This window comes from Pseudoclavibacter sp. VKM Ac-2888 (genome assembly GCF_015351285.1).
Taxonomy (GTDB): Bacteria; Actinomycetota; Actinomycetes; order Actinomycetales; family Microbacteriaceae; genus Pseudoclavibacter.
On sequence record NZ_JADKSM010000001.1, the window covers coordinates 2,756,257 to 2,813,927 of the forward strand.

Genomic DNA, 57,671 nt, shown 5'->3' on the forward strand with positions numbered 1-57,671 from the left:
AGCCTTCACGGGGCGGAACTGGATTCTGCAGCCCGTCGGGACCCGATGTTGAACGGATCTGCGGACCCTGCTGCTGACCAGACCTGCGGGCTTTGAAGTGGGAGGGATCGGCGAGACCAGCGCGACCGACGGCAGTCAGGAGGCCGGCGTCCTTGTTGTTGTCGTGAGCGACGGCGTGGCCTGCCCCTCCGCAGCCCAGAGATACAACCGGCGCCGCGGAAGCGGAGGCCGAAGCAGGAGCACGACCTGCTCCACCAACGGGCACACGGCTGTGTGCGCCACAGTGGACTCGAACCGCGCCCCGGCCACTGCAGTGGCGGGCAATCTGCGCGGAGGGAGAGGCGCGCCACTCAACAGACGTCCATTCACCTCGACGACTACGTTTCACGTGGAACGGCCGGAATTGCACCCAAGCTACCCTGTCCTTCAATGTTCCCGAGCGAGCCCGCACTCGACCTCAGAACCAACCGTCGACTGAAGACCGATGATCATGGTGCGCAAGAAGAGCTTGAGGACGGACCGAACCTCAGAGCTTTCGACAGGCCTGAATCGGGGTTGCCCAATGTCACCCTCCTGTGTGCGACGCGCAAAGTTCGTCCCAGTGGGCCTTCTCAGGGTTGTCATCGTCGCCGCCGCAGTAGTGGCGAGGAGCAACGATCTGAGGACAGGACCGATAGAGGCTGCCGAAATAGGCCCGATGGGACACTCACCTCTTCCTCAGGCCACGGAACCAATCAGCTCCGGCCGCTACAGGAGGACTCTCCGGCCGCTACAGGAGGACTGCCCTAGTCTGCTCTCTCCACGGCACCAGTCCAGTCAGTCAGAGACGCAAATCAGCGTGGACTTCGGACACAAGACACGACAGGACACTGAGGGGCCAGCAGACCAAACCGCAGGGTCCCAAAGCCCCACAGCACACAATGGGGACGCGGAACACAAAGAGACGAGGAGATGGAGAGACGGAGAGATGGAGAGATGGAGAGATGAAGAGATGGAGAGATGGAGAGTACTCGATCTCATTCGCCGCCTGCGCGCGAGATTCCCGTACTGATTGAGCGCCGGCTCTCACCGACCAGTGACCTTGACCCGCTGACCTCTTTCAATCGCTCTGAAGGAAGTCAGCGTCATCCCTGCAGTCCGTTTCACGTGGAACACACGGAGGACGTGAGCCCACCACTGTTTGGCGCCCGGCACCGTCTCTGCGGGGGCCAAGAGACTAGCAAGGGGTTTGCGACCCTCTTACGAGGCACCCACCACCCCCTCACCACTGGAACGAAACGTTGATGTTCAGCCCGCGACGGTGCCCAACGTCGACGAATACGATCGCGATGCAGCAGGCGAAGGGAAGGCACCACCTGTATGCACCCACCGGCCCGGGCACTTCGTTGGCACCTCGGCTAATCACCCGCCACCACTCAAACGCCACTACAGACCCGAAATGCGGCGGCAATCATTAGTCAAGCAACTGCGCACACGCTGTGCGGGTAGGGATATCGTGGAACGAGATCTCCACGGTACGGCACCACTCCCTACAAGCCGAGTGAGCAGCCACGCCTCTTCGCCTAATGCCAGCCGCGACGCAGCATGGGCTCCGTGTCGCGCCCAGCCAACGCTTTCACGTGCACCCTGCTTTGCGTCGCTGTGATTGCCGACCGAGGCTAGTACTTCCCGTGGCTTCGGTCTCGACTAGCGGCACGCGCGACGTTCCGGCTTCGTTCCACGTGAAACACGTGAAGAGTAGCTAGTTCTCCTCTGGTCCGTTGCACGATCAGCCTGCGCCCAGACCCTAGGCGGCGGCCCTGCTGGGGCCCATCATGGGCCCGCTCACAGGGCCTGATGGGACGGACCGACGGTCGACGAGATTCGACCGCTCAGCTACACGTCCCACGGGACTGCCTTGTTTGTGACGGTGGGACTTCATGGATCGCTCCCCTTCCGCAGACCCCGAGACGAAGGTATTGGCTTCGTTTCACGTGGAACGTGAACCCGACGGCTGACAGCTCGGTTCGGGCCTCAAGCCAGGTCGGGTCTCAAGCTCCCGACAGCTACAAAGCCGCACGGCTCGACCTGGAAGACACGACAAGAGTGTGAGGACTCCAATATCCACGTCCGCGGGTTGTGCGGGCCGCAGAATGAGCACCGGACCTCGCAAGTGCGAGACCTCGAAGTTCGAAACGAAGAGTCCGGTCCGGCGCTCAGAAACAAGGCCATCGGACGCTGAGATTCAAGGGATAGCCGAGCGCACGCCGGTCATGTGATGAGAGCTCCATGATGAGCTCCGAACACCAGCGGATCGCAACTACACCTCACGGCGACGGTCACGACTGGAACCACGGGCCTAATTCAACTTAGGCTACCGACTGCTTTCGCCAACGCCTTCACTCCCTGTCTTGTGTCATGCCGATTCCACGTTGCAGCACAACCGCGGGGTACCCGTGGGTCGGTAGCGGTTGAACATGAGTACCTCACGCAACCCATATGAGAACCTAATCGAGTCCCGTCGGACCACTCCATTTGTTCCATGACTGTCCAGTACTGGGACCCAGACTCCACCACACCAGTCGACTGTCAGCACTGCGGGAGCCTCTCAGCCCCCTACGCCCACCCTTTAACCTCGCCAGCAAGCCCCTGTTCTCAACGTACTCCGATCACTCGCGGCACAGACGTGCCATGATCCAGAGGTGCTGTTACTTGTTGCCATTTGGCATTTGCTGCTGTTTGAGAGTTCAGGTGACCCAGCTAGCAGACCACGTTTCACGTGAAACGGGGCGCATTCCTAGCGCTCAATACGGTGGTCGAGCCCCAGTGCAGCAGCCGCTAACGGCGAACCGTTGACGAGGCCAGCCAGCATGACTCTGGGCGCATCTCACCAAGCTGTCGTTCCTTCTCCACTGGACGGTGCCTTCCTGAGCGTTCACGTGACGTCACGTGGAACGCAATTCACTCCCAAAACTCGGGCGGGCCCGATTGACCTGTAGGACTGTGTTGCAGTTGGCCCGAAGCGTTCATTCGCACGAGCCGCAATCCGTGACTGCCGCCCTCTCTCTCACGGATCAGAACCTCTGGCAGCCACGGGCACCGGAACTACCCTGACCTCACTGCTTGAGCACCTAGAGACGGACAGTCAACGGCGACTCATGCCGATATCGATCGAGAACTCCCGTCGGTGTCGATCGCGGAGCAGATCACTGTTGAGAGATGGACCATCGACGCTTACACAAATGCGGTCTGGCAGGGCGGCCCACTCCGTTGCATTGGTTTATGCGAAGGGCCTCTGCGCACGAGCATCATCGCCCGAGACGTGACTCGATCTGTCAGCTGTCAGTCGTCAGCCGTCACGTTCTGTTTCACGTGGAACACAGCCCTCATCTCAGGATTCGCGGCTGGGATGACACCGTTCCTCCGGCCCGCTGCCCGAAGACGCGTCCCAATAGATCTCCCACATGGTGGGTGGCTGACCTGAGGTTCTCTTTTCCTATTTCCCTACTTGGAGCTGAATCGAGTCCGGCCACGGCGTAGAGAGCACTCTCAACTCGTCGACAGACAAGAGTCTCAGATTGACAAGGCGGCACTGTTCCGAGCGCTGCGCCCTTGCCCAAGGCCGGTGAGCCCAGCCGGCGCCCTCGACGAGCTGAACTCCTTGAGCCCTGTGGAACACTCCGCTCCGCCCCACAGAGAGGACCAGATGCCGCCGCCCAACATCCAGTATCCGGCGACGGCCGGCTGCTGGAGCCCGCTAGTCGACAACGAGGCGACACCGGCTCCTCATGGTGTTCGAGTCATGGTGCTCTAGCTTCAAGCGCCGACAATCATCCGTTTCACGTGGAACACACCGCCCTAGAGACTCTCACTACCAACAGCCGGAGCAGGACCGCTACCCACTTCGCGCCGCGGTTACGATCCACAGTTCAGTCGTTGCACCTGTCTGGGACTCTGCTGCCGCGCCTGATTCGATGACAAACGCATTCTCGCGAACCCTCTCAGTCACACGATCCGTATCCTTCCGAACGAGGCGAAGTGCAGCGACTCCGAACGCCCGGGCCTACGGCCCAAAGGAAAGCAGTACTACTCTCGCGCTCCACCAACCGTTAGCCGGCCCCAGCGGTCGCGAGCTTGGATCCAATTTGCCGCGACTGGGTTCCGGCGTGCGATTGAGATCGGACACATCGAACGTCAACGCTCGGAACTTCACGCAGCTGAGTCAGTGAATCACTGCATCACTAGGCAGCTAGGCCGCCGCAGAGACGCAGAGCCGCAGAGACGCCGTTCAACTTGGCACCCCTAGTGCTGTCGCTGCACTTGATTCGGACTCCAGACCGCAAACTCACACGGTCGATATGCTTCGGCTGGCCCGCTCAATCTCATCCCATCCCCTCTCCCAAGCCATGGTGAGAGTGGTCCCCAGGACTTCGGGGCCACTGGGGGCAGAGGGAATCCGATCGGCAGTGCCTTGGGAGATCCATGGGTGTACGCGCTTGCTCAGCCCAATGGTCATTCCAACAGGCTGCGTACGAGGGATTGCACGCACCCTATTTGCCTAGTACTTCCTCCTCGCTTCAACGAGCGAGTACCCGGGTGCGGGAGTACGCGGGTGCGCGAGCTCGATGTCCCGATCGGGTGACCACGAGCTTGCAAGCCTTGGCCTGAGCGTTGGTGATGGTCCGACCACCGTCGTTTCACGTGAAACAAACACAAGCCGTTCCTGAAATGAACAGTAGTGAGATCGACAACGGGACGACCGGCCCGTCTTGATCAAGGAAGTTCTGAAACTGCGCGAGGAGCTCAACTGGCGGCCATCGCGGAATTCTCGATCTTGGATCTTGAATTGCACGATGTTTCACGTGGAACGATTTGAAGACAAGACATCGAGACTGGTTGAAGTCACGAGTTCGATCACGTGAACATAGTCATGTGCAGGCACTGCCCGCGACGGGACCGAACATCGAGCGGCTCACGTGAGCTCATCATCGACGCAATCGCACTTGGTAGTCCCGAGCGGGTACGGTCCCACAGCCAGGTCTGTGCCCCCACACGGGTAACCAGACGATTGGGAGCAGCACCGCACCCCACGAGACAGCCAACGCCGATCCGGGCACGGACAGGGGCAACGAGAGCGGCAGGGTCACGGTCACGGTCACGGTCACGGTCACAGTCACAGTCACAGTCACAGTCACAGTCACAGTCACAGTCACAGTCACAGTCACAGTCACAGTCACAGTCACAGTGAAGCTATCTCCACACCAGACCAGCTTCCAGCGCCCAACGCGCGCTCCGACAAGCTTGTGGACGGACAGTGACAGTGCCGGCTTTCACGCGCCGCGCCTCGATTTGCAGACGCTACCGACTCGGACGCTCTCCTCCCTCCTCTGCCCCTACCCCGTGCCCATACCTGTATCGCCCCAACTGAACCGGAACCGCACCCCCACCGCCATTCGTCTGTCGCCCGCAGCCCGCAGCCCGCCGTGACTACCCAGTCGCCAGTAGCCGGCCGCAAGCTCGTCACGTAGCCTTCCTCGCGCCAGCACGGCGATGGCACGCGAGACTTCAGAGATCAGTGAACCGCGTCGGGGCGGTCGGGGGCGGTTCAGGGCGGTCACAGCGGCCTCAGACTTCCTGCACTGGCTCGGGACTGTCTCGGCGTGCGCCATGAAGGCTCGAGCCTTCATGTGCCCTTCCACACCTATCCAAAGAGCAACGGGCGGAGTGCGATAGCAGAGAGCGACAGGGCTAAGGGCGACAGGCAAAAGAATTTGCCGCCCACCACCACACCACGATCGGCACTGCCGCCGGTCAGCTCTCCGAGTCCGTCAATGTCCCGGGGCACGCTTCCAAGGCATCTGAAGCCCCCACACCCCCGTGGCGCCGCCATGAGCCACGTCGGTCAGACGGTGGTCAGGCCCGACTCATGGCTGCGCAGCGAGCGACGGTTTCGCGGCGCATAGGCCTTCTGGATAACAACGCGCCACGAAAATCCACAGTTTCACGTGAAACAGCCGCCGTTGACGAAGAGCTTCATACGAATGTGTCGGGAGCACACAGTTCGGGAGTCGGGAGCTCGTAGGGCTCGATGGCCCGAGTTCGAGTGCCTCTGCGAGGGGCTCTTGCAACTGATCGAGGTTGGCGTCATGTGACGTGGGGACGGCGCCTGGGGCATCCATGAGCGAGAACGGTTCGCGTCTGACCGACTGACTCCGATTCCAGAGCTACGGCACGCTATTCCGTGCGGATTCAACACCGACAGACCAAGAATCCGACTTCGGGACACCTGATCGACAATGACCGGCAGATTCACGTGAGATAAATACCGCGCCCGTGTTGTTCACGAAGAACACCAAGCTGCATCGAACTCCACCGATACAAAGAGTCAGCGTTTAACTGTGACTCTGAGGACGACCGAAAGAGAGCAGTCAGTCGACCGTCGCGCGAATAACTCGCGTCGTCTCGGTGTCCAGCTCTTCCCCGAGTTCTTCGACGCGAACATCGATGAGTCCGAACTTGCGAATCACCTTGCTGGCCTTCTCGATCTCCGCTTCTGCGGAGCGTCCCTTGAGGAAGACCAATTCGCCGCCTGAGCGGACGAGCGGAACCGTGATCGGGATCAGCTTGCTCAGAGCTGAAACTGCTCGGGCTGTCAGCTGGTCGAACGTGAACTCATCGTGGACCTCTTCGGCACGAGCACGACGCACCTGCACGTTCTCGAGGGCAAGCGCATCCACCTCACGCTGCAGCCAGTCGGTACGACGCTCCATCGGCTCGATCAGCACGAAGTTGACATCAGGGCGTGCGATAGCGAGCACGATACCCGGCAAGCCAGCACCAGAGCCGATGTCTCCAACGAGGCCCGGACGGAGCAGCGGCGCCATGAGCACCGAGTTCACGATATGGCGCGTCCACAACCGCGGGTACTCGAGGGGTCCAACCAGACCGAGCTGCTCCCCGTACTGGGCGAGGTCGGACGTGAACGCCCGCGCAAGGTCGATACGGTCAGCGAAGAGCTCGGCGGCGATCGCCGGCTCGACCTCGACCTCGGTCGGCTGCTCAGTCATACGGGAGATCCCTCTCGAACGTGAATGTTGACGCCAGACTGCAGTGCCTCCCGCAATCAGCTCGAACCAGTCTGACACGTGCGGCGGCGACCGCACCCGCCTGACAGTCGTCCACGGACAACAAAGCTGTGGATAACTTTGTGGAGAACGCGGGATCGAGGCGGGTCAAGAGTCAAATCGCCTGGAATAAGCCCCTGAACAGGCTTTTAACGAGGGAAGGTGCAGAACTCGCCGAGGAGCGCACTCTCGCCTGTGGAAACTCCTGTGGATAAGTCCTAGATCAGGCAGACGCGACTGGGCGGATGACGGTGTGACGCTCACGCGCCTCGCCCTCCGACTCGGACACGTAGCCACGCTCCGAGACGATGTCGTGCACGATCTTGCGCTCATAGGACGACATCGGGGGAAGCGCAGCCGATGAGGCGCCTTCTTCGATGCGAGTCACGGCCCGGTCGACGAGACCGACGAGCTCGGCGCGGCGCGCGTCGCGCGAGCCGCCGATGTCCAGAATGAGTCTCGAGAACTCTCCGGTCTCGGCTTGGACGGCCAGACGAGTCAAGTGCTGGAGAGCATCAACCGTCTCACCATCCGCGAGCTTCGAGAGGTTCGACTCACCGTCTGAGTTCACGGAAATGTACGTGCGAGACTCGCGAACCTCGATGTCGAGGTCACCGTCGACGTCGCTGATGTCCAGCAGCTCCTCGAGGTAATCCGCCGCGATGTCACCGTCGTCACGGGGGTCCGGTGTGCTGACATCTGCGGGGATGGTCTCAGGAGTTGCTTCAGTCATGCGGGTTCCTTAAACAGTGTGGCAGCGAGAGTTGGGGAGCTACTTCTTGGCAGGTGGGCTGCTCTTGCCCGACGAGGTGCCACCGCTCGGCTTGCCGCCGGAGGCCTTCTTCTTGGCCCTGTTCTTCGACACGGGCTGCGTTCGCTGCACCGGCTGCTGGACGGGTGCCTCGATGATGACGTTGCCCTTGGCGTCCTTGCGCTCAGGCTCGACCCACTTGCCCCGAGCCTTGAGCCGGTCCTCGCGAGCCTTCGCGGCTTCAGAGCCGGGCGTCGGCATGTTGCGGATGATGATGTACTGCTGCCCCATCGTCCAGAAGTTCGAGATGAGCCAGTACGTCATGACACCGAGCGGGAACATGACACCGGATACCAGGAACGTGAGCGGCAGGATGTACAGCAGCATCTGCTGCTGGCGGTACATCGGCGACTCCTTGGTCGCCTGCGACACGTTCTTCGAGGTGATCTGCTTCTGGGTGATGAACTGGGAGACCGTCATCACGACGACCATGACGCCGGCGAGGATCTGCACTCCGACGTTGCCGTCGTTGTTGAGGAACGTCGCACTCAGCGGTGCGCCCCAGATGTCTGCCTGCGAGAAGGATGTGGCGAGCTCCTGGTTGAGGAGGCCGACACCCACCGTGTTGTGCTGCGCGCCGTTGAGCACAGAGAACAGGCCGAAGAAGATCGGCATCTGCACGAGGAGCGGCCAGCAGCCAGCCATGGGGTTCGAGCCGGTGCGCTGGTAGACCGCCATGGTCTCGCGGCGCATCGCCTCCATGGAGAACTGGTCGCGCTTGCCCTTGTACTTGTCCTGGATCTTCTTGATCTCAGGAGCGACATCCATCATGGCTCGCTGGGACTTCACCTGCTTCACCATGAGGGGAATCATGGCGGAGCGGACGACGAGCACGAGGCCGAGGATCGCCAGGATCCAGGTCCAGCCGTCTGTGCCATCGAGACCGAGCGTCGTCCACAGCGAGTGGAATCCGACCAAGATGAGCTCGATGACCCATTTGATCGGCCACAGGATGGTTCCGAGGATATCCATGAGTGTGGTGACGTCTTTCTCTTAGATGCCGCTAGCTGCCCTGGACTACGAATCCGTGGGCAGTAGTGGTGGTGGTTCTGTGTTCAGGCTCTGGCACGTCGTCAATGCCTCCGGCAGCCCAGGGGTGGCAACGAACGAGTCGTCGCCCGGTGAGGAAGCCGCCCCGGAGGACGCCATGAACCTGCACGGCTCTTAAAGAGTACGCGGAGCAGCTGGGGTGATACCGGCAGACATCTCCGTAGAGCGGAGAGATCAACAGCCGGTAGCCGTTGAGCACAGCGATGACGACGTTGCGGGGAAACAGCGCGACCGCGCGGAGTGAGCCGCCCATCAGGTGCTCGAGCTCACGGTTCTCGGTGCACTCTCGTCGCCGCTGGCGGCGATACGACGCACTCCTCGTAAGGATCCGAACCGTGCACGCTCCCGCAGCTCCTCGAAGCCGAGCGCAGCTGCTTCGGGGTGCACGCGGTAGACGATGTCGAAGCCCGACCCCACTTCAGGGAGAAGCTCCCTGGAGACGGCTTTGAGTCGACGACGGATGCGATTGCGCACAACGGCCACACCTACCCGCTTCGAGACAATGAAGCCGAAGCGAGTAGGTGTGTCGTTGGTGTCGCGCTCGCGCACGCTGACCGTGATTCCCCGAGCACCCACGCGAACGCCGCGTCGAACGATGGCTTGGTAGTCATCGCCCTTCGTGACGCGGTTCGCGTAGGGAAGCAAGAAGCTACGCGGAAAGCTCGGTGCGTCCCTTGCGGCGACGAGCCGAGAGGATGGCGCGACCCGCACGGGTGCGCATACGCAGGCGGAAGCCGTGGGTCTTCGCGCGACGGCGGTTGTTTGGCTGGAAAGTACGCTTCGACATGAGAACTCCGGAAGATACGACCCGATCGGCGGACGCCGTACGGATTTTCACAAGTGCCCTACCGAAGGGCACAACTGCCTTAACCTACGTGACCTGCGCCTGGCAGTCAACTGCCGCCAGAAGCCCCGCATTATGCTCACGAGCTCGTGCCGAGGAGCGGCGACATGCCGGATCCAGCGAAAGCGATTGGCGCACGCCCTGATCCGGCGTAGGCTGGACCCCTACCTCTGCAAGTTATGCACAGGCAGACGCCCGTTTGTCCACAGAAGTTGTGGATATCTCACCGGGTAGATCACAATGACTTGCGCACCAGTGCCACACGGCCGGTGCGTTGACCATGCTGCGAGTGCGCAGCCAAGAAGAAACGCCGGCCCACAGAGATGCGGAGCTGGGAAGTACAGAGGGACGGGGGGAGTGCTTCGGTGACCGACCCCGTTTCGGAGACGTGGCAGACGCTGCTCTCCACACTGCGTGAAGACGACCGCGTCCCCGCTTCCCTTCTGGGGTTCCTCGGCCTCGTCGAGGCGAAGGGCGTCATGAGCGGCGCCCTGCTCCTCGAAGTCCCGAACGACATGACTCGCACGATGATCGAGACGCGCGCGCGGGTGCCGATGCTCGCCGCGATCGCTGAGCTCGACGAGTCCGAGATCAAGACCTTCGCGGTGCTCGTCAACCCGGATGCTGCGCCGCGAGCATCGGCGAGCGAGCCCCTGGACTCGCACGACTACATCGAGGTGGCACCACCACGCTCCGCTCCCGCGCCGACGAGCTCCGTCACCGTGGTCGAGTCGGAGGCGGTCGGCCTCCATTCCTCGTCGGATCAGGGAGCGCGCACACAGCCAGACCCGGAGTCGCGCCTCAACCCTCGCTACACCTTCGACAACTACATCATCGGAGGGTCGAACCGATTCGCGCATGCTGCCGCGGTCGCAGTAGCGGAAGCACCGGCTCGCTCGTACAACCCCCTCTTTGTCTACGGCGGCTCCGGGCTGGGCAAGACCCACATGCTCCACGCCATCGGCAACTACGCCGAGTCGATCTATCCGGGCATCCAGGTCAGGTACGTCTCGAGCGAAGAGTTCACGAACGACTTCATCAACTCGATCGCCAACAACAGGACGCAGTCGTTCCAGGCGCGCTACCGCGACAACGACATCCTCCTCATCGACGACATCCAGTTCCTCCAAGGCAAGGACTCGACGCAGGAGGCCTTCTTCCACACGTTCAACACCCTGCACGAGCACAACAAGCAGGTCGTGATAACGAGTGACCTACCACCGAAGCAGCTGACGGGCTTCGAGGACCGGATGCGGTCGCGCTTCGAGTGGGGCCTCATCACCGACGTGCAGTCGCCTGACCTCGAGACGCGAATCGCCATCCTGAGGAAGAAGTCGCAGGTCGACAACCTCCTGATTCCCGACGATGCGCTCGAGTTCATCGCTGCACGGGTGTCCTCCAGCATCCGTGAGCTCGAGGGCACGCTCATCAGAGTCACCGCGTATGCGAACCTCAACGGTGAGAAGGTCGATCTTGCGCTCGTCTCGACCGTCCTGAAGGATCTGGTCTCCGACCAGGACACGGGCATCGTGTCTCCGGTCGACATCATCAACCGCACTGCCGCGTACTTCCAGCTGACCGTCGATGACCTCTACGGCTCGTCCCGCTCTCAGGCGATCGCAACGAGCAGGCAGATCGCCATGTACATCTGCAGGGAGATGACGAACCTCTCGCTCCCGAAGATCGGGCAGCTGTTCGGCGGACGGGACCACACCACGGTCATGTACGCCCACCGCAAGATCACGAAGCTCATGACCGAGCGGCGAGACGTCTACAACCAGGTCACCGAGCTCACCGCGCGCATCCGCCAGAACGGCAACGGCCGCTCCTGAGCGACCCATCTGCTCCACATCACGACGCCACGTGCTCGGATGTGGAGTTTTTCTTGCCGTTTTCGCCTGTGGATAACTTGTGGACTGTGGAATCGACACGCGAGCACGGACTGTGGAAAACGCCCTCGACGCTGTGGAGTCCACGAAGTTGTGCACCCCAGTGCTCGTCAGCGTGCACAGGGCGTCCACCGCTCGACCACAACTTACATTCTTGTAGTTCCCGTGGGGCTGCTGGTGAGTTCGGAGTTATCCACAGTGTGCACAGCTGTTAATACGATGATGACAAGAAATCTATAGATATTGGGAGAGTCGATGACATCGATGGACGGTGGTCGGCTGGACGTCGGCGGGCTGGTATTTTCGCGTGCGCGACACCTCGGGCATGCTGCTGCGTGCATCACAGGATGCACGGGCGATCGGTCACAACACACCGAATCGAGGCGGCTACCATTGGGGCATTCCAACGAGAGGAACGCCTAGTGAAGTTTGTTGTCAACCGTGACGTCTTCAGCGATGCGGTGTCGTTTGTCGTCAAGCTTCTGCCTCAGCGCCCGACCCTCCCCATCCTCAGCGGTGTCGTCGTCGAGGTCGGCGAGGCAGGCGTCACGCTCTCGTCGTTCGACTACGAAGTCTCAAGCCGCACCAGCATCGACGCTGATGTGCAGGAACCCGGTGCGGTCCTCGTACAGGGTCGTCTTCTCGCAGACATCGCGAACCGCCTCCCGCAGGCCCCCGTCGAGCTGAGCCGTGACGACTCCGGCGTTGTCATTCGCTGTGGAAGCGCTTCGTTCCACCTCCCGACGATGCCGATCGAGGAGTTCCCGAGCCTTCCCGTCGTCGAGGGTGCCAGCGGCTCCATCGCCGGCGACGTCTTCTCGGAAGCCATCTCCCAGGTCGCCGTCGCCGCTTCCCGTGAAGATGTCGCCCCCGTCATCACGGGCGTCAACCTCTCCCTGCAGGCAGACTCCATGAGCCTCGTCGCAACCGACCGCTACCGCGTCGCTGTTCGCACGATCGAATGGCAGAGCTCGCTCACGGAGACCGAGACGGCGCTCGTGCCGGCGAAGACGCTCGCCGAGGTCGGCAAGTCGCTCGGCAGCTCAGGTGAGATCACCATCACCCTCGTCAAGGACGACATCCGCGAGCTGATCGCCTTCTCTGCCGGCAACAAGACCGTCACCTCGCTGCTCATCAAGGGCAACTTCCCGGCCGTCGAGCGTCTGTTCCCTGCTGAGACGCCGCACTACGCGGTGCTCACGGTGAGCGACATCGTCGACGCGGTTCGTCGCGTGCAGCTCGTCCTCGAGCGCGAGGCGGCCTTGCGCTTCACGTTCACGACCGAGGGACTCCACCTGGAAGCGCTCGGCAGCGAGCAGGCGCAGGCGAGCGAGAACCTCGACGCGGTGCTCCAGGGGAACGACATGGTCGTCTCGCTCAAGCCGCAGTTCCTGCTCGACGGCGTCGGGGCCATCCACTCGCCGTTCGTTCGCATCGCGTTCACGAACTCCGAGAACCCCAACAAGCCCGGACCAGTGCTGCTCACGAGCCAGACCTCGCGCGATGAAGGCGAGTCGACGAACTACCGCTACCTGCTGCAGCCGAATCTGCTCATGCGGTAACCGGTGCACGTCACCCGTCTGCAGCTGCACGACTTCAGGAACTACGAGTCGGCCGACCTCTCGCTTGGACCCGGCGCTCACCTGTTCGTCGGCTCCAACGGCCAGGGAAAGACCAACCTCGTCGAGGCGATCGGATACCTGGCCACGCTCGGTTCGCACCGAGTCTCGAGCGACCAGGCGCTGGTGCGCTTCGGCCAGGAGTTCGCCGTCGTCAAGATGGAGCTGGCCCACGAGACGCGCTCGCTGCACCTCGACGTGCAGATCGCGAGCTCGGGTGCGAACAAGGCGCGGGTCGGCGGACAGAACGTCCGGTCTCGGGACCTGGCCAGGTACTTTGCCAGTGTGCTGTTCGCACCGGAGGATCTGACGCTCGTTCGCGGCGAGCCCGGGGCGCGGCGTCGGTTCCTGGACTCCCTGCTCGTGACCCACTCGCCCAGACTTGGCGGTGTCATCGCCGACTACGAGCGTGTGCTTCGGCAGCGGAACTCCCTGCTCCGCTCCATGCGCGGGCCGCGATCGTCCGACGCGATGATCGCGACGCTCGACGTGTGGGATGAGCGAATGCTCGAGCTCGGCTCGCAGATCATCGCGGAGCGACTGCTGCTCTGCGACCGGCTCCTGCCTCACCTCGCCGGTTCGTATCAGCGTCTTGTCGGCGCCGACCACCGTCCGACGCTCTCCATGCGGGTGTCGGCATTCGGGCACGCAGCCTCCGTGATGGGCGACGCGGATGGCGAGGGGGCCGAGGTCGAGGGTGGCGAGGTCACGACGTCTGAGATCCGCGAGCGGTTCACAGCACAGCTCGCTGCCATGCGTCCGCGGGAGCTCGAGCGCGGAGTGAGCCTCGTGGGCCCGCACCGCGACGACGCCGTCTTCTGGTTGAACGGCCTGCCGGCCCGCGTCACGGCGAGCCACGGGGAGTCCTGGTCGTTCGCCCTCGCGCTCAAGCTCGCCGCTGCCGAGCTGGTGCGGAGCGAGTCGCGGGCTGGGGATCCCGTCCTGATCCTCGACGACGTCTTCGCCGAGCTCGATGCTTCGCGCCGATCGCGCCTTGCAGAGGCGATCGGCGACTTCGAGCAGGTCCTGATCACCGCGGCGGTCCTCGAAGATGTGCCAGCGGGGCTGCGGTCGCAGGTCATCCGCATCAGCGCTGGAACGATACAGACGGGCCAAGCCGATGAGTGAGGGCGCGGAAGTCTACGCGCGCTTCAAGGAGGTCTTCGGCGGGAAGACGACCTCCTTGCGCAGGCGACTGGCCGCCAAGGCGAAGGACGAGCAGGGCACCGACCTGTCCGAGCCTTTCGGCTTCGGCCGGGACCCCGTCGCTGCTGGTTCCGCTCTCGCGGCGCTCACCAGGCAGTTCGGCTGGAACGGCCCCATCAAGCAGGCGGAGCTGATGGATGCGTGGCCCGAGATCGTCGGCAAGGAGACGGCCGCGCATTCGACGCCCCTGCACATCGAGGACGGCGTGCTGCTCGTCCAGTGCGACTCGACAGCCTGGGCGACGCAGCTCCGCGGCATGCAGACGCTGCTGCTCACGAACCTCATCGAGAGGTACGCCGAGGCGAAGGTCGAGCGCATCCGCTTTCTGAACCCGGGTGCCCCCTCGTGGAAACGCGGTCCCAGATCGGTTCCAGGGCGTGGCCCACGCGATACCTACGGTTGACGAGGCATTTACGGTCCTGGCCATTGTTTTCGTCGCTTGACGCGCCTTCTTCGGGCTTCGGGCCGGGTTCCTTGGTAGACTGAACAGTCGCTGGATCCGCGTCGTGCGAGTTTGCTCGCAACGCGGATCTTGCATGTCGCCACACAGCAAGGAGACGCCCGAGTTATGGCATCAGAAACTTCCGACCCCGAGAACACGACTGAGACGCCAGAAGATGCGGGGAAGTCGGCCGGTCCAGGAACGTCGGAAGGCCAGACTGCGGCGGAAGGGCTGAGCGAGGCGCCCGCTGAAGTGGCTGAGACCCGCTCGCAGAACGATCGCGTCGAGAACGACTACGGCGCCGGGCAGATCCAGGTGCTCGAGGGGCTCGAGGCCGTGCGCAAGCGCCCGGGCATGTACATCGGGTCGACAGGCCCCGAGGGCCTGCACCACCTGGTGTACGAAATTGTGGATAACTCTGTGGATGAATCGCTCGCGGGGTACTGCGACGACATCCAGGTCGCGCTCCAGGAAGACGGCGCCGTGCGCGTGAGCGACAACGGACGAGGCATCCCCGTCGAGCTGCACCCGATCGAGGGAATCTCCACACTCGAGGTGGTCCTCACCAAGCTCCACGCCGGCGGCAAGTTCGGTGGCGGTGGCTACGCCGTCTCCGGTGGTCTCCACGGTGTCGGCTCTTCGGTGGTCAACGCGCTCTCCTACCGTCTCATCGCTCAGGTCAAGCGCGACGGCTTCGAATGGGAGATGGACTTCGAGAACGGCGTCCCGACGGGCGACATCCGCAAGGGTGAGCCGACGGAAGACACCGGGACCACCATCACGTTCTACGCGAACTCCGAGATCTTCGAGACCGTCGAGTACGACTTCGAAGTGCTGCGCGCCCGCTTCCAGCAGATGGCGTTCCTGAACAAGGGCCTCCGCATCTCGCTGGCCGACGACCGTGACCAGTCCACCCTCCAGGGTGATGGGCTCGCCGCTCAGATCACGGAGCTGCAGGACGAGTCCGCCGCCGATATCGACGAGGCGGAGCGCACCGAGACGGGTGAGCCGAAGGGCGTCACCGAGTCGATCGAGATCCCACAGAAGCGCTCGCAGACGTACCTGTTCGAGCGCGGTCTCGTCGACTACGTGCAGCACCTCGTCAGCCGCCGGAAGAAGCAGCCGGTCCACGAGGAGATCATCGAGGTCAACGCCGAGGACACCGAGCGCAAGATCTCGCTCGAGCTCGCCATGCAGTGGATCGACTCCTACTCGGAATCCATCCACTCGTTCGCGAACACGATCAACACCAAGGAGGGCGGCACGCACCTCGAGGGGTTCCGTGCAGCGCTGACCACGGTCGTGAACCGCTACGCGAGGGAGAAGAACCTCGTCAAGGAGAAGGACGAGAACTTCTCAGGCGAAGACGTCCGCGAGGGCCTCGCGGCAGTCATCTCCATCAAGCTCGGCGAGCCCCAGTTCGAGGGCCAGACGAAGACGAAGCTCGGCAACACCGAGGCCAAGTCCTACGTGCAGCGCATCGTCGGACAGGCCCTCCAGGACTGGTTCGACCGCAACCCCTCACAGGCGAGGGACATCATCCGCAAGGCCGGTCAGGCATCCGCCGCCCGCCTCGCCGCCCGCCGCGCGCGCGAGCAGACCAGGCGCAAGGGGCTCCTCGAGACCGGCGGCATGCCTGGCAAGCTCAAGGACTGCCAGTCGAAGGACCCGACTCGCTCTGAGGTCTTCATCGTCGAGGGTGACTCGGCAGGCGGCTCCGCCGTCCAGGGCCGTGATCCCGAGACGCAGGCGATCCTCCCGCTCCGTGGAAAGATCCTGAACGTCGAGAAGGCCCGCCTCGACCGTGCGCTGCAGAACAACGAAGTGCAGTCCATGATCACGGCCTTCGGAGCCGGCCTCGGCGACGACTTCGACCCTGACAAGGTCAGGTACCACAAGATCATCCTCATGGCAGACGCCGACGTCGACGGTCAGCACATCACGACCCTGCTGCTCACCCTGCTGTTCCGCTACATGCGTCCGCTCGTCGAGCTCGGGTACGTCTTCCTCGCCCAGCCGCCGCTGTACCGCATCAAGTGGTCGAATGCCGCGCACGACTTCGCGTACTCCGACCGTGAGCGCGACGCGATGCTCGCAGACGGCAAGGCAGCTGGCCGACGCATCCCCAAGGACAACGCCATCCAGCGCTACAAGGGGCTCGGCGAGATGAGCTACCAGGAACTCTGGGAGACGACCATGGACCCCGCGGTGCGCACGCTCCTGCAGGTCAAGGTGACCGACGCTGAGGCGGCTGACGCCGTGTTCAGCACGCTCATGGGCGAGGACGTCGAATCTCGCCGGACCTTCATTCAGCAGAACGCGCACGACGTGCGCTTCCTCGATATCTAAGGCACACAGGCACCTCTATGGCTGAAGAACGCGTCACAACCACCAACGCCGACGGCGGCGACCGCATCGGACAGGTCGACCTGCAGCTCGAGATGCAGCGCTCGTACCTCGACTACGCGATGAGCGTCATCGTCGGACGAGCACTGCCCGAGGTCCGGGATGGGCTCAAGCCCGTGCACCGTCGCGTCATCTACGCGATGTACGACGGCGGGTACCGCCCGGACAAGGCGTTCTCGAAGTGCGCCCGCGTCGTCGGCGACGTCATGGGGCAGTTCCACCCGCACGGTGACTCGGCGATCTACGACGCGCTGGTCCGCCTCGTGCAGCCGTGGTCCCTTCGCTACCCGCTTGCGCTCGGCCAGGGGAACTTCGGCTCCGCCGGCAACGACGGCGCCGCCGCCCCCCGCTACACCGAGACGAAGATGGCGCCGCTTGCGCTCGAGATGGTCAGGGACATCGACGAGGACACCGTCGACTTCCAGGACAACTACGACGGCCGCACGCGTGAGCCTGCCGTGCTGCCCGCTCGCTTCCCGAACCTCCTTGTCAACGGCTCCGTCGGCATCGCCGTCGGAATGGCCACGAACATCCCGCCGCACAACCTCCGTGAGGTCGCAGCAGGCGCGCTCTGGCACCTCGAACACCCGGACGCCTCTCGTGAGGAGCTCATGGATGCGCTCATGGAGCGCGTTCACGGTCCAGACTTCCCGACCGGTGCGCAGATCCTCGGCACCAAGGGCATCCAGGAGGCGTACCGCACCGGTCGCGGCTCCATCACGATGCGCGCGGTCGTCGCGATCGAGGAGATCCACGGACGCACGTGCCTGGTCATCACCGAGCTGCCGTACCAGGTCAACCCGGACAACCTCGCGCTCAAGGTCGCCGAGCTGGTCAAGGATCAGCGACTCTCCGGCATCGCCGACATCCGCGACGAGTCCTCCGGCCGCACGGGACAGCGCCTCGTCATCGTGCTCAAGCGCGACGCCGTCGCCAAGGTCGTGCTGAACAACCTCTACAAGCACACGCAGCTGCAGGAGAACTTCGGCGCGAACATGCTCGCGATCGTCGATGGGGTTCCGCGCACGCTCGCCATCGACGGCTTCATCACCGCCTGGGTGCAGCACCAGGTGGAAGTCATCGTGCGTCGCACGAAGTTCCGCCTCAAGAAGGCCGAGGACGAGGTTCACATCCTCCGCGGCTACCTCAAGGCCCTCGACATGCTCGACGAGGTCATCGCGCTCATCCGCCGGTCGCCGACCGTCGAAGAGGCGCGTACCGGCCTCATGGAGCTGCTCGACGTGGACGAGCTGCAGGCAAGCGCCATCCTGAACCTCCAGCTCCGCCGCCTCGCGGCGCTCGAGCGCCAGAAGATCATGGAAGACGCGGCCCGCCTCGAGGCCATGATCGCCGAGTACAAGGCGATCCTCGCCGACCCAGTGCGCCAGCGCACCATCATCGGCGAAGAGCTGCAGGAGGTCGTCGACAAGTTCGGCGACGATCGTCGCACCGAGATCCTCCGTGGCTCTGGCGGCGACATGACCGACGAGGACCTGATCCCCGAGGAGGAGATGGTCGTCACCGTGACCCGCGGCGGCTACATCAAGCGCACGCGCAGCGACAACTACCGCTCGCAGCACCGCGGCGGCAAGGGCATCAAGGGCGCGCAGCTCCGAGCGGATGACGTCGTCGAGCAGTTCTTCGTGACGACGACACACCACTGGCTGCTCTTCTTCACCAACCTGGGCCGCGTGTACCGGGCGAAGGCGTACGAGCTCATGGAGGCGGGACGGGACGCGAAGGGGCAGCACATCGCGAACCTCCTGCCGCTCCAGCCTGATGAGAAGGTCGCGCAGATCCTCGACATCAGCGACTACCGCCAGGCGCAGTATCTCGTCCTCGCGACGCGTGAGGGGCTCGTCAAGAAGACGGCCCTCACGGAGTACGACACGAACCGTCAGGCTGGCATCATCGCGGTCAACCTTCGCGAAGGGGACGAGCTGGTCTCCGCCATGCTCGCCGACGAGTCGGACCACGTGTTCTGCGTCTCGCACCTCGGAATGTCGCTTCGCTTCGAGGCGAACGACGAGGCGCTTCGGCCCATGGGCCGGTCGACCTCCGGCGTCAAGGGAATGTCGTTCCGCGACGGCGACTACCTGCTGACGGCCGCGGTCACCTCGAGCGACGATGCCTACGTGTTCATCGTCACGGAGGGCGGCTACGCGAAGCGAACCTCGGTGTCGCAGTACCGCATCCAGAAGCGCGGCGGACTCGGCATCAAGGTCGCGAAGCTGAACGAGGAGCGCGGCGGCCTCGCCGGCGCGCTGCTCGTCCACGACAACGAAGAGGTCCTGGTCATCCTCGGCTCCGGCAAGGTCGTTCGCTCCAACGTCGCCGAGGTCTCGGTGACGGGACGCGACTCCATGGGCGTGACGTTCGCGAGGCTCGACAGCAGCGACTACGTGATCGCGATCGCGCAGAACGCCGACCGCGAACTCGAGAAGGAAGACGAGGAAGGTGAGGACGGTGAGACGGACGTCACCGCCGCCGACTCCGCCCTCGAGGAAGCGTCTGCAGGATCAGCTGACGGCGAGACTGCCCCAGCCGAGAGTGCCCAGAGTGAGACTGTGGCAGACTCTGTCACGTCGTTCGAGCAGGACGAGACCGAAGACTGAGGTACTGATCTATGACGAGCGTTGCTGACAAGCTGGCCCAGAAGTCCAGCAAGAAGACTGCGAGCAAGCAGGTGCGCCTCCGTTTGGTGCACATCGACTTCTGGTCTGTCGTGAAGTTCTCCTTCCTCCTGTCGATCTGCTTCGGCATCATCACGATCGTCGCGACGTTCCTGATGTGGACCGTCATCGAGAACACGGGTGTGCTCGGAAGCGTCAACGACCTGCTCAATGACGTCTCCGGCTCGGCCGGCGTGGGAGTCGACGACTTCGTCACCCTGCCTCAGCTGATGCTGTTCTCCCTTGTGGTCGCACTCCTCAACCTCGTCGCGGGCACGGCCCTCGGCGCAGTTGCGGCGTTCCTCTACAACCTCGCTGTGAAGGTCACGGGGGGCCTCGTGTTCGGTTTCACGAACAGCTAGCGGCTCGATTTCCCTTGACGTGCACTTTTCGTGTATGTTGGGGCAGTCGCTTCGGGGGCTATAGCTCAGGCGGTTAGAGCGCTTCGCTGATAACGAAGAGGTCCCAGGTTCAAGTCCTGGTAGCCCCACGGTTCGATACTGAAGGTTGGTATCGTTTCCACCCGAACGGGGCCTTAACTCAGTTGGTAGAGTGCCTGCTTTGCAAGCAGGATGTCAGGAGTTCGAATCTCCTAGGCTCCACGGTGACAAAGAACCCCGGTCAGAGAAATCTGGCCGGGGTTCTTTCTTGTCTGCCTAGTCGACGAAGGCGTCGGGGTGGAGCTCGGAGGCGTCGACTCCCGGCGAGTGCACGCTGAGGTCGCTCACGCCGGCGTCTGCGAGCACGTCCTCGCAGAGCAGCGTCTCGTCTCGTGACGCGGTGACAGGTTCCGCATCCGAACGAGTCGCTGGCCACGGTGGTTCAGGATTCGATCTGCCGTTCGATGAACGACGCCATACCGGGAACAGTGAAGGCCACGACCCCGTGGTCCGGCGCGTAGATCAGGCCCTTGTGGATGAGTTGAGCTCTGGCGGGGCCGAGACTGCTGATGGACTTCTTCAGTCGTGCGGCCACTTCGCCGGATCCAACACCAGCATCGCCTTCCGGGCACATTGCCCGGAGGTATCGCTTCTCCGACGCCGTTGTCCGGTCCCACCGCGCTCGGAAGAACCCGTTGTCGAGGAGGTTCTGTCCGGTCGCTACCCCAAGACGAGAGTCTGCGAGGGTGATCTGGCTTCCGGTGGCGACATTCCAAGCTTCACGGCCGAATTGCTGAATGAAGTAGGGGTACTGTCCGGACTCCGTGATGAGGTGCTGGACGGCATCCTCTGCCCAGGTGACGAGTTCCGCGGCCGAAGGTTGAGCGATCGCGAGGTGGGCGTCAGCGCGCGAGAGTCGCTCGATCTGGTTGAACTGGAACCGTTCCGTATACGACTTCGCCTCGGCGAGGATCTGGGGGAGGTTGGGCAGCCCAGCGAGAGCAAACAATACTGGCCAGTTGTCCTGGGCAGCCGACTGTGTGACTGCGGCGAGCGTCGTGAGTTCTTCCGCTGAAAGGTCCTGCGCCTCATCGATGAGGATTGCGAGCCCGACTCCCTCTTCCCTCGCGGCGAGACCCACATCCTTGATGATCTTGCGGAGATCTGTATGCAGGACGCCACTGTCGGCACCGCCACCTGGCGTGTCAGACAGATCCACGCCGAATGTCCAGGATCCGTTCGCATCGTAGGACGCCTTGAACGACAGAGCCGTCCGGAGGGCCTTGAGAACTTTGCGGCCCGCCGATGGTCGGCTGATGTCAGACAGCGGTTCGTAGAGGCCCTCACCGATCAGCTCTCTGAGCTCACGATCGGAACCGGCCTCGATTTGCACGACCCACCAGTCGCGGTCTTCGGCGTCATGTCGGAACTGAGTCAAGAGCACGGTCTTCCCGACCCCGCGGAGGCCGTAGAGGACGAACGGTTGATCAGTGATCCCGTTTTCGGCTCGCTGGAGTGCGATCCGCCACCCGGTCATCGATGAGTCGCGACCTACGAGAGCGGCCGGTTTGCGACCAGCACCTGGCACGTAGGGGTTCTTGACCGGATCCATGTGACTCCAAGCACTTGCTAGCGAACTGTAGCCATGTATAGCAAATAACTATACTTACCTACAGTTGCCTACAATTGTTCCGCACTCGATCAGTCAACGAAGGCGTCGGGGTAGAGCTCGGAGGCGTCGACTCCCGGCGAGTACACGCTGAGGTCGCTCACGCCGGCGTCTGCGAGCACGTCCTCGCAGAGCAGCGTCTGTCCTCGATACCGGCCCCGCGGGGCTGTGAGCACCGCGTGGGCGGCGTCGGCGTACAGCTCAGGGGTGCGGCTGCGGCGCATGAGCTCCTCGCCGCCGATGATGTTGGCTACCGCTGCTGTCTGGATGGTGGTGCGGGGCCACAGGGTGTTCGCATCCACACCCCGTTCAGCGAACTCGGCCGCGATACCGAGCGTGGCGAGCGTCATGCCGTATTTCGCGGTCATGTACGCCGGGTAGGCGCCGAGCCACTGGGGGGCGAGGTTGAGGGGCGGCGAGAGCGACAGGATGCGCGCATCCTGTGACTCGAGGAGGTGCTGCAGGGCTGCCCGCGAGAGCATGAATGTGCCGCGCTGGTTGATCTGGTGCATGAGGTCGTAGCGCTTCTCGTCGATGTCGAGCGTCGAGCGCAGGTCGATGGCGCTCGCATTGTTGACGACGATGTCGATGCCGCCGAACTCGGCGACGGCGCTGTCGACCGCCCGCTGCAGGTCGGAGTCGTCGCGCACGTCGCCAACGACCGGCAGCGCGCGTCCGCCGGCCTCGCGTATCTCCTCAGCGGCCGTGTACACCGTCCCTGGCAGCTTCGGATGCGGATCCCCGGTCTTGGCGAGGAGCACGACGTTCGCACCGTCACGCGCGGCGCGCTTCGCGATTGCGAGTCCGATGCCGCGGCTCCCGCCCGACATGATGATGGTCTTCCCCGCGAGGGAACCTGTCTCCGCTGACTGCGTCAAATCCGCACCTCCATGTGCATCGTGGACAGGCCCACGCTACCCACGCGCCTGCGGAACCTCATGTGCGTTGTGGCACCGAGACAACGCGGACGCGCAAATGGCCGCCCTGAGCGAGTCAGAGCGACCATTCGCGAACGCGAACGCGACGTGTCGACGAACGCGGTGCAGCGAGCTTTCTAGTGCTCGACGGCCTCCTCCGCGCCGTAGCCCGTGAGCGAGCGCACATCCATCTCCGCGGCGACCCGAGGGTCTTCCTTCTTCTGCGGCAGCACTGAGCCGAGCCAGCCGAGGAAGAACCCGACCGGGATCGAGACGATGCCGGGGTTGTTGAGTGGGAACCAGGCGAAGTCGATTCCCTCGCCGAGCATCGCCGTCTCGGCGCCGGAGACGACCTTCGAGAAGACGATCAGGATGATGGCCGTCGCGAGTCCGCCGTACATGCTCCACAGCGCCCCACGGGTCGTGAACTTGCGCCAGTAGAGCGAATACAGGATCGTCGGCAGGTTCGCGCTGGCCGCGACAGCGAAGGCGAGCGCCACGAGGAACGCGATGTCCTGCCCCTGCACGCCGATGCCACCGACGATGGCGACGACACCGAGGACGACCACCGTGTACTTGCCGACCTTCACCTCCTGCTCTGGGGTCGCCGTTCCACGCTTCACGACGCTGTTGTAGATGTCGTGGGCGAAGGATGCGGCAGCCGTGATCGCGAGGCCCGCGACGACCGCGAGGATCGTGGCGAATGCGACCGCCGAGATGAAGCCCATGAGGATCGGCCCGCCCAGCTCGAGGGCGAGCAGCGGGGCCGCAGAGTTGACGCCTCCTGGCGCATCCTTGATGGCCGGGGCCCCCACGAGTGCCGCTGCGCCGTAGCCGAGGATGAGTGTGAAGACGTAGAAGCCGCCGATGAGCCAGATGGCCCAGACCACCGACTTCCTGGCCTCCTTGGCGGTGGGCACCGTGTAGAAGCGCATGAGCACGTGCGGGAGTCCAGCTGTGCCGAGCACCAGCGCGAGTCCGAGCGAGACGAAGTCGATCGGGTTCTTGCCGTACTGCAGGCCAGGCGCGAGGATCGCGGCCGGATCCTCCGCACCGTCGAGGGCCGCCTTGTCGACCGCCGCCTGGAGGAGCGCGGAGAGATCGAAGCCGTTGATGACGAGCACCCAGATGGTCATCGCACCCGCGCCGCCGATGAGCAGGAAGGCCTTGATGATCTGCACCCAGGTGGTGCCCTTCATCCCGCCGATGAGCACGTAGATGATCATGAGCACGCCGACGACGGCGACGACGATCGCGACCCCGATGTCGTCGGTGATGCCGAGGAGGAGGGCGACGAGGCCGCCGGCTCCCGCCATCTGCGCGAGCAGGTAGAAGAAGCACACCGCGAGGGTCGTGAGGGCTGCGGCGACGCGCACCGGACGCTGCTTGAGGCGGAACGAGAGTACGTCCGCCATCGTGAACTTGCCGGTGTTGCGCATGAGCTCGGCGACGAGCAGCAGAGCGACGAGCCAGGCGACGAGGAAGCCGATCGAATAGAGGAATCCGTCGTAGCCGTTGATGGCAATAGCGCCGACAATACCGAGGAACGACGCTGCTGACAGGTAATCACCCGAGATCGCGAACCCATTCTGGGTCCCGGAGAAGGATCGCCCGCCGGCGTAGTAGTCGGCTGCGGTCTTGCTGTTGCGGCTTGCGCGAATGACGATGAAGAGAGTGACCGCGACGAATGCCGCGAAGATCGCGATATTCAGGACGGGGTCATTGTTCGCGACAGCGCTGGCCTGGGGTGCCAGCAGCTGCCCGCTCATGCCTGGTCCGCCTTGGTGAGCTCAACGCGAAGGTCGTTCGCGAGCGGATCGAGCCGCCGGTTGGCGTAGGAGACGTACCACATGGTGATCGCGAAGGTCGTCACGAACTGGCCCATGCCGAGCAGCAGACCTACGTTGATGTTGCCGAAGACCGGGGTGGCCATGAAGTCATGCGCGTAGGCGGCCACGATGATGTACGCGCCGTACCAGACCAGGAAGAAGATCGAGAGTGGGAAGACGAAGGAGCGCTGGCGCTTCTTCAGCTCCTTGAATTCAGCCGCTTCCTCGAATGCGACGTAGTCGATTCCGCCTGGGGGTTGAGATGACGTTTCGTGTCGCATGGGGCCTCCTTGCCTCAGTGCATTGCTGCGTTCGTCAGATATGTGCGTGCAGTTCTCGACGGCAAAAGGCGGGGCTTCTTCGCATCGTTGCGAACACGAAAGCCTCATTGCCTGCGTGATAGCATCCACGCTACGCATACGACGAAGTATCGAACTACCCCCGGAAGTTGGTAGTGACCACATGATGTTCCCAGAGGCAGCCACTGAGGCGGACGTCTTCGCCGAGGCCGTCGCCCGCCTGCGCGAGACCACGGGGTGTTCACTCTCGTTCGGCGGACCCACCCATCGCGACACGACGAACGTGCACACGATCTGTGGGAATCAGGGTCGTGGATTGGTCGGGTTGCGAGTGCAGCTCGGTCGAGGACTCGGCGGCCGCGCGATGCTGGAGCGTCGCGCGAAGGTCACGACGAACTACCGCGGCAGCAGCCGCATCACGCACGACTACGACGTGCAGGTCCTGTCTGAGGACGTCCAGAGCCTCATGGCGGTTCCGGTCATCGTCGACAAGCATGTTCGGGGCGTGCTCTACGGCGGGTTCCGCGCGGCTCCGGACTCCCAATCGATGTCGCTCGGTCAGGCCGTCGCACTCGGCAAGAAGGTCGAGGATGAGCTGCGTCTCCGAGACGAGCTGAGGCGCCGAATGCGGGTGGGGTCCGCGAGCATCTCCGAACTCGGATCCGGCGGACTCACTGCAGCCCAGCTGGAGGAGCTGCGGGGCACCTTCTCCGATCTGCGCGAGGTCTCGTCGATGCTCGGCGACGCGCGCGTCCGTGCGCGCCTTCGAGGCGTCGAGGAGCGGCTTGTCAGATTCGCCGGAGATCACGGCGACCCCCGCGATCGAGAGCACTCGAGAGCTGTCGATTCGGCCGAGGCACCAGTCAGGCTCTCGCCGCGGGAGCTCGACGTGCTCGGGCAGATCGCCCTCGGACTCTCCAATCGGGACATCGCCGGAAAGCTGATCCTGACCGAAAGCACCGTCAAGAGCTACCTCGGTACGGCAATGACGAAGCTGGATGCGAGCTCTCGCTACCAAGCTCTTGCCAAGGCGAGGCAGCTGGGGCTCCTCCCCTGAGCTAAATGCGGGTCTGACCGCAACATTCTTGCGTTCATGACCCCGTCAGTGGACTGTTACGCAACGTGTCAGGATGTATCGGCGCGGAGACCCTCTGTTCTCTTATTCTTGCGACGCCTCGTGGCTCTTCTTGCGAGGCCCTCTAGACCCTTAGAGGATGGCCGGCGCTTGCGCGCCGCATTGAAAGGACCCTCCTCCATGTCACGTCTCACCAAGATCGCCGCAGCAATCGGCGCGATCGCCCTCGTTGGAGGCCTCTCCGCGTGCTCCACCGGCGCATCCGATGAGAACACCATCAAGCTCGGCGTCGTCGGCGCATCCGACCCGTACTGGGAGGTGCTCGTCGAGGAGGCCGCAGCCCAGGACCTCACGGTCGAGCTCGTCGACTTCTCGGACTACAACCAGCCGAACCCGGCGACGACCGAGGGTGAGCTCGACGTCAACGCGTTCCAGCACATCATCTACCTCGCGCAGCACAACGCCGCCAGCGGCGACGACCTCGTGCCGATCGGCTCGACGGCGATCTACCCCCTCGGCTTCTACTCCTCGCAGTACGACTCCGTCGAGGCGATCCCGGATGGCGCCGAGGTTGCGGTGCCGAACGACGCGTCGAACCGCGCACGTGGCCTCCTCGTGCTCCAGGAAGCCGGTCTCATCTCGCTCAAGGACGGCGGCTCGCCGTTCTCGACCCTCGACGACGTGCTCCCCGAGTCGCGCGTCACGGTGACCGAGCTCGAGGCCTCCGTCACGGCGACCTCGCTGCCGGACCTCGCCGGGGCGATCATCAACAACGACTTCGTCGAGAACGCAGGCCTCACGACGGACGACGCGCTCACTCGCGATGACCCCCAGAACGCCTCCGCGTTCCCGTACATCAACATCTTCGTCACGTCGGCCGAGAACGCCGACAACGCGAACTACCTGAAGCTGGTCGAGATCTACCAGAACTCCGAGGCAGTCGCGGCTTCGGTCAAGGAGACGTTCGGCGACACCGCCGTGCTCACCAAGACCCCCGTCGACGAGCTGAAGTCGACACTCGACGAGCTCGTCACCGAGATCGAAGCGCAGGGCTAGAACCCACCGCTCGCGTGATCGCCGCCCGGGACCCGATGATGATCATCAGGCCTCGGGCGGCGAACTCGCTTGCACCGACGGATGGCGTCCCGACGTCGTCCACCAGCACCACCCACACGGTTCGACCGTGAAGAAGGCGAGAGCGAACACATGGCCCTCATCACACTCACCGACGTCGTCAAGGAGTATCCGTCGCCGAAGCGCGGAGCCCCGGCGACCAGAGCCGTCGACGGCATCTCGCTCAACGTCGATGCCGGTGACATCTACGGCGTCATCGGCTACTCGGGAGCTGGCAAGTCGACCATGGTGCGCCTCATCAATGCCCTGGAGCCGACCACGTCCGGCAGCATCCACGTCGACGGCGTCGACATCACGACGCTCAGCGAGACGAAGCTGCGCTCGGTGCGCGCGGGCATCGGCATGATCTTCCAGCAGTTCAACCTCTTCAACTCCCGCAACGTCGCGGGCAACGTAGCGTATCCGCTGCGCGTCGCGAAGACGCCAAAGGCGCAGCGTGAGAAGCGCATCGCCGAGCTCCTGGAGTTCGTGGGGCTCTCCGAGAAGGCTCGGGCCTTCCCCGACCAGCTCTCCGGCGGCCAGAAGCAGCGTGTCGGCATCGCCCGTGCGCTCGCAACGAACCCCAGCATCCTGCTCGCCGACGAGTCCACGAGCGCCCTCGACCCGCAGACCACGGCCGATGTGCTGCAGCTGCTCAAGAAGGCGAACCAGGAGCTCGGGGTCACGATCATCGTCATCACCCACGAGATGGACGTCGTGAAGGAGATCGCGAGTCACGTCGCCGTCATGGAGCACGGCAAGATCGTCGAGCAGGGCGAGGTCTTCGATATCTTCGCGAACCCGCAGGCACCCGCCACGCAGCGCTTCGTCTCGACGGTTGTGCAGGGCATCCCGGATGCCGGTCTCCGGGCCGACCTCAGTGCGCGCCACCCCGGCACGCTCGTGACGCTGAGCTTCCGCGACGGTCGAACGAACCAGGCCCAGGCACTGCGCATCCTGCACGAGGCAGGCATCACCGTGGAGCTCGTCTACGGCGGCATGAACGAGATCCGCGGCAAGTCCTTCGGCGACCTGACGTTCGCCCTCCAAGGTGATGCTGGCGCGCGACGTCGAGCTCTCGACGAGATCGGCGGCCTCGCGGTTGTCACCGAATTCGACGACATCACCGCAGGAGGTGCGGCATGAACGAGGTCATCGAACTCCTGCCCAAGCTGTTCGAGGCGACCGGTGAGACCCTTTTCCTCGTCTCCCTGAGCCTGCTGTTCGGTGGCATCGGCGGACTCCTGGTCGGGCTCGTGCTCTACCTGACGCGCAGGGGCAACCTCTACGAGCAGCGCTTCGCGAACGCGGTCATGAATGTGATCGTGAATTTCTTCCGACCCATCCCCTTCATCATCTTCATCGCGGCCGTTCAGCCTCTCTCACGACTCATCGTGGGCTCCGGCATCGGCACCAACGCGGCGATCGTCGCCCTGTCCCTCGCGGCGACCTTCGGGATCTCGCGCCTCGTCGAGCAGAACCTGCTGACGGTGTCCCCTGGCGTCATCGAGGCGGCGCGTGCGTCCGGCGCGGGACGCTTCCAGATCGTGTGGAGCGTCATCGTGCCTGAGGCGCTCGGGCCGCTCATCCTGGGCTACACCTTCGCCGTCGTCTCGCTTGTCGATATGTCGGCGGTCGCCGGATTCATCGGTGGTGGAGGACTCGGTGACTTCGCGATCCAGTACGGCTACCGGCAGTTCCAGCCCGAAGTCACGTGGGCCGCGGTCATCGTCATCGTCATCCTCGTCCAGGGCCTCCAGTTCCTCGGCAACTTCCTGGCTCGCAAGACGCTGCGTCGCTGATCCGGGCAGACGACAGTGCCCGGCGACCGCGCGTCGGCGCCTCCCTGTGCGGAGGCCCGGCGCGCGGCGGCGTACGATAGCGATCGCCCGTGGTTCGGGTCGGCCCAGGCATCAGGCCGCTGACCTCGAGACCTCGGCAGAGATCTTTGGGGGTTCCGTGCATCGACGACTCGCTTCCTACGGTGTCATCGTGCGCGACGGGCAGATCCTCCTCGCGCACTGGCGGGACCGCGGTCGTTCCGGCTGGACCCTGCCCGGCGGTGGGACCGACCCCGGTGAGGATCCGATCGACGGCGTCGTCCGCGAGATCTGGGAGGAGACCGGCTACCACGCGTCCATCGACCGGCTCCTCGGCATCGACTCGCACATCATCGCGGGCCGCGACCGGCTCGAGCCAGGCAAGACGCCCATGCAGTCGGTTCGGGTCGTCTACGAGGCCAGCATCGTGAGCGGCGAGCTCCGCAACGAGCGGGGCGGCTCGACGGACGAGGCTCGCTGGTTCGACCTCGACGAGATAGCTGCGCTCCGCACGGTGTCGCTCGTGGACGTGGGGCTCAGGCTCCACGAGGAGCGTCCGGCCAATGGCCACCTGCGTTCGACTCGGGCCCCCCGCTAGGCGCTTGAGGGCGCGACCCCGTCACGGGGCTCGTGGGCGACACGAGACCCCCGAAGGCTGCGAGACACCGCGACGGCGTTGACGGCCACGATCATCGCCATCCCGACCCACTCATGGGTGGCGGGCACCTGACCGAGCACCACGACGCCGGCGATGGCGGCGAACATCGGGTTGATGCTCATGAACACCCCGAAGAACCTCGTCGTCACCCAGCGAAGCGCGATGACGTCGATCGAGTACGGGATGACGGAGCACAGTACGCCGGAGAGCGCGGCCAGCAGCAGCGGCCAGCCGAGCATCCGGCCCTCCGCGATCAGCTGCACCGTGATCGGGAGCGTCAGGAGGCTCGACACGAGCGTTGCCGTAGCGGGCGCCTGGAGGCCGCTCAGGCGACCGCCGAGCATCCGATTGAGCAGGATGTAGCTCGCCCAGCAGCACGCCGCGAGCAGCCCGAGGGCGTAGCCGAGGATGTCGCTCGACGCGTCTGGGAGCAGCAGCACGTAGACGCCGACGGCGGCGCCGGCCGCGAGCAGGAGATCGGCCTTCGTGCGGGATGCGCACAGCGCCACGGCGAGGGGTCCGAGGAACTCGAGGGTCACGGCAAGGCCGAGCCCGATGCGGTCGACGGCTCCGTACAAGGACAGGTTCATGGTCGCCAAGACGACGCCGAGCAGGAGCGCGGGCCACCATTGCGCCCACGTGAAGCTCCGCAGGCGAGGGCGCGCGACAGGCAGCAAGATGGCTGCGGACACGAGCTGGCGGATGGCCACGACGCCCGACGTGCCGAGGGGGCCGAAGGCCAGTGCGCCGAGTGCCGCGCCGAGCTGGTTGGAGAGTCCGCTTCCGGTCAGCATCGCTGCACCCGTCACCACGCTGCGTGGTGCGGCAGCGGCGGCCGTTCTCCCGGTTCCTGTCATGCGCCCATGGTGAACCCGCCTGCGCAGGCCCAGAAATGCGCGACACGCGTGAGTTATACGCTGGACGCATGAGTTTGGAGATTCGCCACCTACGCGCCCTCGCTGCGGTCGTCGACACGGGAACCTTCACCGATGCGGCGATCGAGCTCCACTGCTCGCAGGCGGCCGTCTCCCGGGCGATCCTCTCCCTCGAGACGCAGCTCGGAGCCCAGCTGCTCTCCAGGTCGACTCGGCACGTCGCGCTCACCCCACTCGGCGAGCGTGTCCTGACCCGCGCCCGCCGGGTGCTGCTCGAGGTGCGTCTCATCAGCGACGAGGTCGCCGAGACGACCCGGGAGTTGCGCGTCGGCTATGCCTGGTCGACTCTCGGCGCGCACACCGGTGCCGTGCAGCGCACCTGGCGAGCACAGCATCCTGAGTCGCACCTCGTCTTCCGGCAGAGCAACACGGCGACGGCTGGGCTCCTCGACGGCGAGGTCGAGCTCGCCGTGTTCCGCACGGTTCCCCGTGATCCCCGAATCGAGACGGTCCGCCTCGGCGAGGAACGACGCGTCGCCGTCCTCGCGAACGACGATCCGCTCGCCAGACGCAGGGCGCTGCTCCTCGACGACTTCGCCGGCCGGACCATGGCGGTGGATGCACGCACCGGCACGACGGTCGGCTCACTCTGGCCGGCGGAACGCGCCCCGATCTTCATCCCCACGAGCTCACTCGACGAGTGGCTCACCCTCATCGCGGACGGCGGCGTCTACGGGGTGACAAGCGAGGCCACGGCGGCGCAGCATCCGCGGCCCGGTATCGCCTACCGGCCGCTGCGGGACGCCCCCACGATCGAGGTCAGACTCGCGTGGTGGCGAGGCGCCAAGCCAGCGATGGCCGACGCGCTCGCGCAGGTCATCATCGCCGCCTACGACGAAGCCCCGCAGCTCACCAGGTGAGTGCGGGGCCAGTCGTGCGCGTGTGCGGCGAGAACTACTTCGCTGCCGAAGCGGGCGAGACCGTCGTGACGGGAGCGTCGAGCTCCTCGTCGGCGATCCACAGGTCGTCGTCTGCACGGAAGGTCTGCCAGAGGGCATAGCCGACAGCGGCGACGGCGGCGACGCCTGCGCCGATGAGCAGCCAGCCACCGACACCGACGCCGGAGCTGTTGTACTTCTTGTCGTACGCCTTCGAAGCCTTTTTGGCGCGCGAGTTGAGCTCCTTCGAGACCTTCTTCGCGGTGCCAGCGGCGTCCTTGAAGTCGTTGTTCTTCGAAGCGAGGTTGCTGACCGTGCCGGCAAGCGAGCCGGAGAGGCCGGCCACGACAGGAAGGACCTTGCCGTTGAAGCGGACGCTCGCGTCTTCGTACTTGTCGCGCGCGGCGTTGTAGCTGCGGTCGAAGCTGGGGCGGACGTTGTTGTCGTAGCTCTTCTGCAGCGCTGGCACGAGCTCGGACTCAGCCAAGCCCTTCGCGCTCACGCCTGCTGACTGCAGGATGCCTCGAGCGTGCTCGATGACAGACTGCTGCTCGCTCCACAAGTTTGTTGCGTCCTTGCGGAGACGCTTGAGTTCACGCGACTGCTTCCGTGAAAGGGCCATTGGTACCTCCGGACGTTGACAAGTAGGTACTGCATATCTTGGCACGCTTCTGCCACACGGAACCTGAATCACCGCACGCTGTCGGCGGACAGGGGGGAGAGAAGTCGGGGGGCTATGGAAAGATGACCAGCATGTCAATCGCCACTGCACTCGCAACGATCAACACGAACCACGGCCCCATCAAGGTGGAGCTCTTCGGCAACCACGCGCCGAACACGGTCAAGACCATCGTGGGCCTCGCCACGGGTGAGCTCGAATGGACCGACCCTCGTGACGGCCAGACGAAGAGCACGCCCCTGTACGACGGCGTGATCTTCCACCGCATCATCCCCAACTTCATGATCCAGGGCGGTGACCCCACGGGCACCGGCACCGGCGGTCCCGGATTCGCGTTCGACGACGAGATCCACCCCGAGCTCAACTTCAACGAGCCCTACATCTTCGCCATGGCGAACGCCGGCAAGCAGATGGGGCGCGGCACGAACGGCTCGCAGTTCTTCATCACGACGGACCCAACTCCCTGGCTCCAGGGGAAGCACACGATCTTCGGCCGCGTCGCGGACGATGAGTCGCGCACCGTCGTCGACGCGATCGCGAAGGTCCCCACCGACGGCCGTGACAAGCCGCTCAAGGACGTCGTCATCGAGAGCGTCACCGTCGAGCAGCTCTAACCTCCAGGAGCCACTCCCCGCATGACATCACCCGAGCTGTCGCAGCAGCGTGAGAACTTCTGCTACCGGCACCCAGACCGACAGAGCTTCGTGCTCTGTCAGCGATGCGGGCGCACCGTGTGCCCCGAATGCCAGACACTCGCGCCGGTCGGCGTGATCTGTCCAGAGTGCATCCGGGAGGCGAACGCGAAAGCCAAGGCCGCCCAGCGGCCCTCGGCTCGAACGCGGTTGCGACGGCTCGGGCAGGATCAGCGTCCGCTCGTCACCTACGCCATCATCGGCATCTCGGCGGTCCTCTGGCTGCTGCAGCAGGTGACGGGGGACTGGCTCACGGGCATCCTCGTCTACCACGGCATCTACTCTCACGCGGGTAGCGGGGCATTCGAGCCCTGGCGCATGCTGACCTCGGCGTTCGCACACTCGACCGTCTTCCACCTGGCGTTCAACATGCTGACGCTGTGGATCTTCGGTCGGGTGCTCGAGCAGGTCTACGGGCACCTGAGGTTCGCAGCGCTCTATGTCGTCAGCGCGCTCGGCGGTTCGCTCGCGATCGCCCTGGTTGCCCCGAACACCACGGTGCTCGGCGCCTCCGGTGCCGTCTTCGGACTCTTCGGCGCGTACTTCGTCGTCATGCGTCAGGCGCGGATGAACACCATGTCACTCATCGTGCTGGTCGGCATCAACGTCGTCATGGGGTTCGTGATCCCAGGTATCGCCTGGCAGGCGCACCTCGGCGGGCTGGTCACGGGAGCACTGTGCTCCTGGCTGTTCCTGTGGGAGTCGAAGTCGGCGAAGCCCTCGCAGAAGGGGCTCTGGATAGTGGCGGCACTCGGCGTCCTCATCGTCGTGGGTGCCACCGTCAGCGTCTCCCAACTGCCGCTGGCGGTAGCTGGCTAGCTCCCCGTCTCCGTCGCAGAACGAGAGAAGCCGCGCATCCGGTCGGATGCGCGGCTTCTCTGTGTTGTGTGAAAGTTATCCACAGGGTTATGCACACCTGGGGATGAATTACACAGCTGTCATTCGAGGCCCTGTGGATAACTCGTGGAGTCTGCTATCGCCAGTTCGTCGTCATGATGAAGCCGATGAACGCGATGCCGAAGCCCACGAGGATGTTCCACGAGCCGAGCTCGGCAATCGGGAGAGCGCCGCTCGTCAGGTAGAAAACGATGATCCAGAGGAAGCCGAGCAGCAGGAAGCCGAACATGAGCGGCTTGAACCAGACCGGGTTCGGGTTGCGCTCGTCGCTGTCGCTCACCCCGGAGCTGCGCTTCTGCCGACGCTGCTTCTCCGTCGCCGCGAGAGCGGCCGCAGCTGCGGACGCTTCCGAGGAACGGTGCTTCTTCGTACCGGCCGGAGTCTTCTTCTCCGGCTCGTCGGACTTGGAGTCGCTGGACTTCTCACGAGACATGCGGGCCATCCTATCTATGATTGCTCCTATGCCATCTGCTGAACGGCCCGGACGAGACGACGGGACGACTTCGATCGAGTCTCTCCTCGCGGCCGACGACGGCTACGAGACCAGGTCGGAGCGACGCCTGCGAGAGCAGCGGGCCGCATCCCAGCAGCACAAGAACCCCTCGAAGCCCACCGGCTCGAAGCCGAGGCGGCGGCTCAGCATCATCGGCGTCTCGGGTGAAGTGCTCATGACCCTCGGGGTCGTCGTCCTGCTCTTCGTCGGGTGGAAGTACTGGCTCAACGACCTCATCGTCGGCGATGAGCAGAACCAGGCCGGGCAGGAACTCAGCCAGGTGCTCGCGGATGGCGGTGAAGAAACGACGACCGTGACCACAACAGATCCGGCGATCGGCATCCCCATCTCCTCGGCGCCGACGGTCACGAACGAGCGCTTCGCGATCCTCTACGTTCCCACCTGGGGGGCCGACTACGCCCGTCCCATCGCACAGGGCATCGAACAGCACGAGGTTCTCGACAACAACATCGGCCACTACCCCGACTCGCAGATGCCCGGTGAGGTCGGCAACTTCGCCATTGCTGGCCACCGTCTTGCCTACGGGGCTTCGATGCAGAAGATCCACGAGCTGCAGCTCGGCGACGAACTCGTCGTGGAGACCGCGGACGGCTGGTACACGTACTCCTACCGTTCCGGCGAGTACGTCGCCCCCACACAGGTCGACGTCCTCGGCTCGGTGCCTCGCTACCCGGAGCAGACTGGCACCGACCGGCTCATGATGATCATGAGCTGCAACCCGTTCTGGTCGACGGCAGAGCGAATCATCGGCTACGCGGTGTTCGACAGCTTCACGCCGCGGGCCGACGGCCCGCCGGCGTCGATCGCCGCGTCCGTCGCCACGCAAGGGGGTCTCTGATGTACGGCGCGCTCTGGCGTGTGCTCCCCGGGCCCTGGCCCGTCAAGCTCCTGATCACGCTCGTCGTGATCGCAGCCGTCCTGTACGGCCTGGTCTTCTACGCGTTCCCGTGGGCGGATGCACTGCTCACGCCCCAGAACGACGTCACCGTCGGCCTCGGAGTCGGCGGCTCCGCGGCCGCACTGCGCTTCTGACGGCGACGGCTCCTCCCGGTCATCGGGAAGGAGCCGGAGCGCGTTGCGCGGGCGCCGCGACCGTGGCCGCGGGTCGTCGTGCGGCCCTAGTTCTCCGTTGAGGAGGAGGGGCCTGCGCTCGAGGTGGGTTCGGGTGCTGGCGCGGTCGTCTCCGGCGGGGCCGGCACGGACGTGCAGTAGGTGACCTCGACCTGGGAGTGCTGGGCGACTGGTCCTGGTGGAACCGACATGTTCACGATCGGGTCGCCGTCGACCGCGAGGCATCCAGGGTCCTGCTTCACGACTGCGAGGAGTCCGAGTTCTCGGAGCGTGGCGGTCGCGGACTCGAGGGGCTGACCGATGAGGTCAGGCAGCGCCACGTTGCCCGTGGAGGTCACGAGGTTGATGCTGGAGCCCGCGGCGACGCTGGAGCCACCCGCAGGGTCGCTGCGGACGATCGTGCCGGCAGTGACCGTCGGAGAGTCCTCTGACGTGATCTGGCCGACGCTCAAGCCCGCACCCTGGAGAGCGACAGTCGCCTGCTCCACGGTCATGCCGTTGATGTCGGGCATCGTGACCGCGGACGGGCCGGTGGAGACCAGGACGGTGATCTCCTGGCCGGGAGACACGCTCAGTCCTGAGCCCGGGGTGGTGCTGATGACCTGGTTCTCCGGAACCTCATCGCTCGTCTGCGCCGCACGCACGGGCGTCAAGCCCGCGTCTTCGAGCGTTGTGCGAGCCGCATCCCATTGCTCGCCCACGACGTCCGGCACATCGACGCTCGTTGCGGGCAGCTGACCGACGTCGGGGAGGGAGGAGACCCAGATGCTGACGGCCACGATGACGACCACGAGGAGCGCCGCGGCGCCCCAGATCCACATCGCGGGGGGACGCCGCTGCACCTGAGGTGCGCGGTCATCGGTCTCGGAGAGCGAGTTGAAGGCAGACTCCGTGGCGCTCACGCCAGAAGGGGCCGGCCCGAAGAGCTGGGTGCGGTCGTCGTCCTCGACCTTGGTGGCGAACGCCGGCATGATGCCCTGCGCTGCGAGGTCGAGGTCGCGACGGAACTCCGAAGCCGACTGGTAGCGGTCCTCGCGGTTCTTCGCGAGGGAGCGCTTGACGACCGCGTTCATCGCCTTCGAGACCTTCGGGTTGATCTCGTTGGCATCGATGGGGCGCTCGGTGACGTGCTGGTAGGCGACGGCAACGGCTGAATCACCCTGGAACGGGACCTTGCCGGTGAGCATCTCGTAGAGGACGATGCCCGCGGAGTAGAGGTCGCTTCGCCCGTCGACGTTCTCGCCCTTGGCCTGCTCGGGGGAGAAGTAGGAGGCGGTGCCGAGGATCGCCGTCGTCTGGGCGATCGTGCCCGCCGTGTCGGAGATGGCTCTGGCGATGCCGAAGTCCATGACCTTGACCGTGTCCTCCGGCGTGATCATGATGTTGCCCGGCTTGATGTCGCGGTGCACGACGCCGGCACGGTGCGAGTACTCGAGCGCCGTCAGGATGCCCGTCATGTACTCGTGGATCTGCGTGTCGGCGAGCGGGGCACCGGCCATGACGTCGCGGAGCTGCTGCCCCTCGATGTACTCCATGACGATGTAGGGCACGACGAGCTCATGCCCATCGGCGCGCACGAACGTGTCCTCACCCGCGTCGAAGACGCGGACGATCGTCGGGTGCGTCATCCGTGCAGCGGCCTGGGCTTCCTGTCGGAAGCGCGACCGGAAGTCGGGCTCGCCAGAGAGCTGTGTGTTGAGAAGCTTGACGGCGACACGGCGGCCAAGACGCTCGTCGGTCCCGAGGTAGACCTCAGCCATACCTCCACGACCAATACGCCGGCCGATGTCGTATCGGCCAGCGAGCGTGCGTTCGCCCTGCATCACGGAAGCAAGCTCCTCTCCCCTTGGCAGTGTTCGCCAAGCTCAAGCCTCGTTAGTCTGCCGATCTTATCTCGACGCGAATGAGTGATCGGTGCCATCGAAGCTGTGAACCGCGCATTCCATGTGGATGCATGGAGTTGAGCGAATTCGTTGCTTTCCGGAGCCGCCCGCCGGGCCTCCGAGATCAGCCTCCCGTGCCGTTCGTCGGGGGAGTGGAACTGGTCGGCGTCGGCTGGGGGACGGTCGCCGAACCGGTCGGCGAGTCGGCACTCGTGTTGCCCGAGCCGCAGGTGGCGCTGTACGAGGCCTCGACGATCGTCGAACCCTCTTCGACGTTGACGTTCACCGAGGTTCCCGTGACGCTGCCCGGTGATTCGGCGCCGGACACGTTCACGTTGTACGCGGAGAGGCTCTGTCCTGGAGGGCACTGGAACGACGGCCAGCTGATGGTGGCCTGCGTGCCGGCCGCGTTGACGGTGACGGTCGGTGCCGTCGTCGGGGTGTTCGGCGTCTCCACGTTCGCGTAGACCGTGAGCGTCACGGTGGAACCGAGGTCGACGGTCCCGGTGGGGCTCACCGCCGTGACCGTGTTGACGTCTTCCTGGTTCGTCGCGACAGGGCCCTCGGCTCGCGCCGGCGTCAGCCCGAGCTCGGAGATGCGGTTCGCTGCCGTGTCGTAGTCGAGGCCGAGGAAGTCGGCCTGCGCGATCGACACGGTGGTCGGCGTGCTCACGCTTGGGGTCGGCTCCTGCGACGGAGTCTCGGCCGGCGTGGTCTGGGTGATCGAGGGCGGCGGTGTCGTCGCCCCATCGGCGTCGGTGTTGTTGGTCACCAGCGCGAACGCGAACCAGGCCAGGGCCGCAGCGAACAGGATGATCGCCCCGATGAGCACCCACAGCCAGGCAGCCGGCTTCTTGCGCTCCTCGTCGGCTGGCGAGACGAGCGAGGTCGACTCCTCTTCCGAGCCTTCGACGGGGGGTCCGCCGATGAGCGTGTCGAAGTCGTCCTTCATGACCTCGGTCGTGCCGGCGGCCGTGCCGAGCACGGTGGTGCGCGCACCCTCGTCCATGATGGCGGTGCGATCGAGCGGAGCGGTGGCGTCACCGACCTCGTCGGCGGACGTCAGCCCCAGGACCGCGGGGACCGCCTGCGCTGCACGCGTGACGTTGCCGTCGCGGAGCGCGCGCGCAGCGCGCGCGAAGACCTCCGCCGAGACCGGCCGGTCTTCCGGCTTCTTCGCGATGGCAGCGAGCACGAGGTTGCGAACCGGCTCTGGCACCGTCACGGGAAGCGCCGGGGGTTCGTCGTTGATGTGCGCCATGGCGATCGCGACCTGCGATTCGCCGGTGAATGGTCGCCTGCCGGCGAGCGCCTCGTAGGCGACGATGCCAAGCGAGTAAATGTCGGTGGACGGGTTCGCGGCGTGGCCGGAGGCCTGCTCGGGCGAGAGGTACTGGACGGTGCCCATGACCTGGCCCGTCGCCGTGAGCGGCACCTGGTCGGCGATCCGAGCGATGCCGAAGTCGGTGATCTTCACGCGACGGTCCGGCGTGATGAGCAGGTTGCCTGGCTTGATGTCGCGGTGCACGAGACCCGCCTTGTGAGCGGCGTGCAGGGCGAGCGCCGTCTGCGACACGATGTCCATGACCTGGTCGGGCGGCAGCACCCGCTCGCGCTCGAGCACGGTCGACAGCGCCTCGCCCGGTACGAGCTCCATGACGAGGTAGGCGGAGCCGTTCTCCTCGCCGTAGTCGTACACGTTGGCGATGCCCTCGTGGTTCACGAGTGCGGCGTGCCTCGCCTCAGCGCGGAAGCGCTCGAGGAAGCCAGGGTCGCCCATGTACTCGTCTTTGAGGATCTTGATGGCAACGGTGCGCCCGATCACCTGATCGGTCGCCTCCCAGACCTCGCCCATGCCGCCGATGGCAATGCGCGAGCTCAGCTTGTATCGGTCTCCGAACGAAACACCTGCAGCTGGTCTCATCTGCTCAGCACCGCCTTCATCACTTGCTGCCCAATCGTCGCCGCCAGGCCGTTTCCGGTCCCAGACTGTCCCATTCCGCCACCGTCTTCGAGCACTACCGCGACCGCGATCTGCGTATCGCCCGATTCGGCGAATCCTGTGAACCACAGCGAGTACGGCTCACCCTGGCCGTTCTCCGCGGTCCCTGTCTTGCCAGCCACGTTGATCCCGTCAATTCTTGCATTACTGGCAACGCCCGAGTTCACGCTGCCCTCCATCATCGACTGGAGTGACGCCGCAGTCTCCTCGCTGATGGCCCTGCCGTAGCTCGAGATCTCCGGCCCCTGGATCTCCTGGAACGTCGGAGTCTGGATGCTCTCGACAAGCGACGGGTTCATGACCTCGCCGCCGTTGGCGATGGCCGCCGAGATCATCGCGAACTGGAGTGGCGTCGCCCGCACGTCGAACTGGCCGAAGCCCGTCAGGGCGAGCTGCGCGTCGTCGTCGAGCGCCGTCGGGTAGCTGCTCGCGCTCGCCGTCATCGGGATCTCGAATTCGTGGTTGAAGCCGAACGCCTCGGCCATAGCGCGTACCTTGTCGGCACCGAGGTCCATGGCGAGCTGCGCGAACGGCACATTGCACGACTGCTCGATGGCGATACGGAGGTTCGTCGTGTCGCCGCTTCCGCACTTCGCGCCGGCGGACGGGTTGTTCACCGAGACGTTGGTGCCCGGGAGCGTGAGCGTCGCCGGGTTCGGGAGCGGGGACTCGGCCGTCGCGAGCCCGTTCTCCAGTGCCGCGGCGGCGACGACCAGCTTGAACACCGAGCCGGGCGGGTTCATGTCACCGCCGATCGCGCGGTTGCTGAGCGGATCGTTCGGGTCGGCCAGGAGCGCGTTGTACGACTCGAGCACGCTCGTCTGATCGTGGCTCGCCAGCAGCGCCGGGTCGTAGGTCGGCGTCGAGTACATGGCCAGGATCGCGCCCGTCGCCGGGTTGATCGCCACAGCCGCACCCTTGTACTCGCCGAGAGCATCCGCCGCCGTCTGCTGGGCGACGGGGTCGATCGTCGTCTCGACGAATGCGCCAGCAGGATCCTGGCCCGTGAAGAGACGCTCGAGGCCCTGGAAGAACTGCGTGTCGCTGTTGCCCGAGAGCTCGGGATTCAGGGCGCCCTCGAGGCCCGTGGATGCCCCGTCGACCGAGTAGTACCCGGTCACGGCGGCGTAGAGGGGGCCGTTCTCGTACTGTCGCTCGTACTTGTAGGCAGTGTCGACGGGCGTCGAAGATGCGATCGGCGTCCCGTTGACGAGGATCGGCCCACGCTGGATCTCGAAGCTCTCCTCACGGGTCCGGCTGTTGCGCGGGTCGTCCCGGAGCGACTCGGCCTGGAAGACCTGGATGCTCGTCGACGCCACGAACAGCGACATGAACATGATCATGACGAGGACGCCAACGAGGCGGATGTTCTTGCTCATTCGTCGATCGCCTCCGTCGGCACGTTACGCACGGTGTCGCTCAGTCTGAGAAGGATCGCGACGATGATCCAGTTGGCGAGCAGGCTCGAGCCACCTGCAGCCATGAAGGGCATCGTGAGGCCCGTCAGGGGGATGACGCGCATGACGCCACCGGCCACGACGAAGACCTGCACGGCGATCGTGAACGCGAGGCCTGTCGCGAGGAGCCGCCCGAAGTCGTCGACCCCCTGCTGCCCGATGCGGAAGCCGCGCGCCACGAAGATCACGAAGAGGAGCAGCACGACGAAGATGCCGGCCATGCCGAGCTCCTCGCCGATGGCCGCGATGATGAAGTCGCTCGACGCGAGGGGGGTCGTGCCTGGGCTGCCCGAGCCGAGGCCCTTGCCGATGAGACCGCCAGCCGCGAGGCCGAAGAGTCCCGTCACGAGCTGCCCGCTGCCGCCGTCGGCGAAGTACATCTCGTCCTCGAACGGGTCGAGCCAGGCGTGGACGCGGAACTCGACGTAGCTCAGCGACGTCGCCGCGATGATTGCGCCGCCGACGAACAGGCCGAGGCCGATGAGCACCCACGAGAGGCGCCCCGTCGAGACGAAGACCATGACCAGGAACAGTCCGAAGTACAGGAGGGAGGTTCCCAGGTCGCGCTGGAAGACCAAGACCCCCATGCACACGGCCCACACGACGAGGATCGGTCCCAGGTCCCTGATGCGCGGGAAGCGCATCCACAGGAACTTCTTGCCGACGACGGAGAGCGAGTCGCGCGCGGTCACGAGGTAGCCCGCGAAGAAGATGGCGAGCGCGATCTTCGCGATCTCACCGGGCTGGAACGAGAAGCCCGCGACGCTGATCCACACGCGCGCGGCGACGTCGGTGCGCCCGAGGCCCGGGATGAGCGGCAGCAGCAGGAGGACGATGGCGATGGCCATGAACACGTACGTGTAGCGCTGCAGCACTCGGTGGTTCTTGAGCAGGATGAGCACCACGATGGCGACGCCGACGGCGAGCATCGTGAGCACGATCTGCTGCGTCGAAGCAGTCCAGAACACACCGTCGTTATCGGAATTGCCGATGTCGATGCGGTAGATCATCGCGATGCCGAGGCCGTTGAGCACCGCCGCGATGGGCAGGATGAACGGGTCGGCGCCCGGCGCGCGGAAGCGCAGCACGATGTTCACGCCGAGGGTCAGCGCGCCGATGATGGCCGACAGGGTGACGACGTTGAAGTCGAAGGTGCCGCGCACACCGAGCTGCACGAGCAGCAGCGCGGAGAAGTTGATGATGAACGCGAAGACCAGCAGGCCGAGCTCCATGTTGCGGAGCCCCTGACCGGTCTTCCTCGGGGCGCCTGGTACGACTGGCGCCTCTTCGCGTTGCTTACTCAGGAATGGCATCTCGGAGCCGTTCCACGATCTCGTCGGCGGCCTCGCGGTCGCCGGCGCTGATCGTCTTGTCGACCTGCGATTGCTGGTACTCAGGCAGGCTCGAGATCTTGATGTCGGTCGTCTCGGTGAGCTCGTGCAGGGTGATCGGTCCGATGCCCTGCTGCACGCCCTGGTAGACGGCGACGTAGCCGACGCTCTCACCGACGTAGTACTGCTGCTGCGTCCAGTTGTAGGCGAGGAGCCCAGCACCGGCGACCGCCGCGAGGAAGACGATGGATGCCGCGAGCCACGAGACCTGCCGGAGTCGCTTCCGTCGCTTGTCCTCCGCGATGAGCTCCTGCAGCGCCTCGTCGCTGAACGGCACGAACTCCTCGTCCTGCGGGCGAGGAGCTGGCCGCCGTAGGGGGTGCAGGATGGACGGGATGATCTGGTTGCTGCGCTTCTGCAGGTTCGCCGAGTAGCGCAGGGGGTTCGCGGCCGACCCCACGACTCGCGTCTTCATCGGCTCGAGCGGCTCGGGGCCGATCTCGAGCATCACCACGGTCACGTTGTCCGGTGCGCCGTTGTCGAGCGCGAGCTGCACGAGGTCATCGCTGATCTCGCGGCTCGACTCGTCCATGCGGGCCAGGGTGCGCTCGATCTGCGACTCGTCGACGTAGCTCGAGAGGCCGTCCGAGCAGAGCAGCCAGCGGTCGCCCTCCTGGATATCGAAGACCTCCGTGTCGACGTCGGGCCTGGTCTCGACGTCGCCGAGCACGCGCATGAGCACCGAGCGCCTCGGGTGCGTGAGCGCTTCCTCAGCTGTGATGCGGCCCGCATCCACGAGCCGCTGCACGAACGTGTGGTCGACGGTCATCTGCACGAGGGATCCCTCGCGGAAGCGGTACACCCGCGAGTCGCCGATGTGCGCGAGCACGAGGGACTGGCCGACGAGGCTGAGGGCGCTCACCGTGGTTCCCATGCCGCGGAGCTCGCTGTGCTCCTCGACGGCACCCGCGATGAGGGCGTTCGCGTCGAGGAGCATCTCCGTCATGGCCTGCTCGGCATCATCGGTGCTCGAGTACTGCTCGTCGTTCTCCGCGAAGTGCTTGACCGCGATCGCGCTCGCCACGTCACCGCCGGCGTGCCCGCCCATGCCATCCGCGACGACGAACAGGTTGGTGCCGACGAAGCCGGAGTCCTGGTTGTTGCTTCTGACCTTGCCGACGTGGGAGACGGCGCCGGCGCGCGCGATGACCAGCATGCCTATCGCAGCTCGAACGTCGTCGTCCCGATGCGGACAGGCGTGCCGACCGGTACGTGGGTCGGCTGGGAGACGCGCTTGCCGTTGACGTAGGTGCCGTTCGTCGAGTCGAGGTCCTGCACCATCCACGCATCGTTCCAGAGCAGCAGGCGCGCGTGGTGCGTGGAGCTGTAGTCGTCCTGGATGACGAGGTCGGAGTCGCCGGATCGGCCGATCGAGAGCGGTTCGCTGCGCAGCGACAGCTCCGTGCCGCGCTTCGGGCCGGAGGTGATGACCAGCTTGCTCGGCCGCTCGGAGCGCGCAGCCGGACTGGGCACGGGGGTCGGCGGCCGGTGGCTGCCGGGACCAGCATCGCCCGAGTCGGAGGAGCGGACGGGAGCAGCAGGCGTGGGGGCCGGTGCCGCCGCCGGTGCCGCGTCGTTGTCGGCCGAGGCGAACACCTGCTGGCGCGACTTCTCCATGGCCTGCTTGTAGGCGGAGGACCGGGTGCCGAAGAGGTCGCTGCGAAGCGAGTAGATGACGGAGAACACGAAGATCCACAGCGCGGCCAGGAAGGCGAGGCGCAAGACGAGGAGAGTCAGCTCACTGGTCACGTGAGGCCTCCCTGTCGCGGGAGGTACCCGGTGTCGTCGCTCGGGTCGGCCTGGGGGATCACCCGGAACACAATACGGTGACGACCGATCTGAATCGTCGAATCGGGCTCGAGACCCGCCTGGGAGATCGAACGGCCGTTGACCTTCGTGCCGTTCGTCGAGCCGAGATCGCGGATTCCCGCACGCTTCCCGTCCCACACGACTTCGGCGTGCTTTCGCGAGGCGCCGGTGTCCGCGATCGTGATGTCGGCTTCGGAGCCGCGCCCGATGACCGTCGATCCGACGCCCACGTGGATGCGCTCGCCATCGACGTCCAGGATGGGAGCCCAGGCGACCTGGCCCTGCACGCTGCGCGAGTCGACCTCGATGCGCCCCTCGGAGAGCGAGTCGTTCTCCAGGAACTTGATGCTGAGGCCGCCCGAGAACTGGTAGCCCTGCTTGGCGGCGTGCTGCTCGACGACGCGCATGAGCTCGTCCTGGATGCCAGCGATCTGCGAGATGCGCGTGTAGTCGACCTGCGACATCTGCACGTTGAAGCGATTCGGGACCAGCACGCGGTCGCGTGTGACGATCGACGCCCTGGTGTCCATCTCGCGTTTCAGCGCGGCGCTGATCTCGACGGGCTGGAGCCCAGAGCGGAAGGTCTTCGCGAACGCACCATTGAAGAGACGCTCGAGCCCACGCTCAAATCTGTCGAGGATTCCCACATGTCTCCTGGTTCTCGAGGGCACGCAACAGCCCGCACCGGGTGGCGCGAATCTGTTTCATGCTAACGGCACTGGGCTGGATGTCCGACTTCTTTGCCTTGGCTATGGGCTTCCGGTGCCCCGCCTGGGCGCTTCCCGGAGGGCGTTCTCGGGTCTGAAACGCGTGCATCCGCGCCTCGGTTTCGCACTCTGCGACAGTGTCTGGTAATCTCTCGGAGGTTGGCGCGAGTGGCGGAATTGGCAGACGCGCACGGTTCAGGTCCGTGTGCCTTCGGGTGTGGGGGTTCAAGTCCCCCCTCGCGCACCAGGGTCCCAGAGCAAGAGCACTGGGAATGCGAAACCCCCGGAACTTCGGTTCCGGGGGTTTCGTCGTCCCGGCGCGAACCCACACCGGTGGACTTATGTCGAGCTTCAGGACTTGCTAAGATGGCCGATCTGTCGAGCGTCGCCGCTCGGGTAGGTCGAGGCGGCGACGTCCTCGGTCCGAGGCTTGAAACCTCCAGCACTCGCTTTCTGAGAACCTGGAGGGTTTTCTTGTCTTCTGACGCGTCTTCCGTCGAGCGCGCATCTGCGCCACGCACCATCTCCAAGTGGTGGGCACTCGCCGTGCTCGCCCTCACCCAGCTCGTCGTCGTGCTCGACGGCACGATCGTCACGATCGCACTGCCGCAGGCGCAGATCGACCTCGGCCTCACCGACGTGCAGCGGCAGTGGGTCGTCACCGCGTACGCCCTCGTCTTCGGAGCGCTCCTCCTGCTCGGCGGTCGTATCGCCGACTACTGGGGACGCAAGCGCGCCTTCCTCGTCGGCATGATCGGCTTCGGGGTCGCCTCGGTCTACGGCGGCTTCGCCCAGAGCGCCTTCGACCTCATCCTCGCCCGCGGACTCCAGGGGCTCTTCGCAGCGCTCCTCGCCCCAGCCGCCCTCGCGCTGCTCACCGTCAGCTTCCCCTCCGGCAAGGAGCGCACCACCGCGTTCGCCGTCTTCGGCGCCATCGGCGGAAGCGGGGCCGCAGTCGGCCTGGTGCTCGGCGGAGCGCTCACCGAGTTCGCCAGCTGGCGCTGGTGCCTGCTCGTCAACGTCTTCTTCGTCATCGCCGGTGTCATCGGCGCGCTCATCGTCCTGAAGGAGAGCAAGGCAGAGGGCGACAACACCTACGACCTCTGGGGCACCGTCACGGTGTCGCTCGGGCTCGGCTCGCTCGTCTACGGGTTCAGCCTCGCCGAGGAGGGCTGGGGATCCCTCGGGACCATCGGCTTCCTCGCGCTCGGCGTTGCACTCCTCGCCGCGTTCGTGTGGATCGAGACCCGCGTCGCCCAGCCCCTGCTCCCGCTGCGGGTCGTGCTCGACCGGGTGCGCGGCGGAGCGTTCCTCATCCAGGCCGTCATCGGCAGCGTGCTCATCGGTGCCACCATGTACCTCGCGCTGCACCTGCAGATCGTCATGGGAATGGAGCCGCTCGTCGCTGGCCTCGCGAACGTCGCGATGACCGTCGTCATCCTCGTGTGCGTCCCCGTCTGGGCGCGTCTGCTCCCCAAGTTCGGGCCACGCCCGTTCATGGTCGTCGGCCCGATCGTCGTCGCCGGCGGACTCCTGCTGCTCTCCGGTGTGACCGTCGACGGCAGCTACCTCACGCACATCCTGCCCGGACTCGTGCTGCTCGGCATCGGCCTCTCGATGATCTTCGTCCCGCTGCAGAACCTCGCGCTCACGGGCGTGGAGCCGCACGACGCTGGTGCCGCCGCGGCAACCGTGAACTCGACCATGCAGATCGGCGGGTCGATCGGCCTCTCCGTCTTCACCGTGTTCTACGCGAACGCCGTGGCTTCGGGACTGGAGGCGGGTGAGACGCAGCTGCAGGCCTTCACGAACGGCTACTCGGCGGTCTTCCTTGCCGCGGCGGGTGCCATGCTCCTCGCGGCGCTCATCGCCGGCTTCATGATCAGGGGCACCAAGGACCGCCCGCTCGTGCAGTCGGAAACAGCCGAGCAGGACTCCCTCGTCTCGATGCACTGACGCGCGCCCTGACCAACTTCAGTGCTGATCTGGTCGTTCCGGGTCGTCTCGGGCGAATCCGGGGCTTCTCTGCACTGAAGTTGGTCAGTCGTCGTCGCTAGCTGCCGTCGCTCCAGCGCTCGAGACCGTGGCCGTCGACCGATCGGCCGCCGAGCAGCACCGAGTCGTCGCCGAGGTTCACCGCGAGGAGAGCACGCTCGCCCTCGCTGCCCTCGGCGATGAACAGTGCCGCCGTGTTCGCGAGCTCTTCCGTGCGGATGCGCGCTGTCGCGAGCCAGGGATGCTGGCGCCGGAACGCGATCGCGTCTCGGTGCGCCCGCGAGTAGGCGTTCTCCGGCCACTCCCTCGGGTCGCTGGGAAACTCCGGCCTGATGGCGTCGTCTCCACCGGCCCGCTCCTCCTTCAGCGCCTCGAGCCCGCGCTCGTCGCCCGCGTACACGCTCGGGGCGCCCGAGAAGAAGAACAGCATGGCGATGGCGATGGCGTGGTTGCGCTCATCGTCGATGGCGCTCGCGATGCGCGTCACGTCGTGGTTGCCGAGGAACGTCATCGGCAGGAAGTGCTCCACGAAGTCGTTGTGTCGCTGCAGCGACCAGTCGAGCTCGAACAGGTTCTGCTCCTGCACGGACGAGCGGAGCGCCTTCCACAGCTCGTACTGCGTCACCGAGTCGAGGCCGGACTCTCGCACGTACCCCTCGTAGTCGCCGTGGATGACCTCGCCGACGAACCAGGAGTCCGGGAACCGCTCGCGCAACGGGTCGATCGTCGACCGCCAGAACAGCGGCGGGACCGCGTAGGCCGCGTCGAGGCGCCATCCGTCGACGCCCCGCTCCAGCCAGTGCGCCATGGCGACCTCGACGAGCTCGACGACCTCCGGATGCTGGTGGTTGAGCACCACAAGCGCGTCGTGGCCCTCGAACACGTCGACGGGGAGTCCGTCGACCTCGCGTGCATCCGCGCCTCTCGCGAACCGCGCGGCCGCTCCCGAGTCGGGGCCCGCCTCGACCGCCTCGCGCCACCACGGGTGCTCGCGGCCAACATGGTTGAAGACACCGTCGAGGAGCACGCGGACGCCGCGTTCACGGCAGGCGGCGATGAGCGCGTCGAAATCGGCCTCGTCGCCGAGCCGCGGGTCGATGCGGAGATGGTCGACCGTGTCGTAGCCGTGGGTCTGCGAGGCGAAGATCGGGCCGAGCAGCAAGCCATTGAGGCCGAGAGCGACAAGTTCGTCCAGCCACGCCGTGATGCGATCGAGGCGGTGCTCGACCGGGCTCGAGAGGGGAGCGCCCGCCGTATCCGCACCGACGAAGCCGAGCGGGTACACGTGCCACCAGAGTGCGGTCTGCGGCCAGGGCTGAGGAGCTGGAGTCATCGTCTCAGGCTAGTGACGCGGTCTGGGAAGCACTCCGTGAGCTCCCGCGACCCGCCCGCCTCGCCTCGGCGTGAAAGACTGCCTTGGTCCTACCCCCGACAGCACCGAGGAGTCCCCACAGATGTCGATCACCCCGCGCTCAGGCTCCTCCTACTTCCTCTCGCACGGTGCCTACGAGGCCTCGATCTCCAGCGTCGGCGCGACCCTGCGCGAGCTCACGCACAACGGCAGGCACCTCGTGCACACCTTCGACATGGATGAGGTTCGGCCCGCGTACAAGGGGGCGACGCTCGCCCCATGGCCGAACCGCATCATCGACGGTCGGTATCGCATCGAGGGGCAGGAGCTGCAGCTGCCCCTCTCCGAACCCAAGCGCGGGCACGCCCTGCACGGCCTCGCCCTCTGGCTCGACTTCACACCGGAGGATGTGCGCCCCGACCTCGTCGTGCTGACGGCCACGATCGAGCCGCAGACGGGCTACCCGTTCCGCATCGAGGTGCGCACGAGCTACGTGCTCGGCGACGACGGCCTCACCACGACGGTGGAGCTGCGGAACGTCGGAGCCGGGACCGCACCTGCCGGCGCATCCACGCACTCGTACCTGGTCGCCGGCGAGGGACAGATCGACGAATGGACCCTCGAGTCTCCCGCGCAGAAGCTCATGCACGCCCACGGCGCACGTCTGCTCCCCGGCTCGGTCGTCTCGGTCGAGGAGGTCGCGGGGGCCTTCGACTTCCGGGCCGCACGGCGCATCGGCGAGATGGAGATCGACCACGCCTTCACCGATGTCTTCGGGGAGGGCGACACCGCCACGGTGACGCTCACGACCCCCGACGGCACGGGCGTCGGCATGACCTGGAGCACGGATGCACCGTGGGTGCAGGTCTTCACGAGCGATCAGCCCGGCATCGAATGGGACCGCCAGGCCGTCGCGGTCGAGCCCATGACCTGCGCGCCCGACGCCTTCAACTCCGGCCTCGACCTCGCCTGGCTCGAGCCCGGCGAGAAGCTGGAGACGGCGCAGCGCATCTTCGCGATCTGACACTCGGGGCTCTCACGGAGGCCGTCCGCGCGCGGGCCTCTAGCGTCACGATCTCGAGCGTCACGACCTAGAGCGTCACGACCCCGATCGAGGCGATGAGCGCGTGGTCCCTCTCCAGATGGGGGAGCATCGCCGCCCCGTCCAGCGGGTGGCTCTCGCCCACCGCCACCCGAGCCTCCGGCACCCGCTCGAGCAGCGAGCGCCGGAACGCCGCGGCCACGTGCGGCGAGGAGAACACGTTGCCGATCGCCCGCACCTGGACAACCTCACGCCCGCCGGGCAGACCGACCCGCGCGAGCCCGGCCGCGACCGAGACGGCTAGCTCCGAGCCCGCCGCCGCCAGGATTCCAGCAGCGACCGCATCCGTCTCCGCTAGGTCGCCGACCGACCGAGCGAACGACGCGATGTGACGGACCTTCCCCTCGTTCGTCTGCAGCGACACGTACATGCTCGGCAGATCCGGGTGGTGTGCGAGCACGACCTCGGTGAGCGCCGTCTCCGGGCCACGGCCATCGAAGGCGCGCATCACCGAGTCCAGCGCGGCGCGACCGATCCAGTACCCGGAACCTGCGTCTCCGACGAGGTACCCCCAGCCGTCGACCTGCGCGAGGCGTTCCGCGCCGACCGCGAGCGTCACGACACCCGTGCCAGCGGCGACGACCGCACCGAGCTCGGACCCGAGGGCCCCCAGGAAGGCCGAGATCGAATCGTGCGCGATGAAGACCCTCGCGACGCCGAACTGCCCGACCAGCAGAGCGAGTTCATCCGCAACCGTCTGCGCGTGCGTCACCCCCGACACGCCACCGGACACCGTGACCCCCGCCAATCCAGAATCACGCAGCGACTGCTCCACGACGCTCGCGAGCTGGGGCGCCAACGGGAGGTCGGTGCGAATCGCGGCGAAGGAGCGAACCTCGCCAGAATCGATCTGCGAGCGGATGCCGCTCTGGCCAGCGTCGATGGCAAGAACAGGCGAGGGGGAGAACGTCGTCGTCATGCACCGAATCGTATTGCAGAGAGGCGACGGGCAGAGGTGCCCGCGTCACGAACACACCAACGGTCCTAGGGTGAACGCATGACGACACCGAGCCAGTGGAACGGACAGCACAGCCCCGACCCCCAGTCGAACGCAGCCCAGGGCGCGTCCGGCTACGGCACCCCGCCGAGCGGCACACCCGCCGCCTACGGTCCTGCTGGTCAGGCGCCGTCGGGGCAGGGATACGGTCAGGTAGCGGGTGACCCTCAGCAGCCTGGCGAGTACCAGCAGCCCGGCGGCTACGCACAGCCTGGGGGCTACGCACAGCCTGGCGGCTACGCACAGCCCGATGCCCACCAGCAGCCGGGGAGCTATGCCCAGCCTGGCGAGTACGCCCAGCCGGGTGGCTACCAGCAGCCGGGCAGCCCCCAGCAGGCCAAGGCGCCGAGTCGAACGCAGCTGGCCAGCTTCTCGAGCCTGCGCGAAGAGCTCTCTTTCTCGACGAACCGCTTCGGCATGATCTCGCTGGCGAGCGCGCTCGGAGGGTGGGCGATCAACACGTTCCTCTCCTTCGTGATGAGCATCCTGGCGCGCACTGGCGGCTACGAGATCTACGGGGTGCTGAGCCCCGCGACCGGCATCCTGCAGCTGCTGACCTCCGTTGCCGCCATCGTCTTCGGCGTCCTCGCGCTTCGATCGAGCGGATGGCGCAACATGCCAGCCGCTGTCGGCTCCGTCGTCGGCGTCATCACCCTCGTTCCCGCAGTTCTCTTCTTCCTCATCGGCCTGATCCCGTTCTCCTACTGATCAGGATCCCTGGCCGTTCTTGTAGAGGTCCGCAAGAGGACACCGCGTTTCGTCGTACTAAGCTCACACCTTGGCTGCGTGTCACGCGGCCGTACGCGGTCGAGCAGACCCGTGCATCCAGTCGATGAATGAGGCGAGAGTTCTGAACGCTCCAGCGAGCCCCCACCCCAAGTCAACCGCCGGACACGTCGTGCCCCCGGCAGACGCCAGGTCCTGGTTGCTCGTCCCGGCGTCCAAGCCCGAAGCTTTCGACGCTGCGGCAGCCTCGCGCGCCGACGTCGTCATCCTCGATATCGAGGACGCCGTCGACCCCAAGCACAAGGCCGCCGCCCGGGCTGATGTCATCGCCTGGCTCAAGGCCGGCAACGCCGCCTGGGTGCGCATCAACGACACCCTGTCCGACTTCTGGGCCGACGACGTCGACGAGCTCGCGGGAGTCCCCGGTCTCCTCGGAGTCGTGCTCGCCAAGACGGAGCAGGCCGAGCAGGTCGTCAACACGTACCAGCGACTCGGCGCCCGCATCCCCGTGGTGCCGCTCATCGAGTCGGCACTCGGACTCGAAGAGGCCACGAACATCGCCCGCGCTGACGGCGCCTTCCGCCTCGCCTTCGGCAGCGGCGACTTCCGTCGCGACACCGGCATGTGGGCGACGCGCGAGGCCATGGCCTACGCACGCTCGCGCCTCACCGTCTCCTCCAAGGCGGCCGGCCTCCCGGGCCCTGTCGACGGACCCACCACCGACGAGAGCCTCCGTGTCCTCCGCAACGAGTCCGAGTGGACGCTCGAACACGGCATGACCGGCAAGCTGTGCCTCCGCCTCGAGCAGACGGCCGTCGTCAACGAGGTCATCTGCCCGCAGACGAGCGACATCCTCTGGGCACGCGAGTTCCTCGCCGACTTCGACGCTTCCGGCGGCGTGGTCCGCGACGGCAGCGACCTCCCGCGTCTCGGTCGCGCACGCAAGATCCTGCGCCTCGCAGAAGCCTTCGGCATCACCGTGGAGGCCTAGAGAGTCCAGCCAGGGTCGGCTTCGCGCCGATCGCTCGGTTCCGTTCTGCAGTTGCGGGCCGCTCGCCCCCGGTGGGCGGGTGGCCCGCGACTCGTTCACAGGCGACGGTGGATGCGCGCTCGCTAGAGTCGGGCAGGTCTGATTCCCGAGCGAGGAGCAATCTTGGTCACCACTCTCAGCGTTGGCGACAGCGCCCCCGATTTCGCGCTCACCGACCAGCACGGCGAGATCATCCGCCTCAGCGACCTGGCCGGCTCGCCAGTCGTCGTCTACTTCTACCCGAAGGCCGGCACGCGCAAGTGCACGCAGCAGGCATGCGACTTCCGCGACAACTACGCCGCACTCAGCGACGCCGGAGTCACCGTGCTCGGCATCTCGCTCGACCAGCCGCGAGAGCTCGCCATCTTCGGCGAGGAGCAGCGGGTGCCATACTCGCTCCTCAGCGACTCGGGGGCGACCGCCATGGAATGGGGCGCGTGGGGCGAGCGTCCCGTCGCGGGAATCGCGGGGACCGGAGTCATCAGGTCGACGTTCATCGTGGATGCCACCGGGAAGCTCTCCTGGGTCGCGTACGACATCGACCCGGACGGCCACGTGGAGGAGCTGCGCGCGAAGCTCGGCATCTGAGCCGAGCGGGAGGCAACGGGTCGTAACCGTCGGTCACGACGTCGAGAGCATCGTGCCGTGTGCGTGACAATCGGAGACACATCCACCGTCTCGAGGACCCCATGACCGACACCACCATCACCTCCACCTCCGTGCTCGACAACCCCGCCTGGAACTCGCTGACGGGCGCCCACGCGCACCTCGCTGTCGGTGGCGACCTCGTCAAGCGATACCCGGCCGACGTGTCGCCGTTCGTGGGCGTCCGCTCCTGGGAGGCGCCCGGCGTCTGGGACGCGATCGCCGAGCTCCTCGGCTCCGGGGCCGAGCTCGCGATCTCGCACGCAGACCCCGAGGTTCCGGCCGGCTGGGCGCAGACCTGGCGCGGCGAAGGGGTGCAGCTGGTCGAGACGCCTCGCCTGCAGACGAGACCCGACGAGGAGGTCGTCGAGCTCGGGGCAGGCGACGCCCCCGAGATGCTGGCGCTCGTGGAGCGCAACCAGCCCGGCCCCTTCCTGCCGCGAACGTACGTGCTCGGGCGCTACGTCGGCATCCGCCGCGACGGAAAGCTCATCGCCATGGCCGGAGAGCGACTCCACCCCGCGGGTTGGACGGAGATCAGCGCGGTCGCGACCGACGCCGACTACCGCCGACAGGGACTCGCATCACGTCTTGTGCTCGACGTCGCCTTCCACATCCAAGAACGCGGCGATCGTGCGCTCATGCACGCTGCGGCCGCCAACACGGGTGCCATCGCCGCGTACGAGAAGCTGGGCTTCGAGCTGCGTCGAGCGACGCCGTTCACCGGCGTGCGCGTTCCCTGAGTCCGTCGAGGCCGACCCCGCCCCTTACGACTGGGCCCGGAGGGGCTCAGTCGTCGAGGTCCTCGTCCTCATCGGGCGGCGGCGGGAATGCCCGCCCCTGCGGAAGCGCGATGGCCTCGCTCACCACGTGCTCTCGCAGATACTCCCGCAGGTACGGCGTCGTGAACTGCACGCTGCCGTAGCCCGCGGGCTCGATGATGCCGGCGTTGATGAGCCGCTGGCGGTACACGCCCACGTAGCCGGCCTTCGCGCGCATCCGCAACCGGATATCGCTCGAGCGCGACGGCCCGTCGTCGCTCGCCATGGCGGCCAGGTAGGTCCGGTCGCCGACGGACAGTGCGGCGAGGGTGGGTTCGTAGATGTACTGGCCCATGGCCTGCCGTGCGAGCCGAACGGCCCGGCGGGCGTGCGCGAGCTGGATGCGCTCGGCGGCGCCTGCCTCCTGCCACGATTTCGAGCCGATGAACTGCACGAGGAACGGGTACCCCTGCGTGCCCCGCACCGCGTAGTCGAGGGCGTCGTCGTCGATGCTGCGCCCACCCTCCGCGATGGGCTCCCGGAGAGCCCTCGCCGACGCCTCGTAGTCGAGCTGCCCGAGTTCCTGGACGTGCGCGCGGCGCAGGAACGTCAGCATGCGGTCGCTGCGCAGCTCGTTGATGTTCGGCTTGAGGCCGGCGCCGACGAACGCGACGTCGAGCCCCTCGCGGAACGCGTGCTGCACGACCGTCGTGATCTCGCGGAGGTCGTCGATCGCGCCGCGGTGGATCTCGTCGACGGTGATGAGGACCCCTGTGCCGTTCGGGGCGAGCAGACGCGTGAGCTCCGTCAGCTGTGACCGCAGGTTGGCGACGGGTCGGTAGCGCTCCTCGACCGTCGACACGAACCCTCCGGTGCCCATCGGCAGGGTGACTCCCGTGATGCGGCGCTTGCTGGCCCTCGGGTCGTGCTCGGCCAGGAGCTTGGGGAGCGCTTCGGTGGTCATCCGCTCGGCCAGTCCCTTCGTGGCCGTCTCCGAGATCACGAGCCAGCCGCGTGTGACGGCGATGTCCTCCAGCGCGTTGAGCATGACGGTCTTGCCGACGCCGCGCAGCCCGGTGACGAGGGTCGCCCTCCCCACCTCGCCCGGCGTGCCGTCGATCGCCGCTTCGAACGACGCCAGCATCGCCGATCGGCCGACAAGCAGCGGCGGCGTCACGCCGAATGAGGGCGTGAAGGGGTTCGGCCGCGTGGATGCGGCTCCCGCCTTCGTTGGCACGGGCGGCCGGCTTCCGGTCAGGCCTCGCTCTTCGACGAGCCCGCCTCGACCTCGCCCGCGAGCACCTCGCCGTCGATCTCCACGTCGTCGGCATCGTCGAACTCGATCTGCAGGACAAGCGTGTGGTCGTCGCCACGGGCGATGATCTCCCCCGTGCCGCTCGCGCCGATCAGCTCTCCGGTGCCCGAGTCGGGGACGATATGCAGCACGCCGCCGCCAGCAGCAGGACGGCCCCTCGCGACCGTGTTCGCGTGCCAGAACGCGAGCGTGCCGGTCCTGCCCGCTATCGAGCCCTCGAAGGCGTCGATCGCGACGTACGTGCCCGAACCGTGCTTCTCGTTGAAGGCACCAGCGAAGAGCACCTCGCTGCGCCCCTCGATGTCACCGCCCGAGATCGCACGGACGATGAATGCACCGCCAAGCGGTGCGGCGGTCTCGATGCCGACGGCCCTGCCGTTGGCGTCCCAGGCTTCGATGGTGAAAGAGCTCTCTGCGCGCATGCCATGAGGATACGACGACGCACCGACAAAGCGACGGGAACTCCGGCGTGGTCAGTCGAGCGAGAGGAAGGCTCGGAGTCGTTCCGCCGAATCGGCGACCGCGACGGAGCCCGCCTCCTCGCCGAGGCGGCCGTAGCCCCAGGACACGTAGACCGCGGGCACGCCGTGCTCGGCAGCCCCCTCGACGTCGTAGAACCGGTCGCCGATCATCAGCACGTTGCTGAGGTCGACGCCCGCCACGTCGAGTCGACGAAGCGCCTCCTCGATGACGTCGGCCTTGGCCGAACGCACCTCGTCGTCGGAGGCTCCCGTGATGGTGAGGAATCTGTCGGCGACCCCGTAGCTCTCGAGGATGACCCTCGCCGAGCTCTCCGGCTTGCTCGTCGCCGTCGATTGCGGGATGCCCGCGGCGTGCACGTCGCGGATGACCTGGAGCACCCCCGGGTACGCGTCGCCGATGAACGACTCAGAGGCGCGGTAGATCGCGCGATAGCGTTCGGTCGCCTCGATGGGGTCGAGCCCGTAGGCGGCGAACGTCTCGTGGATCGGCGGGCCCACGTGCTTGAGCAGCTCGCTGTCGCTCGGGATCGGCAGCCCGTAGTTCGAGAGGACGGTGCGCAGGCTGTTCAGGATGCCCGGCGCCGAGTCGCTGATCGTCCCGTCCAGGTCCCAGAGCACCGCCGTGTACGGGGCGATGCCGGTACCGCGCTCGAGGTCGACCCTGCGCGTCGTCGTAGTCGCCGCAGGCTGGACGGCCGGTGCCGGCTGCGGGTCTGTCGGGACCCGGCCTTCCGTTTCTGGAGAGCTTGTGTGCGTCATGTCCGAGCCAGTGTAGTGAGGGCTGGCCGAGCGGCAGGCGACAGCCCGCTGAACGGTTGGGGTGCGCGCGGCTAGAACAGGCGCATGTGGCGCGGGTCGACGCCGCGCATCTCGTCGTAGTCGAGGATGACGCAGCGGATGCCGCGGTCCTCGGCGAGCGTGCGTGCCTGCGGGGCGATCTCCTGCGCGGCGAACACCCCCGAGACGGGAGCGAGCAGCGGGTCGCGGTTCATGAGCTCGAGGTAGCGCGTCAGCTGCTCGACGCCGTCGATGCCTCCACGGCGCTTGATCTCCACGGCAACAGAAGCGCCGCTCTCGTCGCGCGCCAGGATGTCGACCGGCCCGATGGCGGTCATGTACTCCCGGCGCACGAGGGCATGCCCCTCGCCGAGCAGGTCGATCTGGTCGGCGAGCAGCTTCTGGAGGTGCGCCTCGACGCCGTCCTTCTCGAGGCCGGGGTCTTTGCCGAGCTCGTGCGAGTGGTCGCCGAAGACCTCGCCGATCGTGACGAGCAGCTGGTCGCCGGTCTTCGTCTGCGTGACCCGCCAGAGCGCGGTGATGCCAGCTTCGAGCTGGGTCGCGTCCGGTTCCTCCTCGACGATGGAGCAGGGTGCGCTCATCCAGTTCAGCGGCTTGTAGCTGCCGCCGTCCGAGTGCACCAGGAGGCTGCCGTCGGCCTTGCGCATGAGCACCCGTGGGGCCATGGGGAGGTGGGCGGTGAGACGGCCGATGTAATCGACGCTGCAGTTCGCAATGACAAGACGCACCTGACGAGGGTAATCGCTCCCGATGCACCGGGTGGTCGTGCGCGCCGGTTTCGGCCCTCGATGAGGTCACTCGAAATTCACCGGGGAGCTACCCGGGGGATACTGCGGCTTCGCCGGACATGCGAATGGTTCTCATAGCGTCGCCGAGGTACCCCGAAGACGGACCGGAAGGAACCAGATGCCCAGCATCATCCGCAGACCACTCGCCGGAGGCGCAGTCGCGCTCACCGCGCTCGCCATCGCAGGCACCGCGTTCGCCGCGACGCCGGCCGTCGCCGACGAGACCGGCCCGAAGAACGTCATCGTGCTCATCGGCGACGGCATGGGCTACAACTTCGTCGACCTCGCGAACGCCCACACCAGCGGCGAGACCTACTACCAGGTCACCACGGGCGGGGACAAGAAGGTCATCCCAGCTGGCAGCAACGCTGACCGGCCGACGGAGGGCTTCCAGAGCTGGGACCTCGCCGGCATGTCCACGAACTGGGCTGAGGGCCCCGCGTACGACCCCGCGGAGTCCTGGACCGACTTCGAGTGGAACAAGAACGACCCGACCGACTCCGCCGCGGCAGGAACCGCCATGGCGACAGGCGTCAAGACCTACAACGCGGGCATCGGAGTGGACGTCGACGAGAACGTGGTCGAGAACCTCTCGGAGCGTGCGAACTCGCTCGGCAAGTCGACGGGCGTCGTCACGAGCGTGCCGTTCTCGCACGCCACACCCGCTGCCTACTCGGCACACAACGTGTCGCGCAACGACTACCACGGCATCGCCGCCCAGCAGCTCTCTGGCGAGATGGATGTCGTGATCGGCGCGGGCCACCCGTTCTACGACGACGACAACCAGCCCTTGGCAGCACCGAACTACCAGTACGTCGGCCAAGCGGAGTGGGAGGCCGCCACGAACGGCGCGAGCGACTACGCCTTCCTGGAGACGAATGAGGACTTCGCGGCGCTCACCGAGGGCGACACCCCCGAGCAGGTCTTCGGGGTCCCCCAGGTCGGCTCGACGCTGCAGCAGGGC

General features: G+C 65.8%; 49 protein-coding genes, 3 tRNA genes and 1 pseudogene (1 of these 53 running past the window's edge). 27 read left to right on the forward strand and 26 right to left on the reverse strand.

Annotated elements, in window-relative coordinates:
- Window positions 1-6,407: 6,407 nt before the first annotated feature.
- From rsmG to rpmH, 6 genes are all read right to left on the reverse strand, one after another.
- On the reverse strand, window positions 6,408-7,046 hold the full coding sequence (gene rsmG / locus ITJ61_RS13045) for a 16S rRNA (guanine(527)-N(7))-methyltransferase RsmG (protein WP_104244020.1): 639 nt from the start codon (window positions 7,044-7,046) through the stop codon (window positions 6,408-6,410).
- A 280-nt stretch (window positions 7,047-7,326) separates the two neighbouring features.
- Window positions 7,327-7,836 carry a protein jag gene (locus ITJ61_RS13050; protein WP_104341958.1) on the reverse strand — a complete coding sequence of 170 codons (510 nt, stop codon included), beginning with the start codon at window positions 7,834-7,836 and terminating at the stop codon, window positions 7,327-7,329.
- Window positions 7,837-7,875: 39 nt separating this feature from the next.
- Window positions 7,876-8,886, reverse strand: a complete 1,011-nt coding sequence (gene yidC / locus ITJ61_RS13055) for a membrane protein insertase YidC (protein WP_104244024.1) — start codon at window positions 8,884-8,886, stop codon at window positions 7,876-7,878.
- A 31-nt stretch (window positions 8,887-8,917) separates the two neighbouring features.
- Window positions 8,918-9,217 (reverse strand): membrane protein insertion efficiency factor YidD, encoded by a 300-nt coding sequence (gene yidD, locus ITJ61_RS13060; protein ID WP_104244026.1) that lies wholly within the window; start codon window positions 9,215-9,217, stop codon window positions 8,918-8,920.
- Complete coding sequence (gene rnpA, locus ITJ61_RS13065) at window positions 9,217-9,609, reverse strand: ribonuclease P protein component (protein ID WP_104244028.1); 393 nt, start codon at window positions 9,607-9,609, stop codon at window positions 9,217-9,219. The genes yidD and rnpA overlap by 1 nt, the downstream gene beginning before the upstream one ends.
- Before the next feature lie 4 nt (window positions 9,610-9,613).
- The gene (gene rpmH / locus ITJ61_RS13070; protein ID WP_068484134.1) at window positions 9,614-9,751 is read right to left on the reverse strand and encodes a 50S ribosomal protein L34; all 138 of its coding nucleotides are present in this window, start codon (window positions 9,749-9,751) and stop codon (window positions 9,614-9,616) included.
- A 422-nt stretch (window positions 9,752-10,173) separates the two neighbouring features.
- Between rpmH and dnaA the strand changes: the two genes are divergently transcribed.
- The 9 genes from dnaA to ITJ61_RS13115 all read left to right on the forward strand — a co-directional run bounded on the left by dnaA (window position 10,174) and on the right by ITJ61_RS13115 (window position 20,644).
- Window positions 10,174-11,640, forward strand: coding sequence for a chromosomal replication initiator protein DnaA (gene dnaA, locus ITJ61_RS13075; protein ID WP_258064842.1), 1,467 nt, complete (start codon window positions 10,174-10,176; stop codon window positions 11,638-11,640).
- Window positions 11,641-12,119: 479 nt separating this feature from the next.
- Entirely contained in the window at window positions 12,120-13,259 is a 1,140-nt protein-coding gene (dnaN, locus tag ITJ61_RS13080) for a DNA polymerase III subunit beta (RefSeq protein ID WP_104244032.1), read from the forward strand.
- A 3-nt stretch (window positions 13,260-13,262) separates the two neighbouring features.
- The gene (recF, locus tag ITJ61_RS13085) at window positions 13,263-14,444 is read left to right on the forward strand and encodes a DNA replication/repair protein RecF (protein WP_104244034.1); all 1,182 of its coding nucleotides are present in this window, start codon (window positions 13,263-13,265) and stop codon (window positions 14,442-14,444) included.
- On the forward strand, window positions 14,437-14,925 hold the full coding sequence (locus ITJ61_RS13090; protein WP_104244036.1) for a DUF721 domain-containing protein: 489 nt from the start codon (window positions 14,437-14,439) through the stop codon (window positions 14,923-14,925). Before recF ends, ITJ61_RS13090 begins: the two co-directional genes overlap by 8 nt.
- 165 nt (window positions 14,926-15,090) lie before the next feature.
- Window positions 15,091-17,313, forward strand: a complete 2,223-nt coding sequence (gyrB, locus tag ITJ61_RS13095) for a DNA topoisomerase (ATP-hydrolyzing) subunit B (protein WP_104244038.1) — start codon at window positions 15,091-15,093, stop codon at window positions 17,311-17,313.
- A gap of 17 nt (window positions 17,314-17,330) precedes the next feature.
- Window positions 17,331-19,985, forward strand: a complete 2,655-nt coding sequence (gyrA, locus tag ITJ61_RS13100) for a DNA gyrase subunit A (protein WP_104244040.1) — start codon at window positions 17,331-17,333, stop codon at window positions 19,983-19,985.
- An 11-nt stretch (window positions 19,986-19,996) separates the two neighbouring features.
- Window positions 19,997-20,404, forward strand: a complete 408-nt coding sequence (locus ITJ61_RS13105) for a DUF3566 domain-containing protein (protein ID WP_104244042.1) — start codon at window positions 19,997-19,999, stop codon at window positions 20,402-20,404.
- 54 nt (window positions 20,405-20,458) lie between these two features.
- A tRNA-Ile gene (locus ITJ61_RS13110) sits at window positions 20,459-20,532 on the forward strand.
- Between the two features lie 39 nt (window positions 20,533-20,571).
- Window positions 20,572-20,644 (forward strand) — tRNA-Ala (locus ITJ61_RS13115).
- Window positions 20,645-20,864: 220 nt separating this feature from the next.
- Here ITJ61_RS13115 and ITJ61_RS13120 read toward each other — a convergent pair.
- The 4 genes from ITJ61_RS13120 to ITJ61_RS13135 form a co-directional block, all read right to left on the reverse strand.
- Complete coding sequence (locus ITJ61_RS13120; RefSeq protein WP_104341956.1) at window positions 20,865-22,034, reverse strand: ATP-binding protein; 1,170 nt, start codon at window positions 22,032-22,034, stop codon at window positions 20,865-20,867.
- Between the two features lie 89 nt (window positions 22,035-22,123).
- On the reverse strand, window positions 22,124-22,969 hold the full coding sequence (locus ITJ61_RS13125; RefSeq protein WP_228496670.1) for an SDR family oxidoreductase: 846 nt from the start codon (window positions 22,967-22,969) through the stop codon (window positions 22,124-22,126).
- A 176-nt stretch (window positions 22,970-23,145) separates the two neighbouring features.
- Window positions 23,146-24,777 (reverse strand): cation acetate symporter, encoded by a 1,632-nt coding sequence (locus ITJ61_RS13130; RefSeq protein ID WP_194686412.1) that lies wholly within the window; start codon window positions 24,775-24,777, stop codon window positions 23,146-23,148.
- Window positions 24,774-25,118, reverse strand: coding sequence for a DUF485 domain-containing protein (locus tag ITJ61_RS13135; RefSeq protein WP_104244049.1), 345 nt, complete (start codon window positions 25,116-25,118; stop codon window positions 24,774-24,776). The genes ITJ61_RS13130 and ITJ61_RS13135 overlap by 4 nt, the downstream gene beginning before the upstream one ends.
- 181 nt (window positions 25,119-25,299) lie before the next feature.
- On the opposite strand from ITJ61_RS13135, the gene ITJ61_RS13140 reads away from it, so the two are divergent.
- The 5 genes from ITJ61_RS13140 (at window position 25,300) to ITJ61_RS13160 (ending at window position 29,742) form a co-directional block, all read left to right on the forward strand.
- Window positions 25,300-26,193 carry a LuxR C-terminal-related transcriptional regulator gene (locus tag ITJ61_RS13140; RefSeq protein WP_194686413.1) on the forward strand — a complete coding sequence of 298 codons (894 nt, stop codon included), beginning with the start codon at window positions 25,300-25,302 and terminating at the stop codon, window positions 26,191-26,193.
- Window positions 26,194-26,391: 198 nt separating this feature from the next.
- Entirely contained in the window at window positions 26,392-27,267 is an 876-nt protein-coding gene (locus tag ITJ61_RS13145; protein ID WP_194686414.1) for a MetQ/NlpA family ABC transporter substrate-binding protein, read from the forward strand.
- 150 nt (window positions 27,268-27,417) lie between these two features.
- The gene (locus ITJ61_RS13150) at window positions 27,418-28,470 is read left to right on the forward strand and encodes a methionine ABC transporter ATP-binding protein (protein WP_194686415.1); all 1,053 of its coding nucleotides are present in this window, start codon (window positions 27,418-27,420) and stop codon (window positions 28,468-28,470) included.
- Window positions 28,467-29,126, forward strand: a complete 660-nt coding sequence (locus tag ITJ61_RS13155) for a methionine ABC transporter permease (protein WP_194686416.1) — start codon at window positions 28,467-28,469, stop codon at window positions 29,124-29,126. Before ITJ61_RS13150 ends, ITJ61_RS13155 begins: the two co-directional genes overlap by 4 nt.
- A gap of 157 nt (window positions 29,127-29,283) precedes the next feature.
- Window positions 29,284-29,742, forward strand: coding sequence for an NUDIX hydrolase (locus ITJ61_RS13160; RefSeq protein ID WP_104244059.1), 459 nt, complete (start codon window positions 29,284-29,286; stop codon window positions 29,740-29,742).
- Here ITJ61_RS13160 and ITJ61_RS13165 read toward each other — a convergent pair.
- Window positions 29,739-30,659: an EamA family transporter gene (locus ITJ61_RS13165; RefSeq protein WP_194686417.1), complete on the reverse strand. Its 921-nt coding sequence runs from the start codon at window positions 30,657-30,659 to the stop codon at window positions 29,739-29,741. The genes ITJ61_RS13160 and ITJ61_RS13165 overlap by 4 nt on opposite strands.
- Window positions 30,660-30,727: 68 nt before the next feature.
- On the opposite strand from ITJ61_RS13165, the gene ITJ61_RS13170 reads away from it, so the two are divergent.
- The gene (locus ITJ61_RS13170) at window positions 30,728-31,597 is read left to right on the forward strand and encodes a LysR family transcriptional regulator (RefSeq protein WP_194686418.1); all 870 of its coding nucleotides are present in this window, start codon (window positions 30,728-30,730) and stop codon (window positions 31,595-31,597) included.
- Window positions 31,598-31,631: 34 nt separating this feature from the next.
- Here ITJ61_RS13170 and ITJ61_RS13175 read toward each other — a convergent pair whose 3' ends face one another.
- Complete coding sequence (locus ITJ61_RS13175) at window positions 31,632-32,237, reverse strand: hypothetical protein (RefSeq protein WP_104341950.1); 606 nt, start codon at window positions 32,235-32,237, stop codon at window positions 31,632-31,634.
- Window positions 32,238-32,368: 131 nt separating this feature from the next.
- Here ITJ61_RS13175 and ITJ61_RS13180 point away from each other — a divergent pair, with 131 nt between their 5' ends.
- Window positions 32,369-32,908, forward strand: coding sequence for a peptidylprolyl isomerase (locus ITJ61_RS13180; RefSeq protein WP_104244184.1), 540 nt, complete (start codon window positions 32,369-32,371; stop codon window positions 32,906-32,908).
- Between the two features lie 21 nt (window positions 32,909-32,929).
- Window positions 32,930-33,805 (forward strand): rhomboid family intramembrane serine protease, encoded by an 876-nt coding sequence (locus tag ITJ61_RS13185; protein WP_104300362.1) that lies wholly within the window; start codon window positions 32,930-32,932, stop codon window positions 33,803-33,805.
- Between the two features lie 154 nt (window positions 33,806-33,959).
- Here the strand turns inward: ITJ61_RS13185 and ITJ61_RS19885 are convergent.
- Window positions 33,960-34,193 (reverse strand): annotated as a pseudogene (locus ITJ61_RS19885) (cell division protein CrgA); the annotation flags it as partial.
- Between the two features lie 151 nt (window positions 34,194-34,344).
- Between ITJ61_RS19885 and ITJ61_RS13195 the strand changes: the two are divergent.
- A complete protein-coding gene (locus ITJ61_RS13195) occupies window positions 34,345-35,235 on the forward strand; it encodes a class E sortase (RefSeq protein WP_181063010.1) in 891 nt (296 codons plus the stop codon).
- Window positions 35,235-35,429, forward strand: coding sequence for a hypothetical protein (locus ITJ61_RS13200; RefSeq protein WP_104300366.1), 195 nt, complete (start codon window positions 35,235-35,237; stop codon window positions 35,427-35,429). The genes ITJ61_RS13195 and ITJ61_RS13200 overlap by 1 nt, the downstream gene beginning before the upstream one ends.
- Before the next feature lie 86 nt (window positions 35,430-35,515).
- Here the strand turns inward: ITJ61_RS13200 and pknB are convergent, their stop codons facing one another.
- From pknB to ITJ61_RS20345, 7 genes are all read right to left on the reverse strand, one after another.
- A complete protein-coding gene (pknB, locus tag ITJ61_RS13205; protein ID WP_194686753.1) occupies window positions 35,516-37,291 on the reverse strand; it encodes a Stk1 family PASTA domain-containing Ser/Thr kinase in 1,776 nt (591 codons plus the stop codon).
- A 184-nt stretch (window positions 37,292-37,475) separates the two neighbouring features.
- Window positions 37,476-39,275, reverse strand: coding sequence for a protein kinase domain-containing protein (locus ITJ61_RS13210; RefSeq protein WP_104341948.1), 1,800 nt, complete (start codon window positions 39,273-39,275; stop codon window positions 37,476-37,478).
- Complete coding sequence (locus ITJ61_RS13215) at window positions 39,272-40,732, reverse strand: peptidoglycan D,D-transpeptidase FtsI family protein (RefSeq protein WP_104244076.1); 1,461 nt, start codon at window positions 40,730-40,732, stop codon at window positions 39,272-39,274. The genes ITJ61_RS13210 and ITJ61_RS13215 overlap by 4 nt, the downstream gene beginning before the upstream one ends.
- Window positions 40,729-42,123: an FtsW/RodA/SpoVE family cell cycle protein gene (locus tag ITJ61_RS13220; RefSeq protein ID WP_104307581.1), complete on the reverse strand. Its 1,395-nt coding sequence runs from the start codon at window positions 42,121-42,123 to the stop codon at window positions 40,729-40,731. Before ITJ61_RS13220 ends, ITJ61_RS13215 begins: the two co-directional genes overlap by 4 nt.
- Window positions 42,107-43,357 carry a Stp1/IreP family PP2C-type Ser/Thr phosphatase gene (locus tag ITJ61_RS13225; protein ID WP_181058074.1) on the reverse strand — a complete coding sequence of 417 codons (1,251 nt, stop codon included), beginning with the start codon at window positions 43,355-43,357 and terminating at the stop codon, window positions 42,107-42,109. Before ITJ61_RS13225 ends, ITJ61_RS13220 begins: the two co-directional genes overlap by 17 nt.
- A 2-nt stretch (window positions 43,358-43,359) precedes the next feature.
- Complete coding sequence (locus ITJ61_RS13230) at window positions 43,360-43,950, reverse strand: FHA domain-containing protein (protein ID WP_104300370.1); 591 nt, start codon at window positions 43,948-43,950, stop codon at window positions 43,360-43,362.
- Entirely contained in the window at window positions 43,947-44,657 is a 711-nt protein-coding gene (locus ITJ61_RS20345) for an FhaA domain-containing protein (RefSeq protein WP_104244082.1), read from the reverse strand. Before ITJ61_RS20345 ends, ITJ61_RS13230 begins: the two co-directional genes overlap by 4 nt.
- A gap of 222 nt (window positions 44,658-44,879) precedes the next feature.
- Between ITJ61_RS20345 and ITJ61_RS13240 the strand changes: the two genes are divergently transcribed.
- Both ITJ61_RS13240 and ITJ61_RS13245 read left to right on the forward strand, forming a co-directional pair.
- Window positions 44,880-44,964, forward strand: a tRNA-Leu gene (locus ITJ61_RS13240).
- Between the two features lie 227 nt (window positions 44,965-45,191).
- Window positions 45,192-46,673 (forward strand): MFS transporter, encoded by a 1,482-nt coding sequence (locus tag ITJ61_RS13245; protein WP_228496671.1) that lies wholly within the window; start codon window positions 45,192-45,194, stop codon window positions 46,671-46,673.
- Window positions 46,674-46,770: 97 nt separating this feature from the next.
- Here the strand turns inward: ITJ61_RS13245 and ITJ61_RS13250 are convergent, their stop codons facing one another.
- On the reverse strand, window positions 46,771-48,045 hold the full coding sequence (locus ITJ61_RS13250; RefSeq protein WP_104341946.1) for an alpha-amylase family glycosyl hydrolase: 1,275 nt from the start codon (window positions 48,043-48,045) through the stop codon (window positions 46,771-46,773).
- A gap of 121 nt (window positions 48,046-48,166) precedes the next feature.
- Here ITJ61_RS13250 and ITJ61_RS13255 point away from each other — a divergent pair, with 121 nt between their 5' ends.
- On the forward strand, window positions 48,167-49,087 hold the full coding sequence (locus ITJ61_RS13255; protein ID WP_194686420.1) for an aldose 1-epimerase family protein: 921 nt from the start codon (window positions 48,167-48,169) through the stop codon (window positions 49,085-49,087).
- Between the two features lie 67 nt (window positions 49,088-49,154).
- On the opposite strand, the gene ITJ61_RS13260 is transcribed toward ITJ61_RS13255, so the two are convergent.
- Window positions 49,155-50,084, reverse strand: coding sequence for an N-acetylglucosamine kinase (locus tag ITJ61_RS13260; RefSeq protein WP_194686421.1), 930 nt, complete (start codon window positions 50,082-50,084; stop codon window positions 49,155-49,157).
- Window positions 50,085-50,162: 78 nt separating this feature from the next.
- Between ITJ61_RS13260 and ITJ61_RS13265 the strand changes: the two genes are divergently transcribed.
- The 4 genes from ITJ61_RS13265 to ITJ61_RS13280 all read left to right on the forward strand — a co-directional run bounded on the left by ITJ61_RS13265 (window position 50,163) and on the right by ITJ61_RS13280 (window position 53,306).
- Window positions 50,163-50,870 carry a hypothetical protein gene (locus ITJ61_RS13265; protein ID WP_104341944.1) on the forward strand — a complete coding sequence of 236 codons (708 nt, stop codon included), beginning with the start codon at window positions 50,163-50,165 and terminating at the stop codon, window positions 50,868-50,870.
- 190 nt (window positions 50,871-51,060) lie between these two features.
- A complete protein-coding gene (locus tag ITJ61_RS13270; RefSeq protein WP_258063482.1) occupies window positions 51,061-51,879 on the forward strand; it encodes an HpcH/HpaI aldolase/citrate lyase family protein in 819 nt (272 codons plus the stop codon).
- Window positions 51,880-52,041: 162 nt separating this feature from the next.
- Entirely contained in the window at window positions 52,042-52,506 is a 465-nt protein-coding gene (locus ITJ61_RS13275; protein WP_219819525.1) for a peroxiredoxin, read from the forward strand.
- A gap of 101 nt (window positions 52,507-52,607) precedes the next feature.
- Entirely contained in the window at window positions 52,608-53,306 is a 699-nt protein-coding gene (locus tag ITJ61_RS13280; RefSeq protein ID WP_194686422.1) for a GNAT family N-acetyltransferase, read from the forward strand.
- Window positions 53,307-53,352: 46 nt separating this feature from the next.
- Here ITJ61_RS13280 and ITJ61_RS13285 read toward each other — a convergent pair whose 3' ends face one another.
- The 4 genes from ITJ61_RS13285 to nucS all read right to left on the reverse strand — a co-directional run bounded on the left by ITJ61_RS13285 (window position 53,353) and on the right by nucS (window position 56,647).
- Complete coding sequence (locus ITJ61_RS13285; protein ID WP_219819524.1) at window positions 53,353-54,561, reverse strand: ATP-binding protein; 1,209 nt, start codon at window positions 54,559-54,561, stop codon at window positions 53,353-53,355.
- A 17-nt stretch (window positions 54,562-54,578) separates the two neighbouring features.
- Window positions 54,579-55,061, reverse strand: a complete 483-nt coding sequence (locus ITJ61_RS13290) for a DUF3224 domain-containing protein (protein WP_104300385.1) — start codon at window positions 55,059-55,061, stop codon at window positions 54,579-54,581.
- Between the two features lie 51 nt (window positions 55,062-55,112).
- Window positions 55,113-55,880, reverse strand: a complete 768-nt coding sequence (locus tag ITJ61_RS13295) for an HAD hydrolase-like protein (protein ID WP_104244099.1) — start codon at window positions 55,878-55,880, stop codon at window positions 55,113-55,115.
- 71 nt (window positions 55,881-55,951) lie between these two features.
- Entirely contained in the window at window positions 55,952-56,647 is a 696-nt protein-coding gene (gene nucS / locus ITJ61_RS13300) for an endonuclease NucS (RefSeq protein WP_104244101.1), read from the reverse strand.
- A gap of 178 nt (window positions 56,648-56,825) precedes the next feature.
- Here nucS and ITJ61_RS13305 point away from each other — a divergent pair, with 178 nt between their 5' ends.
- Window positions 56,826-57,671, forward strand: the 5' portion of a protein-coding gene (locus tag ITJ61_RS13305; RefSeq protein ID WP_228496672.1) for an alkaline phosphatase. The gene runs 831 nt beyond the window's last position; only the first 846 of its 1,677 coding nucleotides appear in the window; the start codon lies at window positions 56,826-56,828; its stop codon lies off the right edge, out of view.

Bases quoted from the DNA above. Each gene is read 5' to 3' on its own strand.
- ITJ61_RS13175 (WP_104341950.1), bottom strand. From the start codon at position 32,237: ATGGCCCTTTCACGGAAGCAGTCGCGTGAACTCAAGCGTCTCCGCAAG.
- ITJ61_RS13165 (WP_194686417.1), bottom strand. From the start codon at position 30,659: ATGACAGGAACCGGGAGAACGGCCGCCGCTGCCGCACCACGCAGCGTG.
- gyrA (WP_104244040.1), top strand. From the start codon at position 17,331: ATGGCTGAAGAACGCGTCACAACCACCAACGCCGACGGCGGCGACCGC.
- ITJ61_RS13295 (WP_104244099.1), bottom strand. From the start codon at position 55,880: ATGACGCACACAAGCTCTCCAGAAACGGAAGGCCGGGTCCCGACAGAC.
- ITJ61_RS13210 (WP_104341948.1), bottom strand. From the start codon at position 39,275: ATGAGACCAGCTGCAGGTGTTTCGTTCGGAGACCGATACAAGCTGAGC.
- ITJ61_RS13145 (WP_194686414.1), top strand. From the start codon at position 26,392: ATGTCACGTCTCACCAAGATCGCCGCAGCAATCGGCGCGATCGCCCTC.
- ITJ61_RS13195 (WP_181063010.1), top strand. From the start codon at position 34,345: ATGCCATCTGCTGAACGGCCCGGACGAGACGACGGGACGACTTCGATC.
- ITJ61_RS13120 (WP_104341956.1), bottom strand. From the start codon at position 22,034: ATGGATCCGGTCAAGAACCCCTACGTGCCAGGTGCTGGTCGCAAACCG.
- ITJ61_RS13260 (WP_194686421.1), bottom strand. From the start codon at position 50,084: ATGACGACGACGTTCTCCCCCTCGCCTGTTCTTGCCATCGACGCTGGC.
- ITJ61_RS13180 (WP_104244184.1), top strand. From the start codon at position 32,369: ATGTCAATCGCCACTGCACTCGCAACGATCAACACGAACCACGGCCCC.
- ITJ61_RS13265 (WP_104341944.1), top strand. From the start codon at position 50,163: ATGACGACACCGAGCCAGTGGAACGGACAGCACAGCCCCGACCCCCAG.
- ITJ61_RS13280 (WP_194686422.1), top strand. From the start codon at position 52,608: ATGACCGACACCACCATCACCTCCACCTCCGTGCTCGACAACCCCGCC.
- ITJ61_RS13130 (WP_194686412.1), bottom strand. From the start codon at position 24,777: ATGAGCGGGCAGCTGCTGGCACCCCAGGCCAGCGCTGTCGCGAACAAT.
- ITJ61_RS13155 (WP_194686416.1), top strand. From the start codon at position 28,467: ATGAACGAGGTCATCGAACTCCTGCCCAAGCTGTTCGAGGCGACCGGT.
- ITJ61_RS13105 (WP_104244042.1), top strand. From the start codon at position 19,997: ATGACGAGCGTTGCTGACAAGCTGGCCCAGAAGTCCAGCAAGAAGACT.
- pknB (WP_194686753.1), bottom strand. From the start codon at position 37,291: ATGCAGGGCGAACGCACGCTCGCTGGCCGATACGACATCGGCCGGCGT.
- ITJ61_RS13170 (WP_194686418.1), top strand. From the start codon at position 30,728: ATGAGTTTGGAGATTCGCCACCTACGCGCCCTCGCTGCGGTCGTCGAC.
- ITJ61_RS13215 (WP_104244076.1), bottom strand. From the start codon at position 40,732: ATGAGCAAGAACATCCGCCTCGTTGGCGTCCTCGTCATGATCATGTTC.
- ITJ61_RS13185 (WP_104300362.1), top strand. From the start codon at position 32,930: ATGACATCACCCGAGCTGTCGCAGCAGCGTGAGAACTTCTGCTACCGG.
- yidD (WP_104244026.1), bottom strand. From the start codon at position 9,217: ATGGGCGGCTCACTCCGCGCGGTCGCGCTGTTTCCCCGCAACGTCGTC.
- ITJ61_RS13090 (WP_104244036.1), top strand. From the start codon at position 14,437: ATGAGTGAGGGCGCGGAAGTCTACGCGCGCTTCAAGGAGGTCTTCGGC.
- ITJ61_RS13135 (WP_104244049.1), bottom strand. From the start codon at position 25,118: ATGCGACACGAAACGTCATCTCAACCCCCAGGCGGAATCGACTACGTC.
- ITJ61_RS13150 (WP_194686415.1), top strand. From the start codon at position 27,418: ATGGCCCTCATCACACTCACCGACGTCGTCAAGGAGTATCCGTCGCCG.
- ITJ61_RS13250 (WP_104341946.1), bottom strand. From the start codon at position 48,045: ATGACTCCAGCTCCTCAGCCCTGGCCGCAGACCGCACTCTGGTGGCAC.
- rpmH (WP_068484134.1), bottom strand. From the start codon at position 9,751: ATGTCGAAGCGTACTTTCCAGCCAAACAACCGCCGTCGCGCGAAGACC.
- ITJ61_RS13220 (WP_104307581.1), bottom strand. From the start codon at position 42,123: ATGCCATTCCTGAGTAAGCAACGCGAAGAGGCGCCAGTCGTACCAGGC.
- ITJ61_RS13200 (WP_104300366.1), top strand. From the start codon at position 35,235: ATGTACGGCGCGCTCTGGCGTGTGCTCCCCGGGCCCTGGCCCGTCAAG.
- ITJ61_RS13050 (WP_104341958.1), bottom strand. From the start codon at position 7,836: ATGACTGAAGCAACTCCTGAGACCATCCCCGCAGATGTCAGCACACCG.
- ITJ61_RS13255 (WP_194686420.1), top strand. From the start codon at position 48,167: ATGTCGATCACCCCGCGCTCAGGCTCCTCCTACTTCCTCTCGCACGGT.
- gyrB (WP_104244038.1), top strand. From the start codon at position 15,091: ATGGCATCAGAAACTTCCGACCCCGAGAACACGACTGAGACGCCAGAA.
- yidC (WP_104244024.1), bottom strand. From the start codon at position 8,886: ATGGATATCCTCGGAACCATCCTGTGGCCGATCAAATGGGTCATCGAG.
- rsmG (WP_104244020.1), bottom strand. From the start codon at position 7,046: ATGACTGAGCAGCCGACCGAGGTCGAGGTCGAGCCGGCGATCGCCGCC.
- ITJ61_RS13225 (WP_181058074.1), bottom strand. From the start codon at position 43,357: ATGCTGGTCATCGCGCGCGCCGGCGCCGTCTCCCACGTCGGCAAGGTC.
- ITJ61_RS13290 (WP_104300385.1), bottom strand. From the start codon at position 55,061: ATGCGCGCAGAGAGCTCTTTCACCATCGAAGCCTGGGACGCCAACGGC.
- ITJ61_RS13140 (WP_194686413.1), top strand. From the start codon at position 25,300: ATGATGTTCCCAGAGGCAGCCACTGAGGCGGACGTCTTCGCCGAGGCC.